The sequence below is a fragment of the Streptomyces sp. SDT5-1 genome, assembly GCF_052245995.1.
In the GTDB taxonomy this organism is placed as follows: Bacteria; Actinomycetota; Actinomycetes; order Streptomycetales; family Streptomycetaceae; genus Streptomyces.
In genome coordinates, this window is sequence record NZ_CM125963.1 from 4,612,525 (window position 1) to 4,665,398 (window position 52,874).

Below are 52,874 nucleotides of genomic sequence, written 5' to 3' on the forward strand. Positions count from 1 at the left end.
CCCGGCTGGTACGCGGTGATGAAGCCCATCGAGTGGGTCAGGAAGAACGGGTCGAGCACCTTGATGCCGCGCGCGATCGTCTCGTAGACGAGGGAGGCGAGCGGGACCACGGCCAGGATGAAGGCGACCCAGACGACGCTGGTCGCGAGGCGGTCCTTGGCCTGGCGGCGGCCCTCGACCTTGGCGGCGAGCGCGTACGAGACGAGGACGAAGAGGAGGGCCGCGATCAGGCCCCACTGGATGCGGCTGCTGAGACCGGCGCCGAGGCCGATGGCGCAGCCCGCGGCGACCGAGCCGATCGCGATGGCCCACGGGGACCAGCGCGGCAGGCGCGCGGCGCTCAGCGTGCTCGGCGGCTTCGGCGCGTCCGGCTTCTGGACGGGAACGGTTGCGTTGCTCATGCGTTGGCCCCCGAGTACTCCTTGCGGCGGGCGATGATCAGGCGGGCCGCGCCGTTCACCAGCAGGGTGATGACGAAGAGGACCAGACCCGAGGCGATCAGGGCGTCGCGGCCCTGGTCGTTGGCCTCGGAGAACTTCGCGGCGATGTTCTGCGCGAAGGTGCCGCCGCCCGGGTCGAGCAGGCTGGTGTGGATCAGGAAGTCGGGGGAGAGGACCGTGGCGACGGCCATCGTCTCGCCGAGCGCGCGGCCGAGGCCGAGCATCGAGGCGGAGATGACGCCGGAGCGGCCGAAGGGGATCACCGACATCCGGATGACCTCCCAGCGGGTCGCGCCGAGCGCGAGGGCCGCCTCCTGGTGCATCTGGGGCGCCTGCCGGAAGACCTCACGGGAGACGTTGGTGATGATCGGCAGGATCATGATGGCCAGCAGGATGCCGACGGTCAGCAGGGTGCGCGGGGCGCCGCCCTGGTAGTCGAGGATCCCGGTCCAGCCGAAGTAGTCGTCGAGCCAGTGGAAGAGCCCGGTCATGTGCGGTACGAGGAAGAGCGCGCCCCACAGGCCGTAGACGATCGACGGCACGGCGGCCAGCAGGTCGATGACGTAGGCGATGGGGCCGCTGAGCTTCTTCGGCGCGTAGTGCGTCAGGAAGAGCGCGATGCCGACGGCGATCGGGACCGCGATCACCATGGCGATGATCGAGGTGACGATCGTGCCGAAGGCGAGGACGGCGATGCCGAAGACCGGCGGGTTCGCGGTCGCGTTCCACTCGAAGGTGGTGAGGAAGTTGCCCTCGTTCTTCGAGAGGACCAGCGAGGCGCGGTAGGTCAGGAAGACCGCGATGGCGGCCATGATCACCAGGAGCAGGATGCCCGAGCCGCGCGAGAGGCCGAGGAAGACCCGGTCTCCGGGGCGGGTGGCGCCGCGGGCGGCGCGCTTCTGCTCGGCGGGCGAGGGGCGCTCGGTGGGCGCCGGTGGTGGCGCCGGTGATTGCGTGGTTATGTCCATGGGATTCTCCGGTCTGCGAAGCCCCGGTCCTGTTCGGAGGGGTTGCGGGGCTTCTGGCGGCGGTGCACCGGACGGTGCGGGCCGCTCCGGTGGGAGCGGCCCGCACACTGGGTCAGCTGATGCTCGCGACGGTCTCGCGGACCTTCTTGTTGATCTCGGCCGGGATCGGGGCGTAGCCCAGGTCGGAGAGGGCGGCCTGGCCCTCCTCGGACGAGGTGTAGTTCAGGAACGACTTGGTGGCGGCGAGGCTCTCCGCCTTGTTGCCCTTGTCGCAGACGATCTCGTACGTGACCAGGGTGATCGGGTACGCGCCCTCGGCCTTGGTCGCGTAGTTCAGGTCCAGGGCGAGGTCCTTGCCCGTGCCGACGACCTTGGCGTCGGCGATCGCCTTGGAGGCGTTCTCCGTGGTCGCCTTGACCGGCTTGGAGGCACCGGTGTCGATGTCGACGGTCTTCACGCCGTCCTTGGCGTAGGAGAGCTCGACGTAGGAGATGGTGCCGTCGGTCTGCTTCACCTGCTGGGCGAGGCCGGAGGAGCCCTGCGCGGACTGGCCGCCCTTGGCCTGCCAGGCCTTGCCGCCCTCGTACTTCCAGTCGCTCGGGGCAGCGGCCTTCAGGTACTTGGTGAAGTTGTCCGTGGTGCCGGACTCGTCGGAGCGGTGGAACGCCTGGATCTTGGTGGACGGCAGCTTGGCGTCCGGGTTCAGCTTCTTGATCGCCGGGTCGTTCCACTTGGTGATCTTCGAGTCGAAGATCTGCGCCAGCGTCTTGGCGTCGAGCGTCAGGTTGTCGACGCCGGAGACGTTGAACGCGACGGCGATCGGGCCGCCGACCATCGGCAGGTCGATGCCCTGGCCGCCCTTGCAGACCTTCTTCGAGGCGGTGACCTCTTCGGGCTTGAGCGCCGAGTCGGAACCGGCGAAGGCGACCTGGCCCTGGTTGAAGGCGGTGACGCCGGCGCCGGAGCCGTCCGGCTTGTAGTTGAGCTGTACGTCGGGGCAGGCCTGCGCGTAGGCCTGGCGCCAGGCGTCGATGGCGTTGGCCTGGGCGGACGAGCCGATGCCGAGGAGCTGGCCCTTGGCGTCGTCGCACTTGATGTTGCCGGCCTTGGCGGCGGGGCTGGTGCCGCCCGAACCGCCGCTGGTGTCGTCGGAGCCGCACGCCGTGAGGGCCAGGGCGCCGGAGACGGCGAGAGCGCCGAGGGAGAGGGCGCGGAGCCGGTTCTTGCGCTGAAGCTTCACCTTCGGATGTTCCTTCCAGGAGCCGCCGGCCTTCTTTTCTCTGTGGCGGCGTGCGATGTCTGCGGTTGGATTTCAGTGGAGCGGCGGGGTGTTCCCGGGTGCCGGGGACTCACCGCGTAAGGCTGAAATTAGGCAGATCAGGTGAAGTGGCCGATGGACGCGAGTGAACGCCGGGTGAACCTAAGCGGGCGGTGCGGTTAGGTCACGGTACGGCTACGGAACGTGGTCATCCGGTGGTGTGGAGGGCGTCGAGCAGGGCGTCGACGAGCGTGCGGTCCCGCGGCTGGGTGAGGCGGGAGCGGGCCGCGGTGGGCGTGAGCCAGACGATGCGGTCGATCTCGCGGTTCGGCGTGAAACAGCCGGTGCCGGCCTCCGCCGCCCAGTAACGCACCTGCTTGGGACGGCCGTTCGCGAGATAGCGGACCGTGGGGAGGACGGCGCCCGGCACGCAGTCGTGTCCCGTCTCCTCGCGCACTTCGCGCAGCGCGCCCGCCAGCGTGTCCTCGCCGCGCTTGAGCTTGCCCTTCGGGTGCGACCAGTCGTCGTACTTGGGCCGGTGCACCAGACAGATCTCGATGTCCCGGTCGCCGTCGCCGTGCTGGGCGGCCGCGCGCCGCCACAGCACACAACCCGCCGCGAGCACCGTCCTGTTGTCGTCGTCGTACGTGGTCATGGGGAGCCCACCGTCTGTCGTTGCCATGCCTGTCCGAACGCGATCCTGGCGGCCGCGACCTCGTGCCGCTGATCGGCGTGGAGCACACCGAGGGCGTACGCGGTCGTGGGCGCGATGCGGGGGGTGCGGGCCGCGTGGGCCGCCGCGGCGGCGGCCTCGGCGGCGTCCCTGTGGGCGTTCAGGGCGTCCGCGGCGTCGAGCAGCCGTACGTCCATGGGGGCGTCCGGCAGCACTTCGCGGGCGTAGCGGTGCAGGCGCAGGAGGAGGCGCACGTGGTGCCAGGTCGCGTCGGCGTCCGCGTTGTACGGGTGGCTGCTGTGGTGCAGGGCGGTGGCGGCCTCCGTGAGCCGGGCCTCCGCCTCCGCGGCGAGCTTGCGCAGGTCGGTGTCGGCGGTCGCGGTCGGGGCCAATGGCACGTCGCTGGCGAGCACGGCGACGCTGTCCGCGACCGCGTGGAACCGGGCGGAACCGAGGGCCTGGAGGGCGGTGCTGTGGGCCCTGGTGCGGGCGAGGGTGAGCTGGCGCTCGAGCAGGGCGGACGCCTTGGCCGCACCGAGGCTCAAGGTCTCCCGTTCCGGGCCGGGAGCCGGGGCCGGGCCCGACGTATCGGCGCGCGGCGCCGGGGGCCGACGTGACGTACGGTGCGGAAGATCAAGCCCCTGCGCCGATTGAGCAGCGGGGTCCGGGGCGGAGCCCCGTGGCGTGGGGGCGGGTGCCGAGGACAGGGCGTGCAGCGCCGAACTCAACCGGTCCAGGCGGGACGCGTACGCGTGTTCGCGCGCCAACGTCCCCGACAACCACGCCAGTTCCGGCCGCAACGCGTCCGACCACTCCGTGTCGAGCAACGGCCGAAACGTGTGCAGGGTCCCGCTGATCCGCCGCGCGGCCCGCCGCAACGCACGCGCCGCGTCCGCCGTGTCCCCCGCCGCCCCGCTCTCCCGGTGCTGCCGCAGCGAGCGCAGGAACTCGGTGGCCCTGGAGCGCAGATAACACCCCAGGACATCGACGTCGTTCCTGTTCAGCGGCTCGCTGGAGTCAAGGTGTCGCTGTGCCACGCCGGCGCCTCCGGGCGTCTATGAGCATCTCCTGTACGTTGCGCAGGGGTCGACCGGCCGGATCCTGGGAGTCGATCGCGTGCCGGGTCCAGTTGCCGTCCGGGCCCAGGTGCCAGGAGGCAGTGGTGTCGGACATCCCCGTTTCGAGCAGCCGGTTGAGCGCCGCGCGGTGGGCCGGGTCCTCGACGCGGACCAGGGCCTCGATGCGGCGGTCGAGGTTGCGGTGCATCATGTCGGCGCTGCCGATCCAGACCTCGGGCTCGCCGCCGTTGCCGAAGGCGAACACCCGGGAGTGCTCCAGGAACCGGCCGAGCACCGACCTGACCCGGATGTTCTCCGAAAGGCCCGCGACCCCCGGACGTACCGCGCAGATGCCGCGCACCCAGATGTCGACCGGGACGCCCGCCTGCGAGGCACGGTAGAGCGCGTCGATGACGGCCTCGTCGACCATCGAGTTGACCTTGATACGGACGTACGCGGGGCGGCCCGCACGGTGGTGCTGGACCTCCTTCTCGATCCGCGTGATCAGGCCCGTACGAAGGGACTTGGGGGCGACGAGAAGGCGGCGGTACGTCTCGCGGCGCGAGTAGCCGGACAGCCGGTTGAAGAGGTCGGACAGGTCGGCGCCGACCTCCTGATTGGCGGTCAGCAGCCCCAAGTCCTCATACAGACGTGCGGTCTTGGGGTGGTAGTTGCCGGTGCCGACATGGCTGTACCTGACGAGCTGCTCGCCCTCCTGCCGTACGACGAGCGACAGCTTGCAGTGCGTCTTCAGGCCGACGAGACCATAGACGACATGGCAGCCGGCCTCCTCCAGCTTGCGGGCCCACTTGATGTTGGCCTGCTCGTCGAAACGGGCCTTGATCTCGACCAGGACGAGCACCTGCTTGCCGGCCTCCGCGGCCTCTATCAGCGCGTCCACGATCGGCGAGTCGCCCGAGGTCCGGTACAGCGTCTGCTTGATCGCCAGCACGTCCGGGTCGGCGGCGGCCTGCTCCAGGAAGGCCTGCACGGAGGTGGAGAACGAGTCGTACGGGTGGTGCAGCAGCACGTCGTGGCTCTTCAGCGCCGCGAAGATGTCGGGCGCCGACGCCGATTCGACCTCCGCCAGATCGCGGTGGGTGCCCGCCACGAACTTCGGGTACTTCAGCTCGGGGCGGTCGATGCCCGCGATGGAGAAGAGACCGGTGAGGTCCAGGGGACCCGGCAGCGGATACACCTCGGCCTCGCTGATCTTCAGCTCCTTCACGAGGAGGCTGAGGATGTCCGAGTCGATCGTCTCCTCGACCTCCAGGCGCACCGGAGGCCCGAAGCGGCGCCGCATCAGCTCCTTCTCCAGGGCCTGGAGCAGGTTCTCGGCGTCGTCCTCCTCGACCTCCAGGTCCTCGTTCCGGGTCAGCCGGAACATGTGGTGCTCCTCGACCTTCATGCCGGGGAACAGCTCGCCGAGGTGGCGGGGCGCGGCGATGACGTCCTCGATCGGGACGTAGCGCTGCGGCGAGGCCTCCAGGAAGCGGGAGAGCAGCGGCGGAACCTTTACCCGGGCGAAGTGGCGGTGGCCCGAGACCGGGTTCGAGACGACGACCGCGAGATTGAGCGAGAGCCCCGAGATGTACGGGAAGGGGTGCGCGGGGTCGACGGCCAGCGGGGTGAGCACCGGGAAGATCTGCTGCATGAACAGCGTGTAGAGCCGGGCCTGCTCCTTCTCCGTCAGCTCGTTCCAGCGCACGACGTGGATGCCCTCGTCGGCGAGGGCCGGGGCGACCTCGTCCTGGTAGCAGGCGGCGTGCCGGGCCATGAGCTCGCGGGACCGGTTCCAGATCAGTTCCAGCACTTCGCGGGGCTGGAGGCCGGAGGCCGAACGGGTGGCGACGCCGGTCGCGATGCGGCGCTTCAGGCCGGCCACGCGGACCATGAAGAACTCGTCGAGGTTCGAGGCGAAGATCGCCAGGAAGTTGGCGCGCTCCAGGAGGGGCGTGTTCGGGTCCTCGGCGAGTTCGAGGACGCGTTCGTTGAAGGCGAGCCAGCTGCGTTCGCGGTCGAGGAAACGGCCCTGGGGCAGTTCGGCGCCCTCCTGGTCCGCGTAGTCCTCGGCGTAGTCGTCCGGGTCGGCGTCGATGTCGGCGACGATGCCGGCGAGCTTCGCCGCGGCCAGGTCGTACTCTCCCGTGGCCACGGGGTGCGGCCGGTGGGCGGCGAGCGACCCCACGGACGGCTGGGGCTGCGCGGCCGAGGGGGCCGGAGCAGTGTCGGTCGTCTGGTCCTGGGCTGCGTTCGGCTGGCTCATGGCCCCATTCTTCCGCGTGGGGGCCGACCGGGGCGCGCCGACGGCGTCGGAGGGCGCGGGGGCGAGCCTCAGGCCGCGGGGGGCGGGCTCGGAGGGGTCGGGGGCGGGGGGCTGCATTCCGTGAGCCTCGCAAGTCCGTCTGAATCGACGGTTACGAGGACATGACGTCAGAGCCATCCCCACGCGGCCCTCCGGGGGTTTTCGGGGGGCGTGGGGGCGGTCGACCGGGGGTGGGGCGGCGGGGGGTGATGTTGCGGGGGGCCGGGGCCCGGGTGGGGTGGTTCGGGGTGGGGGTCTGGGTTCTGGGGCGGTGGGCCGGGGGCCGGGTCCGGGTTGTTGTGGTTCGGCGGCTGGGGCCGGGGGCGTTGTCCGGGGGTGGGTGCGGGGTAGGCCGGGGGCCGGGTGGGGGCATTGTTGCGCAGGGTGGGGGTTCCGGGGGCTGCCGGGGTGTCGCCGCCCGCGGCCTCACGCCGGCTTCGCCGCCCGCCCATCTCCCACCCACCCGCCCCCTCCGGGGGCTCGGCCCCCGTGGGTGACGCCACCTGGCCGGCTGGACCGTCCCGGTCCGCGGCACCGGTGCTGCGCCCTCGGGGCTCTGCCCCGGACCCCGCTGCTCAATCGCCGCAGGGGCTTGATTTGCCGACCCGCACCGTCGCCCCACGTCGCGGGCCGCGCCCACCTGCCGCCTGCCCGGCTCCTCCGCGCGTCTCCTCTGTGCCTCCGCCCGTCGCCCAGAGGCTGATCCGAGGTTCTGGCCGACCCCGACGGGTCAGGATCCCGTTCAGTTTCCGCAGCACGTCACCTACGCCCGGCCCCTTCGGGGCTCGGCCTCCGTGTGTGGAGCCGCGTGAGGTTCGGCGTCTATCGATGTGCGACACCGGGGTTGCGGCCTCGGGGCTCTGCCCCGGACCCCGCTGCTCAATCGCCGTAGGGGCTTCAATCACCGACCTGCACCGCCCCCTCCGGGCTCGCCTCGGGCCCAGGATTCTGTCCGGAGGGGGACCCAGAGCGTTTGATTCGTTGAGGCTCGCCGTTGCCCCTGCCTGCGGGACATATGGAGCCGGCCGGCGATTGGGGACGAGCCCGGAGGGCGAGCGCAACCCGTTGTGGCGGCAGCTCTCGTGCCGGGACCCGTGGGGCCAAGTCCCCGGAGGGGGCGGGCGGGTGGGAGATGGGCGGAGGCACGGAGGTGACGCGCGGGGCTTCGGAGGAGACGCGCGGAGGGCCGGAGAGATGCGCCGGGCGGGGCTGGGTGATGGGCCAGTCGTCGGGCGCGGGAGGCCGGTGGCCTCGGTGCCGGGCTGCCCGGGTGTGGCGGTGGGTTCGTGGCGGAGCCCCGGGGGCGCAACCCACGGGGGCCGAGCCCCCGGAGGGGGCGGGTGGGTGGGAGATCGGCGGGCCCGGGCGAGATGGCCAGGGCCCGGGAAAGGGGGGCGGGGACCCGGCAAAAGGGCCCGCCCCCGGCGAGGCCCGCCCACCCGGAGACGCCCGGCCCCCGGAGGGCCCGTCAGCGGGTGCGGCGGCGGAGGATGTAGAAGGCCGTGGCCGTCGCCGCGCCGGTGAGGAGGAGGGTGAGGGTGGATTCCATGAGTTGGAGGGGCCAGAAGTGGGACGGGGGGTGGCCCTCGCGGTAGAAGCCGGTGATGTTGTGCGAGGTGAGGCACGCGTTGTCGTCCACGCACATCGGGTCCGCGACCCGCGCCCCGGAACCCGTGAGCGCCCCCTCGGACATCAGGGAACCGGCGAAGTACGGGTAGCCCTCGCGCAGATCACCGGTGACCGTGACCGTCGGCCACAGCCGATCCCGGACCGCGTCGAGCACGCTGATCACGACACCCGTGACGAGCAGCGAGTACGCCGAGGCCGGCAGCGTCCGCCGGGCCAGGAGCGCCACGACCGCACCGATGGCGAGGCCGAGCAGCGGCATGACGACCGCCGTCGGGCCGAGCGCGTCGAACGCCCCCGCCGAGCTGTGCCAACGGTTGTCCGAGAGTCCGGGCGCCGCCGAGGCGACGAGTCGGCGGAGCAGGACCAGGATGGTGGTGCCGACCAGAAGGAACGTCGCGGGAAGCAGCAGCTTCGTGGCCAGCCAGCGGACGGGCGTGACCGACTGCGTCCACGTCAACTGGGCCGTGCCCCTGCTGAGTTCGCGGCCGATGAGGATGCCGCCCGCGAACACCGCCGCCGCCAGCGGCACCAGCGTGATGAGGGTGTCGGCGAGGGTGAGGGCGTAGTGGTACGTGTCGGCCGTCGCGCCCTTCGCGACGCAGGAGTTGGCCACCGCCGCGTCGCAGTGCCCGGTGATGTCGAGGCCGGACGTGCCGGGCCCCCACAGCCACAGGAGCAGCGCCCCCGTCACGGCGACGAACGCGATCCACAGCCAGGCCGCGATGCGGTGCAGCCGCAGGACGGTGCGGGGCAGACCGAAGGACATCGTGGTGGCGCTCATGCGGTGGCCTCCTTGGCGAGCGGGGCGGTCGGCGGCTCCGGCTGGAAGCGGCGCAGCACGAGGAACGCGGCGACGACGGCCAGTGCGGTGAGCCCGAGCAGGACGCCGGTCTCGGCGAGCTGGCGCGGCCAGTAGTCGGGCGAGGGAAGGTAGTGGCGGGTGAAGCCGGTGATGTCGTGCTTGTCGAGGCAGCTCCGCGTGAAGCAGTCCGGGTTGGGGATCTCCGCCCCCGTCGACGTGATCGCCTTGCTGTGCACGGGGATCTCCGGCTGCTGGTAACTGCCCTGGAGCGGCCACGAGTTGCCGCGGAACGCGCCCACCAGGTACGTCACGACCCCGGCGACGACCGCGGCGGTCAGCGTGCGGCGCAGCACGAGGGCCGCGAGGACGCCAATGGCCAGCCCGAACAGCGCGTTCGCCACCGTCGCGGGTCCGACGGAGAAGTCGAAGTCGCGCGGGCCGATGCCGGCGACCAGCAGATGGTTCCGCCCGTCCCACACCAGGCGGTACAGGATGACCACGAGGGTCGTGCCGACCGTGATCAGGAACGCGGGCACGGTCAGTTTCGCGGCCAGCCAGCGGATCGGGGTGACGGACTGCGTCCACGCCAACTGGGCGGTGCCCTGCTCCAGTTCACGGGCGATCAGCGGGCCCGCCGCGAACACGGCGATGACGCACGCGGCGATCCGGGTCAGTGTCAGCGGCTGGTAGAAGAGGGAGTCGAAGGAGCTGCCGAAAAAGGGGATGAACGAGGAGAGTCCCCGCCACGCCTCGTCCTGCGCCCCTCGGTAGCCGAGCCGGTCGAACGCCGCCTGGCTGTCCGAGGAGCCGGGGCCCCACAGCCACAGCAGCAGGCCGAGGCTGACCAGCACGTAGCCGATCCACACCCAGGCGGCGCCGCGGTGCAGTCGCAGGACCGTCCACACCAGTCCGTCCGGTCCGGGCCTGGTGCGGCGCACGGCGTCCGGCTTGTCGAGGGTCGGGGCGCTGCTCATGCGGTCACCTCCGTACGGTCCTGGTCCGCCGTGGTGCTCGGCGTGAGCAGCGGCGGGGCGTCGGGGGAGCGGAGGTGGGCGAGGATCAGCTCCTCCAGGGAGGGCTCCTGGACCTGCCAGCCCTCGCCGACGGGTCCGTCCCTGCGGATCAGGGCGGTCTGGCCGCGGCCGGAGGGCCGGGACTCGACGACGGTGTGCGGGGCGAGGTCGCCGCGGCCCGTGACCAGGCTGTGCGCGCCGATCAGGTCGTCGATGCCGCCGCCGAGCCGGATCCGGCCGCCGCCGAGCAGCAGCAGGTGGTCGCAGGCGTCGGCCAGCTCCGTGACGATGTGCGAGGACATCAGGACGGTCGTGCCGTGCTCGGCCGCGTCCGCCATCAGCGTGCCCATCAACTCGTGCCGCGCGAGCGGGTCGAGGTCGGCCATCGGCTCGTCGAGCAGCATCAGCTCGGGGCGCTTGCCGAGGGCGAGGGCGAGCGCGACGCGGGTGCGCTGGCCGCCGGAGAGCGAGCGGACGCGCGCCTTGGGGTCCAGCTCGCCCTGCTCGACGATCTTCGACGCGTACGCGGCGTCCCAGCGGTCCGGGTTGAGCTCGGCGCCCATCCGCAGGGTGTCCGCGACGGACAGCTGGGGGTAGAGGGGCTTGCTCTGGCCGAGGTGGGCGACCTTCGCGCGGTGCGTGCCGGGGGTCGCGCCGAGTACGGAGAGGGTGCCCGACGTGGGCCGGGCGAGTCCCGCGGCGAGGGTCAGCAGCGTCGACTTGCCCGCCCCGTTCGGCCCGACGAGTGCGCTGATCCGGCCCGCGGGCAGCCGGAACGAACAGCCGTCCAGGGCCGCGGCTCCCCGCCGTCCGTAGCGCTTGACGAGGCCGTGCGCCTCGATGGCCGTGCTCATGAAGTCCCCTTGGTCGTGGTGCCGAAGTGCGCCTCCAGGGCGCTGCCGAACAGGGCCTCGACGTCCTCGCGGTCGAGGCCCGCCTCCTTCGCCCGGGCGGCCCAGTCGTCGAGCTCCGCGCGCAGCGGTGAGTCGGCGGTGCCGGAGCCGAGCGTCGCGCGGACGAATGTGCCGAGGCCGCGCCGGGCCTCGACGAGACCGGAGCGTTCCAACTCGCGGTAGGCCTTCAGCACGGTGTTCGGATTGATCGCCGTCGCCTCGACGACCTCGCGCGCCGTGGGCAGCTTGTCCCCGGGCTCGAGCAGGCCGAGCCGCAGTGCGTGCTCGGTCTGGTGGACGATCTGGAGGTAGGTGGCGACGCCGGTGTGGCGGTCGATGCGGAATTCGATGACCGGGTCCTGTGCCACGGCGTACCCCCTTTCACTAATCAAGTAGTGAAAGGGTGATGCAAGAGAGGGGGCGGCGTCAAGCGACACCGCCCCCTCGGGCCCGCCCCGACCGGTAAAACCCCAGGTCAGGAGCGGTAAGAAAGCTCAGGAGGTCAGGACTCGGTCCGGTACATCAGGTCCGTCTCGTACGTAGTGAAACCCAGTCGCTCGTACACGCTGACCGCCGCCTTGTTGTCGGCGTCGACATAGAGCATCGCCGTCGGCAGGCCCGCCGCCGCCAGGTGCCGCAGGCCCGTCGCCGTCAGCGCCTTGCCGAGGCCGCCGCCCTGGCCCGCGGGCGCCACCCCGACGACGTACACCTCGCCGAGCCGCTCCTGCGCGTGCACCTTCGTCCAGTGGAAGCCGACCAGCTCGTCGCCGCGGAAGGCCAGGAAGAAGCCCGCCGGGTCGAACCACGGCTCGGCCTTGCGGTCGTCCAGGTCGCGCTGGGTGAGCGAGCCCTGCTCCGGATGGTGGGCGAACGCCGCCGCGTTCACCGCGAGCCACGCCGCGTCGTCCTGTCCCGGCACGAACGTACGGATCCGTACGCCCTCCGGCAGCACCGGCTCGGGCAGGTCCAGGTTCTCCAACGGGCGCCGCATCTGGCGCAGTTCACGGAAGAGCGTCAGGCCGAGTACCTGCGCGAGGTGGCGGGCCGCGCTGTGCCCGCCGTGCGCCCACACCCGCAGCCGCTTCCCGGACGCGCCGAGCAGCGCGTTGCCGAGCGCCCGGCCGTGGCCGTGGCCGCGGTGCGTGGGGCGCACGACCAGTTCGGCGGCCGGGGCCTCGATCGGGTCGGTGTCCTCCAGCTGCGCGTATCCGGCCAGTTCGTCGCCGACGGTGAGCAGGAGGTGCCGTACGCCCTCGCGCTCGCCGCCCCGCAGTTGCAGCCGGCCCTGTTCGGAGACGGCCTGCTGGCCGTCCGTGCGGGCGGCCTCGGCGAGCAGGTCGAGGACGGCGGAGGACTGGTCGGCGGTCAAGGAGGTCAGGGTGTCGATCCGGCGGGGATCGGTGAGGGCGGGGTCGCTGGTCATGGCTACGAGGGTACGACCGGGCTCCGCCCGGAGCGGGGCCCTGTCGCGCGGTGCCGTGCTCGACGCCGGTGGGCTCCGCCACGGGCCCCGCCGCTCCATCGCGGACTTTGTCTGCTCGTCATCTCGATCGCCTGTTGCGCTACGCGCGTTGACCCTAGTCTGGCGGCCTCACATCAACGGTCGTCGTACCGCACCCCCAGGGGGACCACATGGACGTGAAGAGGAAGAGACCGGGGCGTCGGCTGCGGGCCGCGCTCGCCGCGGGAGCCACGCTCGCCGCCGCGGGCGCGCTGGTGGCCGCGCTGCCCGCAGGTGCCGCGGAGGAGAAGGGCGGTGGCGGGCGTTACCAGGACGTGCAGTTGCTGTCGTTCAACGACTTCCACGGGAACCTGGAGCCGCCCGCCGGATCGTCGGGGCAGGTCACGGAGGACCAGGCCGACGGCACCACCAAGAAGATCGACGCGGGCGGGGTCGAGTACCTGGCGAACTCCCTGCGCACGGCCCGCAAGGGCCACCCGTACAGCGTCACGGCCGCTGCGGGCGACCTGATCGGCGCCAGCCCGCTGCTGTCGGGCCTGTTCCACGACGAGCCGACCGTCGAGGCCATGAACAAGCTGGACCTCGACGTGACCTCGGTCGGCAACCACGAATTCGACGAGGGTGCGGCCGAGTTGGCACGCCTGCAGAAGGGCGGCTGTCACCCCAAGGACGGGTGTTACGAGGACGGGCGCACCTTCGAAGGGGCCGACTACCCGTACCTCGCCGCCAACGTCACCGACGAGAAGACCGGGAAGCCGGTCCTCGCCCCGTACTGGGTGTGGAAGCACAAGGGCGTGAAGGTCGGCTTCATCGGCGTCACCCTCGAGGGCACGCCCGACATCGTGTCGGCCGACGGCGTCAAGGGGCTGAAGTTCCACGACGAGATCGAGACCGTCGACAAGTACGCGAAGATCCTCGACAAGCAGGGCGTGAAGTCCATCGTCGCGCTGATCCACGAGGGCGGCGTCCCGGCCTCGGGCTCGTACAACTACGACTGCGACGCGCCGAGCGGCGGCAGCGGCGTCTCCGGGCCCATCGTCGACATCGCCAAGGGCATCACGCCGAAGGTCGACGCCCTGGTCACCGGGCACACCCACAACGCGTACACGTGCACGATCCCGGACCCGTCCGGCAAGCCGCGCATGGTCACGTCGGCGTCCTCGTACGGGAAGCTCTACACGGACACCACGCTGACGTACGACCGTGCCACCCAGGACATCGTGCGGACGGCGGTGAAGTCGCCGACCTCCGCGAACCACGTCGTCTCGCGCACGCAGCCGAAGGCCGCCGACATGACCGCGCTGATCGGGCGGTGGAACAAGCTGGCCGCGCCGATCGCGAGCAAGCCCGTCGGCCACATCTCCGCCGACCTGCCGGGCCGCGGCGCCAGCACGCCCGAGTCCCCGCTCGGCGACCTGATCGCGGACGCCCAGCTCGCGCACGCCAAGTCGCTCGACCCGAAGGCGAGCGTGGCCCTGATGAACCCCGGCGGTGTCCGCTCCGACCTCGTGTTCAAGGCGAGCGGGAGCGAGGGCGACGGCGTGGTGACGTACGGGGAGGCCTTCGCCGTGCAGCCGTTCAGCAACACCGTGAACCTCGTCGACCTGACCGGCGAGCAGCTCGTCACCGCGCTGAAGCAGCAGGTCAGCGGGGCCAATGCCGCCTCGCCGAAGATCCTTCAGCCCTCGGCGGGACTCACGTACACGCTCGACATGACCAAGTCGGGCGCCGACCGTGTCGTCACCGACTCGATCAAGCTGGACGGTGCCGCGATCGACCCGGCCGCCACCTACCGCGTCGCGATGAACTCCTTCCTCGCGGGCGGCGGCGACGGCTTCGCGGCGCTCGGTGCGGGCAAGAACCCGCTGGTCGGGAGCGACGACCTGAAGGCCCTCAACGACTACCTGACGGCCAACTCCTCGGCGGCGGACCCGATCGAGCCGCCCGCCGCGAACCGGATCACGATCATCAAGTAGCAAACGGCGTGTGAAGGATGTTTGTGTGACTGGTGGGGGTGTGTGATGGAATCGGCCGATGCGCACCCCCCACCGCATATCCAATGACCGCACCCTGTACGACGATTGGGCGGAGGAATCCGTTCCACCACCGCCGCCCCCGAGGTCGCGCAGGCGCCGGCGGCGCTCCCTGGTCCCCGGTCTCGTCAAGGGCCTGATCGCGGTCCTCGTCCTGTGCGGATTCCTCGCGCTCGCCGACCGCTGGGCGGTGCTCTACGCCGAGAACAAGGCGGCGCAACAGATCAAGAAGCAGCTCAAGTTGGCGGCGGCGCCCGAGGTGGAGATACCGGGCTTCCCGTTCCTCACCCAGGTCGCCGACCGCCGCATCCACGAGCTGCGGGTGACCGTCCCCGACGTCGCCGCCGACCGCGTCACCCTCGCCAAGGTCTCCGCGACCGCGCACAACGTACGGATCAAGGGCTCGGGCCTCACCGACATCAGCGGCGCCTACGCCGACGCCATGAACGGGCAGGTGCTGCTCAGCTTCGCCGACATGAACAGGGAACTGGGCGCGTCCCAGGTCACGTTCACCGGGCACGGCGACAACAAGGTCCTCGCGCGCGGCACGCTGCCCGTCGCGGGGCACGACGTGAAGGTGCGCGCCGACGCCCACATCCAGCGGCTCGGCGCCTCCGGCATCTCCACCGACATCGACAACATGAGCCTGGCCATCGGCGACCTCGCCACCTACCGGCCCGGCACCCGCGCGTCCGAGGGACTGCACCTCACGCGCGCAACTGTCGAACGGCTCACCAAGCAGGCCGACAAGGTGCGGCAACTGCTGGCCGTCCCTGCCGTGGTGCAGCGGCTCGGGGTGCCCGACAGTGTCGTGCGGCAGGCGCTGGCCAGCGACGCCAAGCTGCGCGAACTGACGGGGTCGCCGCGCTTCGTCCAGCAGCTCATGGGCACGAACCTCATCGACATCGCGCTCGCCCACCCCGCCGTCCTGAAGCGGCTCGGCCTCGACCCGGCCCTGCTCGACGGCCTCACCCGTCTCACCCGCCCCGAACTCGCCGACCGCCTCTCCCTCGCTTTCCGGCTGCCGCAGCTGCCGGGCGACGCGGGGTACGTGCGGCTGCGCGACGTCACCGTGGAGAAGGAGGGCATCCGCGTGGACCTCTCCGGCGGCGGGCTCTCCGTGGGCGGCTGACGGGCCCTACGGGATCTCGGGCGGCGGCGTCGGCGCTCCCGGCAGCGTCAGCGTCGCGAGCGTGCCGCCGCCCTCCGCCGCCGAGAGCGCGACCTGGCCGCCGCACGCCTCGACGGTGCGCGCCACGATCGACAGGCCGAGGCCCGAGCCCGGCAGGGCGCGCGCGGTCGGCGAGCGCCAGAACCGGTCGAAGACGTACGGCAGCTCGTCCTCGGGGATGCCGGGGCCGTGGTCCCGCACGGTGAGCGTGCCGCGCATCAGGCCGACCTCGACGCGGCCCTTCTCCGGGCTGAACTTCACGGCGTTGTCCAGCAGGTTCACGACCGCCCGCTCCAGCGCGGCCGGCTCAGCCCGTACGTACCAGGGGGCCAGCTCGGCGTCGAACGTCAGCTCGGGGCCGCGCAGCCGGGCGCGCTCGATGGCGCTGCGCACCGTGTCGTGCAGCGAGACGACCTTCATCGGGCCCTCCGCGCCGGTGAGCCCCGTACGCGACAGCTCCTGGAGGTCGCCGATGAGCGCGGCCAGCTCCGTCATCTGCGCCTTCAGCGACGTCATCAGCGCCCTGCGGTCCTCCGCGGGGATCGTGCGCCCCGTCTCCTCGATCCGGGTGAGCAGCTCGATGTTCGTACGCATCGAGGTCAGCGGCGTCCGCAGCTCGTGGCCCGCGTCGGCGATCAGCTGCTGCTGGAGCTCGCGGGAGGAGGCGAGCGAGGCGGTCATCGAGTTGAACGACTCCGACAGGCGCGCGATCTCGTCGTCACCCTCGACCGGGATCCGGACCGTCAGATCCTCGGTTCTGGCGACGTGTTCGACGGTCTCGGTCAGCTCGTCGACGGGCCGCAGGCCGGTCCTGGCGATCCACAGACCGGCGGCGGTGGAACCGAGGACGCCGATGCCGCCGACGAGCAGCAGCAGCCAGGCGAGGGTGGTGAGCGGTTTGGTGATCTCGTCGAGGGGGCTCGCGATGGAGACCGCGACGTTCGAGATCCGCTGGTGGTTGTTGCTGTCGAGGACGGGGACGGTCAGGACCCGCATGGCGCGCCCGTCCGCGTCCTCCGTCGTGTGCAGCGCGTTGCCCTGGGAGCCGGACGCCACCGCCAGGTCGGACGACTGCACGGGGATCTCGGTGTCGTCCGGCGAGGTGCAGACGCGGCCCTCGCTGTAGACGATCTGGATGGTCGGGCCCGGCAGCCCGCGCAGCTGCCCGTCGCCGTCGCAGTTGGCGGCGATCGCGGACACCTGGGCCCTGCTGACGGAACCGACCTGGTGGCGCAGGTCGTTGTCGAGCTGCGAGTACAGCTGCGCCCGCGTCACGAACCAGCACGTCACCGCCACCGCCGCCACCGCCGCGGCCACCGCCACCGCGACGAGGAGCGCGATCCGGGACCGCAGCGGCAGCGTGCGCAGCCTGCGGACGAGCTTGTTCACTCCGCGGCTCCGTCGGAACGCAGCACGTACCCCACGCCCCGCACGGTGTGCACGAGGCGCGGCTCGCCGCCGGCCTCGGTCTTGCGCCGCAGGTACATCACGTAGACGTCGAGGGAGTTGGACGACGGTTCGAAGTCGAAGCCCCAGACCGCCTTGAGGATCTGCTCGCGGGTGAGGACCTGGCGCGGGTGGGCGAGGAACATCTCCAGGAGCGTGTACTCGGTGCGGGTCAGCTCGACCGGGCGGCCACCGCGGGTGACCTCGCGGGTCGACAGGTCCATGCGGAGGTCGGCGAAGGAGAGCGCGTCGGAGTGGGCGTCGGCGCCGTCGCCGCCGGCCGCTGCGGCGTACGAGCTGCGGCGCAGCAGGGCGCGGACGCGGGCGAACAGCTCGTCCAGCTCGAACGGCTTGACCAGGTAGTCGTCCGCGCCGGCGTCGAGTCCGGTGACGCGGTCGCCGACGGTGTCGCGGGCGGTGAGCATGAGGATCGGGGTGGTGGACCCGGTGGCCCGCATCCGGCGGGCCGCGGTCAGTCCGTCCATGCGGGGCATCTGGATGTCGAGGACGACGAGGTCGGGGCGGTACGCGTCCGCCTTCTCGAGGGCGTCGGCGCCGTCGACGGCGACCTCGGTGGCGTAGCCCTCGAAGGCGAGGGAACGCTGCAACGCCTCGAGGACGGCGGGCTCGTCGTCGACGATGAGGATGCGCTGCGGTTCGCCTTCGGCGGGGCTCATGGTCTGCGGTTCCTTCTCGGTGAACAAGGGGGCGTGCGGGCGGTCTTCCTCAGCCTCGCACGGAGGACCGGCGGGCGCGTGCCGTCCGGCGACGCGGCGCCGTCACGACTTCGGGGGCCCGTGTGACGGGCGCGGACACGGCGCCCGCCACGGCGAGGGCCAGGGCGAGGTCGGCCGGACCGGTCTCGGTCTCGGTCGCGGAGTGCCGGACGATGCGGATCATGGTGGTCCTCCCGGGGACAGGGGTTGGTCAGCTGGTGGAGCCGCCGGACCGGAGGGTGTCCAGGTCGGCCTTCACCGTGTTGATCGGGATGGCGAAGCCGAGGCCCACGCTGCCGTTGCTCGACGACGACGAGGAGGAGTCCGACGCGGCCGAGTACATCGCCGAGTTGATGCCGATGATGTTGCCGTTCATGTCGATGAGCGCGCCGCCGGAGTTGCCGGGGTTGAGGGACGCGTCGGTCTGGATCGCCTTGTACGTGGTCTTGGACGAGCCGGTGTTGCCGTTGAACTCCTGGCCGCCGAACTCGAACGGCCACTCACCGTTCCCGCCGCCCTGCTGCTGTTGCTGCTGCCCCTCGTCCGTGGAGACGGTGACGTCGCGCTGGAGCGCGGAGACGATGCCGCTGGTGACGGTGCCGGTGAGGCCCTCGGGGGAGCCGATCGCGACGACGTCGTCGCCGACCTTGACGCCGGAGGAGTCGCCGAGCGTCGCGGCCTTGAGGCCCGAGGCGTTCTTCAGCTTGATGAGCGCGAGGTCCTTCTTCGCGTCGGTGCCGACGACGTCCGCCGTGTACGTCTTGCCGTCGCTCGTCGAGACCTTGACGGAGTCGGCGCCGGACACGACGTGGTTGTTGGTGACGATCTCGCCGTCGCTCGTGATGATCACGCCGGACCCGGTCGAGGACCCGGAGCTGAGCGTCGCGTTGATCTCGACTATGGACGGGCTGACCGCCTCCGCGACCCCGGCCACGGTGCCCTTCTTGCTGCTGGGCACCACCGTGGTGCTGGTCGACGACGAGGCCGTGGAGGAACCGGTCAGCTCCTGGATGCCGTACGCGGTGCCGCCGCCGACCGCGGCCGCGGCGACCGCGACGGCCGCGATCAGACCGGCGGGTCCGCGCAGCCGCTTGCGCGGCTTCTTGTGCTCCGTGTGCTCGGCGAGCACCTCGCCCGGAAGGTACGGGGGCGGGGGCGGGTAGGCCTGGGGTTCGTCGCCGCTTCGGCGGTGGGTCTCGGTCATGGCACCCAGCTTGTGGCGCGTACATGAGAGCCGCCTGAGTGCTCCCTGAGAGTCCCGGCAGAAGCCTGTTTGCCCGAAATAAAGACCCGGCCCGGAAGCCGGGCCGCAAGCCGGACGAACCTACGCGCAGCCGCAGGACTGCCGGACCACGAGCCGCGAGGGGAACAGCTTCAGGCGCTCGCGCCGCGACCCCGCGACCCGCAGCGAATCGTCCAGGACGAGGTCGACGGCGGCCCGCGCCATCGCCGGGCGGTCCGCGGCGACCGTGGTCAGCGGCGGATCGGTGAGCCCCGCCTCCTTCACGTCGTCGAACCCGGCCACGGCCAGCTCGCCCGGCACGTCGATGCGCAGCTCGCGCGCGGCCCGCAGGACGCCGATGGCCTGGTCGTCGGTGGAGCAGAAGATCGCCGGCGGCCGGTCGGGCCCCGCGAGCAGCCCGAGCGCCACCTGGTACGCGTCGTACCGGTTGTACGGCGCCTCGAAGAGCCGGCCCTCGGTCTCCCGCCCGGCCTCCTTCATGGCGCGCCGCCAGCCCTCGACGTGGTCGGAGACCGGGTCGCCGACGGACGGGGTGTCCGCGGTGCCGCCGAGGCAGGCGACGTACTCGTGGCCGTGCTCCAGGAGGTGCCGGGTGGCGAGCTGGGCGCCGCCCACGTCGTCGGTGACCACCGCGACGTCGTCGATCGCCTCGGGCCGCTCGTGCAGCAGGACGACGCGGGCGTCCCAGGCCTCGATCTCGTTCGCCGCGAGGTCGTTGAAACCGTGCGAGACGAGGATCAGGCCGGAGACCCGCATGCCGAGGAAGGCGCGGACGTAGTGGACCTCACGGTCGGGCACGTAGTCGGAGTTGCCGACCAGGACCATCTTTCCGCGCTCCGACGCCGCCTGTTCGACGGCGTGCGTCATCTCCGCGAAGAACGGCTGGCGCGCGTCCGGCACGATCATGCCTATGAGGTCGGTGCGCCGCGAGGCCATCGCCTGGGCGACCCGGTCGGGCCGGTACCCCAGCTCCTTGATCGCGGCGAGCACCCGCTCGCGCGTGGCCGGGGCGACCGGCCGGGGTCCGTTGTTGATCACGTAGGACACGACGGCGGTCGAGGTACCCGCCAGCCGCGCCACATCGTCCCGAGTCACCTTGGCCACGCGCGGAGTCTACGCGGATGGACCACCCTCTGGGCAGGGCGTGAGCCGCACCGCTACCGGCGCGCGGCGGTCGGGCGGCTCTCTTCGTCCGCCGTCGCCGGGGCCTTGTCCCGGTTGTCCGCCTTGTCGGTGGCGGCCGCCTGCTTCTCGGCGCGCGCCTCGGCGTTCTTCTCCGCCTTCTTCTCCGGCTTCTCCGGGGTGACGAAGCGGTAGCCCACGTTGCGCACGGTGCCGATCAGCGACTCGTGCTCGGGCCCGAGCTTGGCACGCAGCCTTCGCACGTGCACGTCCACGGTCCGGGTGCCGCCGAAGTAGTCGTAGCCCCAGACCTCCTGGAGCAGCTGGGCGCGCGTGAAGACGCGGCCGGGGTGCTGCGCCAGATACTTCAGGAGCTCGAACTCCTTGAAGGTCAGGTCGAGGATCCGGCCCTTGAGCTTCGCGCTGTACGTCGCCTCGTCCACCGACAGATCGCCGTTGCGGATCTCCATGGGGGAGTCGTCCGTGACGATCTGCTGGCGGCCCATGGCGAGCCGAAGGCGTGCCTCGACCTCGGCGGGGCCTGCCGTGTCGAGGAGTACGTCGTCGATGCCCCAGTCGGCGGTGACGGCCGCGAGGCCGCCCTCCGTCACGACGAGCACCAGCGGACAGCCGGGCCCCGTCGAGCGGAGCAGCTGACAGAGGCTGCGGACCTGCGGGAGGTCGCGACGGCCGTCGATGAGGATGACATCGGCGCCGGGGGTGTCGACGAGAGCGGGGCCCTCCGCGGGAGCCACTCGCACGTTGTGCAGGAGCAGGCCGAGAGCGGGAAGCACCTCCGTCGACGGCTGGAGGGCATTGGTGAGGAGCAGCAGAGAGCTCATCGGTCCCCACCTGCCCTGGGGGTCGTCATACGTTCGTGCACGGTTCGCTCGCCCATAACGTCTGGTTCCTCCTCGGTCCCTGCGAGGACGTTTGCGGCACTGCTTCGTACTGTCCAGAAAGCACAAAAGGACCCGGGGGCTGCATTGCCCGAGTCCTCCAGCCAGCAGAATAGCCCACATGACATGGGGACCGGCAGGTGACGAGCGTGGATCTTCTGTGTGGCCGGTCACCGAACAGCGACGCCGCGTCACGCTACGGACACACGACGGAGTCGCGATCGACGCCGCCTACGAGCCGGGTCCCGGCGGCCCCGACGCCCCGGCGATCGTGCTCGCGCACGGCTTCACCGGAGATCTGGAGCGGCCCAGGGTGCGCCGAGCGGCGGGGGTGTTCGCCCAGCGTGCGGCCGTGATCACGTTCTCGTTCCGGGGCCACGGGCGGTCCGGCGGGCGGTCCACCGTCGGTGACAAGGAAGTGCTCGATCTCGCGGCGGCCGTCGAGTGGGCGCGCTCGCTCGGGCACGCGCGCGTGGTCACGGTCGGCTTCTCGATGGGCGGTTCCGTCGTGCTGCGGCAGGCCGCGCTGCACAGGGGGCGCACGGAAGCGCACGTTGACGGAGTCGTCGCGGTGAGCGCTCCCGCCCGCTGGTTCTACCGCGGCACCGCCCCCATGCGGCGCGTCCACTGGGCGGTCACCCGGCCCGCGGGCCGCCTCGTCAGCCGCTTCGGGCTGCGCACCCGGATCCACCCGTACGAATGGGACCCGGTGCCGCTGTCGCCGGTCGAGGCGGTGCCGCTGCTCACGCCGACCCCGCTGCTCGTGGTGCACGGAGACCGGGACCCGTACTTCCCCGTCGACCATCCCCGGATGCTGGTGGCGGCCTCCGACGGGGCTGCGGAGCTGTGGCTGGAGCCGGACATGGGCCACGCGGAGAACGCGGCGAGCGACGAGCTGATCGAGCGGATCGGGGCGTGGGTCGCGGCGACGCTTGGCGCACAATAGGACGCCGCACCGTAGAGAGGAGCCGGGGATGGCGCAGGGCACGATCCGTTACTGGGCCGCCGCCAAGGCGGCCGCGGGTGTCGCGGAGGAGCCGTACGACGCCGAGAACCTGGCCGTGGCGCTGGACGCCGTCCGTGCACGGCACTCGGCCGAGCTGGTCCGGGTGCTCCAGCGCTCCTCGTTCCTGGTCGACGGCGACCCCGTCGGGACCCGCGGGCATGAGACGGTACGGCTTGCCGAGGGCGGCACGGTCGAGGTGCTCCCGCCGTTCGCAGGAGGATGACACTTCGATGAGCAACAACCAGCAGTACCCGCACTCGTACGAGTACGACCAGTACGCGCAGAACCAGTACGCGCAGGGCCAGTACACGCAGGAGCAGTACGCGCACGAGCAGCAGGCCGCGGTGCCGCAGCAGCAGTGGACGTACGAGTACGCGCACGAGCCCGCGCCCGCTCCGGCCGCCCCCGCCCCCGCTCCCGCCGCCGAGGCGCCGCAGGCCCCGCAGGCGCTCGCGCCGAACCAGCGGGCCCGCGCCGAGGGCCGCTCGCCGATCATCGAGCCCGGGTTCCAGCCCGCCGTGCTCACCGCCGTGCTCGGCCTGCTGCTCGCCGGGGGCGCCGCCGTCGGCTCGTACGGGCTGCTCGTGCCGCTGCTCCTGCTCCAGGCCGTGACGGCCGCGGGGTGGTTCCGGCTCAACGGTATGTGGCCCGCGCGGCAGGGCATCGCGCTCGCCTTCCTGGGCGGCGTCGTCGCCGACATCGCGCTCCTCGTGGCGGGCCGGGACAACGGCCCCGCGGCGATCCTCGGCACGCTCGGCGTCTGGGTGCTGCTCACGCTCGTCCTCCAGCTCCGCTCGCACGCCGATCCGGACGAGCGGATGTACGGACTGATGGCGACGGTCGTCTCGGCCGCGCTCGCGATCGTGGCGGCCGGTCACCTCGCCGCCCCCGCGGACGCCGTGACGGTCGGCGGCGCGGCCGTGGCCATCGCGGTGCTCGCCCGCGCGCTGCCGCTCCCGACGGTCGCCTCCGTGGTCGTGGCGCTGCTCGCCGCCGCCGGCGCGGGGATCGCCGCGGGCGGCGTCACCGACCTGGGCTCGGGCGGCGCCTTCCTGGGGCTCGGCGCGGGCGCCTGCGCCCTCATCGGCCACCGCGTCGCCTCGTACGACTACCCGTCCCGCTTCGTCCACATGACGGCGGGCGTCGCCCTGCCCCTGGCCGCCGCGGCCCCGGCCGTCTGGCTCCTGGGCCGCGCGCTCGGCTAGTTGCGCCTTACGGGCCGGGGCCGGATCTTGCCCGCCCCGGTCCCGGGCCACGTACGCTCCGAGCCATGCGCGCACTGCGAATACTGCTCATCCTCGTCGTCGTCCTCGGTGGCCTCTTCGTCGCCGCCGACCGGGTCGCCGTCCACTTCGCCGAGAGCAAGGCCGCCGACAGGATCCGTACGAGCGAGGGCCTTGAGCAGACCCCCGACGTGTCGATCAACGGCTTCCCGTTCCTGACGCAGGTCGCGGGCGGCAGCCTCGACGACGTCGAGATCGGCATCAAGGACTTCGAGGCGAAGAGCGACAAGGGCGACGCCGGCATCCGGATCGCCGACCTCAAGGCCGAGATGCGCGGCGTGAAGTTCGACAGCGGCTACAGCTCCGCCACCGCCGACAGGGCCACCGGCACCGCCCGCATCGACTACGCGGAACTCCTCGAGGCCGTGAAGAAGCAGGGCCGCGCGCAGGTCGCCCCCGGCGTGACCGCGTGGATCGACGGCCTCGCGTACGGCGGCGACCACAAGGTCAAGGTCACCGTCGCCATCAAGACCCCGCTCGGCACGCTGCGGCCCTCGGTGCTCAGCACGGTCGACGTGAGCGGCGGCGAGGTCTCCGCGCACGCCGACAGCCTGCCGGCGGCGGGCGCCTTCAAGCTGGCGGAGGACCGGATCCGGGGCGTCGTCGATTTCCGGCAGGCGCTGAAGGACCTCCCGGCGGGCATCGAGCTGGACCGGGTGCAGGCGGTCGACCAGGGCATCGAGATCACGGTGAAGGGTTCGGACCTCGACCTGGTCGGGTAGGCCCGGATACGGGCCGCGGAGACCATCGGTCCGAACTGCGAGACGCAGGCGTCCGCAGAGCAGAAGTCGACGGGCGCCCCGCGGTGCGACGACGGGGCGGAAGCCGTTCGGCGGCGCGATCGTTCTCATATTCCGGACGATCGCGTCTCATCATCCGACACGTCGGTGACACGGCCACCGGTACGTCCTTACGATCGGACCCATGAAGCGACAGGCGGATCTCACGAAGCGGCGGGCAGTAGACCTGTGCCGCGTCGCCGCCATGCTCTGTCGCGCCGCCTGAGCGGGACGGACCGACTCCCGCTTTCCCCCGACCCCTTGAGGCACTCGGCCTCGGGGTCCCCGTGCAGCTACGCACATCCGTTTCGCATGCCCGCCGCAACTGCCCCGGAGGAACACAGCATGAGCCGCAGCGACGTCCTGGTAGACGCCGACTGGGTCGAGGCCAACCTCGACAACGAGAACGTGGCGATCGTCGAGGTCGACGAGGACACGTCCGCGTACGACAAGAACCACATCAAGAACGCGATCCGCATCGACTGGACCAAGGACCTGCAGGACCCGGTCCGCCGCGACTTCATCGACCAGGAGGGCTTCGAGAAGCTCCTGTCGGCGAAGGGCATCGCCAACGACACGACCGTCGTCCTCTACGGCGGCAACAACAACTGGTTCGCCTCCTACGCGTACTGGTACTTCAAGCTCTACGGCCACCAGGACGTGAAGCTCCTCGACGGCGGCCGCAAGAAGTGGGAGCTCGACTCCCGCGACCTGGTCGACGGCTCCGAGGTCCCGAACCGCCCGACCACCGACTACAAGGCCAAGCCGCAGGACACCTCGATCCGCGCCTTCCGCGACGACGTCGTGAACGCGATCGGCACCAAGAACCTCGTCGACGTGCGTTCCCCCGACGAGTTCTCCGGCAAGCTGCTCGCCCCGGCCCACCTGCCGCAGGAGCAGTCGCAGCGTCCGGGCCACGTCCCGTCCGCCCGCAACATCCCGTGGTCGAAGAACGCCAACGACGACGGCACGTTCAAGTCGGACGAGGAGCTCAAGGCGCTCTACGCCGACGAGCAGGTCGACCTGTCGAAGGACTCCATCGCCTACTGCCGCATCGGCGAGCGCTCCGCGCTCACCTGGTTCGTGCTGCACGAGCTGCTCGGCCAGGAGAACGTCAAGAACTACGACGGCTCGTGGACCGAGTACGGCTCCCTCGTCGGCGTGCCGATCGAGCTCGGCGCCAACAAGTAACCCAGCGACCTTCCACTTCCTAGGAGAGCAACATGTGCGGAGCGAAGGCCGGCGGCCCCGACGCCTCGACGATCAAGCCCGGTGAGACCACCATCCAGGGCCAGGTGACCAAGGACGGCGAGCCCGTCACCGGTTACGTGCGCCTCCTTGACTCGACCGGCGAGTTCACCGCCGAGGTCCCCACCTCGGCCACGGGCCAGTTCCGCTTCTACGCGGCCGAGGGCACGTGGACCGTGCGCGCCCTGGTCCCCGGCGGCCAGGCCGACCGTACGGTCGTCGCCCAGACCGGCGGGCTCGCGGAGGTCGCGATCGCGGTCTGACCGCGAACCCGAGCGATCACTCGTGACGGCTGAAGGGCCGCACCCCACCTGGGTTGGACGCCACTGGTGCGGGGTGCGGTCCTTCGGCATGCGCGGGCTTACGCTGGAAGACATGTACGCACGGCGCAAGCACGTGTACTTCGTCATGATGGGCGTATGCATCGGGCTTTTCGTCCTCGCCTGGGGCGTGGTGCGGCTCTGGTCCGTGCCGGCCGCCGTCGCGATGTGCGTCGTCGCCATGGTCATCCCGCCGTTCGCCGCCATCGTCGCCAACCGGCGGGGGCCCGAGGACCGCTGGTGGGACGACCCGTCGGGCGATCCGAAGTCCGACGAGTGGTGGGACGAGCTGGACGGAAAGAAGCGGCACAGGTGACACCCGCTGTGACCGACCTCGCCGAGAGCGTCCGTGCCCACCCGACTACAGTGGGGTGCGGCTCTGTCATCGTCATACGTTCCGCTCACCGAGGAGCAATCCCGTGCTTGAGGCCTTCTTCTCCACCCTTCTCGTCCTGGTCTGCGTCGGCGTCATCGCCTTCGCCGGTCTGACCGTGAAGAAGCTGTACCAGGGCCAGCGCTGACCCGCCCCACCACCGAGAGATCCTTGAACCGCTCATGATTCAGATCCCGTCCGACCTGAACCCGAAGCTCGTCCCCCTCGCCTTTCTGCTGGGCACCTGGGAGGGCGCGGGCGTCCACGACTTCCCCGGCTCCGAGAAGTGCAACTTCGGCCAGGAGGTCTCCTTCACCCACGACGGGCGGGACTTCCTCGAGTACCACTCGCACACCTGGGTGCTCGACGAGAAGGGCGAGAAGGTCCGCCCCCTCGAGTCGGAGTCCGGCTTCTGGCGGATCGACGACGAACGCAAGGTCGAGGTCGTCATGGTCCGCGACGACGGCGTCGTCGAGGTCTGGTACGGCGAGCTCGCCGACCAGAAGCCGCAGATCGACCTCGCCACCGACGCCGTGGCCCGCACCGGCGCCTCCGGCCCGTACAGCGGCGGCAAGCGTCTCTACGGCTACGTGAAGAGCGACCTCATGTGGGTCGGCGAGAAGCAGACCCCCGAGGTCCCGCTGCGCCCCTACATGTCGGCCCAGCTCAAGAAGGTCGTCTCCCCCGAGGAGGTCGCCGAGATGGCGCGCAACCTCCCCGACATGCCCGACGACGGCATCGCCTTCTTCAAGTAGGCGGAATCGCTTTCCGCAAGTGGTTCTAGACTCGACGGTGTGGTGAGCACCGACTGGAAGAGCGATCTGAGGCAGCGCGGCTACCGGCTGACGCCGCAGCGTCAGCTTGTCCTGGAAGCCGTGGACACCCTTGAGCACGCGACCCCCGACGACATCCTGTGCGAAGTGCGCAGGACGGCGTCGGGGGTCAACATTTCGACGGTCTACCGGACCCTGGAGCTCCTGGAGGAGCTCGGGCTCGTCTCGCACGCCCACCTCGGGCACGGCGCGCCCACCTACCACCTCGCCGACCGGCACCACCACATCCACATGGTGTGCAGGGACTGCACGAACGTGATCGAGGCGGACGTGGACGTGGCGGCCGAGTTCACCGCGAAGCTGCGCGAGGAGTTCGGCTTCGACACCGACCTCAAGCACTTCGCGATCTTCGGGCGCTGCGAGAACTGCTCGGGGAACAAGGACCGCACGCAGGAATAAGCACGCCCGCCCGCTCGTCGTACTGTGAGTGACCATGAAGAGCCCCCTGCTGACCCTGCCCGGCGCCGTCCCCGGTGAGGGCGTGGACGAAGGCGTCGCCGCGCACTACGGCGACCTGTTCCGCGAGCAGCGCGCCCTCGCCGACGGCGCGGGCGTCGTCGACCTCTCGCACCGCGGCGTGATCACGGTCACCGGCGACGACCGGCTGAGCTGGCTGCACCTGCTGCTCACGCAGCACGTCCAGGAGCTGGAGCCCGACCGGGCCACCGAGGCGCTGATCCTCTCCGCGAACGGGCACATCGAGCACGCCCTGTACCTCGTCGACGACGGCACGACGACGTGGGCGCACGTCGAGCCCGGCACGCAGGAGGCGCTCCTCGCCTACCTGGAGTCGATGAAGTTCTTCTACCGGGTGGAGACCGCAGACAGGACCGACGAGTTCGCCGTCGTGCACCTCCCGGCCGGATCGATCGCCCCGGTGCCCGAAGGCGTCGTCGTGCGCGAGACGCCGCACGGCCGCGACCTGTTCCTGCCGCGCGCCGACCTGGAGTCGTACGCGGCGGAGAACGGCCCGGCGGTCGGCCTCCTGGCCTACGAGGCGCTCCGCGTTGAGCAGCACCGCCCGCGCTTCGGCTTCGAGACGGACCACCGCACCATCCCGCACGAGCTGGGCTGGATCGGCACCGCCGTGCACCTTCAGAAGGGCTGCTACCGGGGGCAGGAGACCGTCGCCCGCGTGCAGAACCTGGGCAAGCCGCCGCGCCGCCTGGTCTTTCTGCACCTGGACGGCAGCGAGGTGCACCTGCCGCCGCACGGCGCCGAGGTGCGGCTCGCGGCGGACGGCCCCGAGGGCCGCAAGGTCGGCGTCGTGACCACGTCCGTGCGCCACCACGAGCTGGGCCCGATCGCCCTCGCGGTCATCAAGCGGAACGTGCCGACCGACGCGGAGCTCCTCGCGGAGACCACGGCGGCGGCGCAGGAAGTGATCGTCGAGCCGTAGCCGGCGTGGGCGGCGTGGGCGGCTACATCTCCAGCAGCACCGTGAACGGGCCGTCGTTCGTCAGGGACACCCGCATCTGCGCCCCGAACCGGCCCGTCGCCACGGTCGCGCCCAGCGCCCGCAGCTGCGCCACGACCTCGTCGACCAGCGGCTCGGCGACCGGCCCAGGCGCGGCGGCGTTCCAGGTGGGACGGCGGCCCTTGCGGGCGTCCCCGTAGAGCGTGAACTGGCTGATCACCAGGAGCGGCGCGTCGATGTCGCTGCACGACTTCTCGTCGGCCAGCATCCGCACGGACCAGAGCTTGCGGGCCATCTGGGCCGCCTTCTCCTTGGTGTCCTCGTGCGTGACCCCGACGAGGACGCACAGCCCCTCGCCCTTGATCTCGCCCACGACCTCGTCGTCCACGACGACGCTCGCGCCGTCCACCCTCTGCACCACTGCTCGCATACGGCCATCATGCCGTGCGCCGCATTCGTGCCCCTGAAGGGGTTTACGCATGCTCCCCAACCCCCCATCCGGGGCGGATATGGGGCACTCGTGCCCGAACTGGCCACTCGGAGTGGCACCATGCTGACACGCGGTGCGTCGGTGGCGTGCGGCGCGGTCCGGTCGAGGGGACGGTAAGCAGACCATGGATACCCATGCCATGAGCCACACAACGAGTACGGGGCTGCCCGCGCAGCCCGTGTCGCTGACGCACGCGGAGCGGCTCACCCCGCTGTCCCGACCGCCGGCCCAGCGCACCGACAGCCCGGAGCTGCCGGCCGTTCCCGAGCAGGACCTGACGACGCTGCGGCTGCCGGAGCTGCGGGCGCTGCGACGCGCGGCGCAGCAGAACGAGGCGGACCTGAGCTACGTACGACGGCTGCTCCAGGGCCGCATCGACATCCTGCGCGCCGAGCTCGGGCGGCGCCGCGACCCCGAGGCGCCGGTCGTGGACCGGCTCTCGGAGATCCTGCGGGACCAGCCGACGCGGCAGCGCTCCTCCGCCCGGCACGTCACGGTGGGCACGCCGCACAGCGAGGAGTCCCGGCGGCTCGCCCAGGAGATGCTGGCCGAGGTCGAGCTGTCCGACCTGGAGGCCCGCACGGACGCGGAGCTGCACACGGCGATGGGCCGCCTGGTCCGCTACGAGCAGCAGGTCTCACGCCGCCGCCACCAGCTCCAGCGCACGGCGGACGACATCAGCGCCGAGATCACCCACCGCTACCGCGCGGGCGAGGCCCAGGTGACGGACCTCCTGGGCGGCGGCAACTGAACGCCGCAAGGCGGCCGTCGGGGTGCGGAGAATTCCTGCGACACCGGCGGCCGACCCGCCTAGCGTGAGCGCATGAGTAGTGAAGCGCCCACCGTACGAGCCATCACCGAGGACGAGCTGCACGACTGGTCCCGCGCCCTCAACACCGGGTTCCTGCGCCCGCCGACCACCTCCCCGCAGACCGTCGCCAAGCGCCGCGCCCACTTCGACCTCGCCCGCACCCGCGCCGCCTTCGCCCCCGCCGAAGGCCCCGCCGGCGGCCGCCCGGTGGCCACCTTCCGCTCGTTCGCGCAGGAGCTCACCGTCCCCGGCGGCGCCACCGTCCCCACCGACGCGATCACCAACGTCACCGTGAGCCCCACCCACCGCCGCCGCGGACTGCTCAGCCGCCTGATGGGGGCCGACCTCGCGGAGGCGAAGGAGCGCGGCGACGTCGCGGCGACGCTGATCGCCGCCGAGTACCCGATCTACGGAAGGTTCGGCTTCGGCCCCGCGGCCACCGCCGCCGTATGGGAGATCGACGTGCCCAGGGCCGGCCTCGACCCCCGCTGGTCGGGCCCCGACGACGGCGGCCGGGTCGACCTGGCCGACCCGGAGGAGGTGCGCAAGGTCGGCCCCGAGCTGCACGAGCGTCTCCGCACCCGGGTCGCGGGCGTGGTCTCGCGGGACGCGTTCTGGTGGCAGTACGAGACTGGCCAGTGGCCGACGCCGGAGGACCCGTGGACCGAACCGTTCCACGCGCTGTACCGCAACGCGCGCGGCGAGGTGGAGGGCCTCGTCGTCCACCGGGCCGACGACCACTGGAGCGACGCCAAGCAGCCCGGCAACACGGCCCGCGTGCGGCAGCTGATCGCCGTCACGCCGGCCGCCGAGCGCGCCCTGTGGACGTACGTCTGCTCCGTGGACTGGATCACCACGGTGCGCTCGGGCCTGCGCGCCCCCGACGACCTGCTGCCGCACCTGCTCCCCGACCCGCGCGCCGCCCGCATCGTGACGCAGGCCGACTTTCTGTGGGTGCGGATCCTGGATGTCGTACGGGCCCTGGAGGCGCGCTCGTACGAGACGAGCGGCGAGGTCGCGTTCGAGGTCGTCGACCCGGCGGGCCTCGCGGGCGGCCGGTTCACGCTGACGGCGACGCCCGGCGGGGCGGTGTGTTCGCCGGGCGCCGCCTCCCCGCAACTCACGGTCGACGTACGTGAGTTGGGGGCGCTGTGGCTGGGCGACGAGTCCGCGGTGCGGCTCGCCGCCCTGGGGCGGCTCGTGGAGCACGAGGCGGGCGCCGCGGCCGCGTTCGGCGCCCTGCTGCGGACGTCGCGGCGGCCGTGGTGCCCCGACGTGTTCTGACCGACCGGGCTCCCGGCTCCCCTCCGGAAGGGAGCCCGGTCAGCCGCTCTGGGCGAGCAGCATCACGAGGACCACGGCCCCGATGCCGCTGATCACGGTGTTCTTGGCCTTGAGGCCGACCGAGAGAACGATGAAGGCGATGATGCCCATCGGGCCGTACTTCCACTGGATGAGCTGCTCGAACCCGATGGCGAGCGCGGCGACGACGATGGCGAAGAGCGGCATGGTCTTACCTCCTTCAGGACCCGAGGTCCTCGTGGTGACCAACTTCAGGTCCCCCGACCATTTGCGGGAAGTTGGTCACCAACTCCAAGGTACTTATCTCCGTTGAAGGGCGTCTCATAACCACCTTCACGTCAACTCCCCAAAGATGGCGGGAAGTTGTAGTGTTTGGTTGTGAGTGCGGAGCATGCCGCCGTCAATGGACGGCCCAGGTCACCGCGGACGCGCCTCACGTACCGCGAAGTGGCCGACGAGCTGCGCGACCGGATCACGTCCGGGCGTCTGAGTCCCGGCCAGCGGATGCCGACACAGGCACAGTTGGCGGGCGAATTCGGTGTGGAGCGCTCCGCCGTGCGTCAGGCGCTGCGCATCCTGCAGACCGAGCGGTTGTTGGTGAACGCCACGAAGGGCACCCCGGCCACGGTCGCGGAGCATCCGCGCGCCGCGCCGCTCGGCCCGGAGGCGCCACCCCAGCCGACCATGGTGGCGCTGGCCCCGCGCATCGCGGACGCCTTCGAGCGGGCCGACGTGGAGATCGACGCCCTGTGCATGACGGCGGTCTCGCTGACGCTCGCGATGGGCGAACCGTTGCGCCTCATCCACGAGGGCCGAAGGAAACCGGCCACCGTACGGGTGCGGGTGCTGCTGCCGAGCCGCGACATCGACCTCGCGTTCCCCACGCCCGCCACGGACCTGGCGGACGAGGAGGAGGCCGCGGTGGGCGGCCGGCTGCGGCGCGACTGGCTGGCACAGCGCAACGCGCAGGGGCAGGTCCTTCGCCACAACCTGCTGGCCCTGCGGACCACGCACGACATGGACGTCACGGTGGAGTTCCGCGCGCTGCCGTTCACGCCCCCGGTCAAGCTCTATCTGCTCAACGGCAACGAGGCGCTGTTCGCGTACTACACGCTGACCAGGCGCGGCGAGCAGATCGACCACGAGCGGGTGGACGTGTACGACGCGCAGGGGCCGCGGCAGATGCTCTTCGCGTTCGAGCACGGCGCGGGGCTGCGGGACACGACGTTCGTGGAGCAGTCGCTGCTGTGGTTCAACGGGCTGTGGAACACGATCAGCCAGGACCTGACGCTCAGCTCGTGAGCCGGGTGTTCGGTTGGCGAGCCGGGCCCCGGCCGGGTGTCGCCCGAGGTCAGTGCAGGGCGGGCCCTGCCACCGTCAGCGCGAGCAGGACGCCGCCCATGGAACTGCACGTGGCGTTCCTGGCGCGGGCGCCGATGGCGAGCAGCAGCAGGCCCGCGAGCCCGGCGGGGCCGTAGTGCCACTGGGCGAGCTGCTCGAGGGTGATCACGACCACCGCGGAGAGGAGGTTCAGGACAGGCATGGTGGTTCCTCCTGCGTCGGCGACTCTCGCTACTTGGTCTCCTTCGCTGCCACCCTTGGCCACCTTGCACCAAGTTGGCGACCAACTGCACTGGAGTTGTCCCCACTTGGTCGTGGTATATAAACAGGAGGACGACAACTCACGCCAAATCACGGTGAGTTGCGGCGCTTGGTTGTGACCCAGGGAGCAGGGCGTGGCGGACAGGGCAGACGCGACACTGAACGGCAGCAGAAGGCTCACGGCCCAGGAGATCGCCGACCAGCTCCGCGAGCGGATCCGCGGTGGCGACCTCAAGCCGGGCGACCAACTCCCCACGCAGGCCACCCTCGCCGAGGAGTTCGGCGTCGAGCGCGGCACCGTCCGGCAGGCGCTGCAGCTCCTGGAGACGGACGGCCTGCTGAGCAAGCGCAGCAAGGGCAGCCCGCCGCGGATCGCCCCCGCGAGCGGCGCGCGCGACGAGCCGCAGCCCTCGATGGTCGCCCTCGCGCCCCGGCTCGTCGAGGCGTTCCACTCGCCCCACGTGCGGATCGACGCGGTCTGCATGACCTCGGAGACGTTGATGATGGCCCTCGGTGAGCCGCTGCGCCTCATCCACGAGGGCCGCATCAGGCCCGAGTCCCTCGATGTACGCATTTTGCTGCCGAGCCGCGACATCGACCTCGCGTTCCCGGTGCCGGTGCCCGGCGACAGCGAGGGCCCCGACCGGGCCGACGAGGCGGCGGTGCACAACCGCTGGCTCGCCACCCGCAACGCGCAGGGCCAGGTGCTCCGCCACAACCTGCGCTCCCTGCGGTCCTCGCACGGCATCGACGTACGGGTGACGTTCCGGGCCCTCCCGTTCACCCCGCCGGTCAAGCTGTACCTGCTGAACGGGGCGGAGGCCCTCCTCTCGTACTACATGGTCACGCGGCGCGAGGAGGAGATCGACAACGACTTCAAGCTGGAGATGTACTCCGCCACCGGCACCCAGGCGCTGCTCTTCTCCTTCGAGGACAGGGCGGGCCACCGCGACCGGGCCTTCGTGGAGGAGTCGCAGAAGTGGTTCGACGCGCTCTGGGAAACCATCACGTCCGACCTGACACTCTCCTAGTGACTTCAGAGACGACGAAGCAGACTGTTCCGGTGGCAGAAGAGACCGAATCACGTCGGGAAACGACCGAACAGGGAGACGCTCGCGAGTCGGGCACCCTTCAGGGCGATGCACGCGAGGCGGGCACCCTCCGAGAGCTGATCGAGGGCGCGCGACACGTCCTCTTCGACTTCGACGGGCCGATCTGCCGGCTGTTCGCGGGCCGCCCCGCGGCCGGTATCGCCCGCGACCAGGTGGACTGGCTCGACGCCCAGGGCCTCGGCGACGTCCTCACGGAGGAGGAGCGCGCCGACGCCGACCCGCACGCGGCGCTGCGCCGCCTCGGCCGGGCCAGGCCGGACAGCGACCTGGTCCTGGAGATGGAGAACCGGCTCACCGAGCAGGAACTGCGCGCCGTCCGCTCCGCCTGGCCCACCGAGCACGCCGACCCGCTGATCCGCACCTGGTCGGCGTCCGGCGCGCGCCTCGCCATCACCACCAACAACTCGGCGGAGGCGGCCCGCCGCTACATCGCGGGCCGCGGCCTCTCCGACTGCTTCGAGCCGCACATCTACGGCCGCACCGAGAACCTGGCCCGGCTCAAACCGGACCCGTACTGCCTCAACCGCGCGATGCAGGCGATGGGCGCGTCGCCCGGCACCACCCTGATGATCGGCGACGCCGCGACGGACCTCGACGCGGCACGGGAGGCGGGCGTCGCGTTCCTCGGCTACGCGCGTCATGCCCGCAAGGAGGCCGCGCTGCGGCAGGCCGGAGCGCGCCAGGTGACGGGCACCCTCGAACCCATCATCCACATCCTTCGTCACCGAAGCGGTGGAGTTGGCAGCCAACTGCCGTAGAGTTGTACCGACTTGGTCGGGGGGTGAGGGGAGATCGTCGTGGTGGACACGAAGGCGCGGAACACCCCGAGACCCACCGCCGAGAAGATCGCCGATGCCCTGCGGAAGCGGATCGTCGACGGCGAGCTCACGGCGGGCGAGCGGCTGCCGACCCAGGCCACGCTCGCCCGCGAGTTCGGCGTCGAGCGCGGCACGGTCCGCAACGCGCTGCAACTGCTGCGCGCCGACGGCCTGCTGGCCAACACCGGTCGCGGCAGCCCGCCCACCGTCTCGCGCCCCGCGCACCAGCCGGCGCCCGGCGCCCGGTCCGCGCGCAGCATCCTCGGCCCGCGCCTGGTGACGGCCTTCCAGGCGCCGCACGTCTGCGTCGACGTGGCCAGCCTCACCGGCGAGACCCTGGTGACGGCCCTGGGGGAGCCGCTGCGCAAGGTGTACGAGGGGGTGCTGCGACCGGAGTCCGTACGGGTCCGGATGGTGGTGCCGCGGCTCGGCGAGAACGTCGACTACCCCGCGCCCGCGGCCGGCTGGGGCCACGACGAGAAGCTCGACGAGGCGGTCAGGCGGCGCGGCCGGATCCAGTGGGACGCGCAGCGCACGGTGCTGGCCGGGGCGTTCAAGGGCCTGCGCGACAGCGGCGTCGACGCCACCTTCGAGTACCGCTTCGTCTCCGGCGTCCCCACCCGCAAGGTCTACCTCCTCAACCGCCAGGAGGTCCTCGTCGGCCACTACGTCCCCGGCCGCTTCGAGCGCGACATCGACGACTACGAGGGCGCGGCCACGGTCGAACTCGTCGACGTCGAGGGCTTCGAAACCGGCATGCTCGCCTTCGAACGCCCCCACGGCCCCGACGCCGCCGCCTTCATCGACGGCGAACAGGCCATGTTCGACGGCCTCTGGGAGCATGTGGCGCGACGGCGTCAGGCCTGAGCGAACGCGAGCACGGCGAGGGCGGCCCCCGCCAGCGCCCAGCTCCTCGACCGCCGCTCGGCGGACAGGAACAGGGTGAGCGCGGCAAGCCCCAACAGCCCCGGAACCCCGTACTCCGACTCCACGAACCACTCCACCCCATACCCGAGCAAGCTCGCGACCACCTGCGGCACCGGATTCATGGGTCCCCACCCGCCTTCCTGCCAACTGCCGTACTAAACAGCCCAATTGGACTGTTGGACTTGGATTGGGTTTTTCCCCGTGGGCGCAGATCGTTAATCAAGGGCCCGTACATGTAGGGAAGTTGACTGAAACCGGTGTGCCGTTGGGCTGACGGAGGTACGTTCCTGGTGTGGCGAGCGGCGGCAGGCAGGTCTTCGGTGTCGTGGAGGAGCTGCGCTCACGGATGGCGGGGGGCGTCTACCCGTTGGGGTCCCCGCTTCCCGCGCAGCGTGAGCTGGCCGAGGAGTTCCATGTCTCCCGCGACACGGTGCAGAAGGCGCTGAAGCAGTTGCGGGCCGAGGGTTGGGTCGATCCGAAGCAGGGGAGCGGGACCCGGGTCGTACGGGCGCAGGAGGCGCAGTCGTACACCGCGCGGGCGGCCAAGGAGGGCCGGGTGACGCTGCGCGGCTTCTTCGACGAGGCGTTCGCGGCGACCGAGGTCTCCCTCGACGTCTTCACCTTGACGTCCGAATCCCTCGACATGCAGGTCAAGAGCCAGATCGAGCGGATGCGGGACGGCGAGGAGGGGCCGCGGCGGATCGCGATCCGGATGCTGCTGCCCGACGAGTCACTCGATCTGCCGTATCCACGGGCCCTGGACGACCCGGACGGACGGCTGTCCGCCCGGCTCAGGGAGCGACTGCTCGACATCACGCGCAGGCACAGCGAGTCGATCCAGGTGGAGCTGCGGCAGCTGGAGGCCGAGGGCCTCGTCGACTCCGCGAGCCTCGAGATCCGCCACGTGATGCTCACGCCGACGTCGAAGCTGTACCTGGTCGGGGGCGCGCAGGCGCTGCACGGCCCGTACGAGGTGATCGAGCGCCCCATCGTCCTCGACGACGAGACGACGGTCCGCGCCCTCGACGTACTGGGCCTGGGCGCACGGCTCACGCACTACGTGAAGGACGGCAACCCGGACTCTCGTGGATCCATCTTCATGGCGAGCTGGCAGGCCTGGTTCGACTCTGTGTGGGAGCGCCTGGCGTTCTGAACGGCGGGCCGAGTCGATCGCGGTTCGAACGCCTTACCCCTGTGCGTGTCTGATTACACCTCTGAGGCCGCTCACTCTGGTCACTCCGGTCGTGAGGAGCCCCCGCGGGCGTTACTGTGTGGCCCTGTTACCGCCCGTTGCATGAGTATTCAGGAGCGGCCTGTGGGCGCTGTCATCGCCCCGAGTGCCCCAATGCCGGATGTGATTGCCGGCGAGGAGACCGCGGACGTCTGGCGTCGGGTCGTGGAGCGGGCTCAGCGCGGCGGGGAGCGGATCAGCGGCCACCACAACCTCAACCTCGTGGTGCGGCTCACCGACGCGGAGGCGATCGCCCTCGGCCGCCCGCTCGGCTCGAAGGTCATGGTCCGCCAGCGCAGGGACGACGTGGCGCCCGTCGTGATCAGGACGTGGAGCGACGAGGCCGGCGTCCTGGAGGCGCTGCGGGGCAGCGGAGGCCCGGTGCCGCAGTGCTTGCAGCGATTCGAAGGCGGCGCCGTCCACAGCTATCTCGAGGGCACCCCGCTCTCCCGCGTCTGCCGCAATGGCGAACCGGTCGACCCCATTCTCATCAAGGCCTTCGCCGAGCTGCTCGCGGACATGGCGCGGGTGCCCGAGGTGTCCCTGCCCGCCCGCCCCGAGTACTGGCCGAAGGACGGGGACAGCAGGGGATTCCTGAGGATGCTGCTGACCCAGGCGGAGGAGCAGATCCGGCGGCCGAACTGGCCCGAGTTCGGTGGGCTGTTCGTCTCGCTCGGCGTGCCCGAGAACGCCCTGCGCCTCTACCAGCACTGGGCGCCCCGGATGTCCCCGCGTCCCTTCCACCTCCTCCACGGCGACCTGCACCGGGGGAACATGATCGTCACGCACGACGGCGAGCCCCGGTTGCTGTGGGTGGACTGGGAACTGGCCACGTACGGCGACCCCTTGTACGACCTGGCCGTGCACCTCGTCCGCATGGACTACCCCCGTGCGCAGCGCAACGAGGTGGTCGAGCAGTGGCACAAGGCGATGTGGAGCGTCCGGCCGGAGGCGGTCGAGGGCCTCGACTCCGACCTGCTGAACTACGTCGACTTCGAGCATGCGCAGTCGGTGTATCCCGACGTCATCCGGGCGGCGATGTCGTTGGAGGAGCGGTTCAGCCAGAGCGATCTGGAGGGGGCCGCCGCGGAGGTGCACCGGGCGCTCGCCGTGGCCCGGCGCCCGCTGCGGCTGCGTGACGTGCTGACCCCTTCCGCCATCGAGCCGCTGCTCTACCGGTGGCGGGTGGCCAGAGGCGGCCGGCACCGGGGCAAGGTGTTCTCGGCGTCCATCCATTGGCAGCGGGACGTGCGGCTGCCGCTGCCCGAGGACTTCCCCGCCGAGCACGTCGAGGAGGCCCTGTGGGCGGAGGGTGTCGCACCGGCCTCGCACGTGTTCAAGGGGACGGCGCACCTGGGCACGTTCGTCGAGGTCCGGGGGTTCGGGCGGGTCATGGTCCGCCGGAAGGTGGGCACGGTCAGTCCGATCGAGCCGCGATTCCTCGACGAGCACGCGGTGCTCAGGGCCATCGAGGAGTCTGGAGCGAAGGTCAGCGTCTCCCGGGTGCTCGCCCTGGGGGAGAGCGACCTGGGCGACCAGTTCACCATCCAGTCGTACGCGGGCCATCACCGCGACCGCGGTGGTCCGCAGCACCCCGACCACGGCCTGCTGCCCGGCGAGGTGATCGATCTGGTCGACCAGCTGTGCCAACTGGCCGGGTCGGACATCGCGGTGACCGCACAGGACATGGGCGGGGAGGCCTTCTACCCCTGGATGTGCCGTCAATTGCGTCGCATGGTCCGCGGGTTGGCGCAGCCTGCGAAGGACCTCGCCGCCCGGATCGGTCTTCCGGACGAGGACGAACTGGCGGACCGGCTGCTGCGGCACGACGTACAGGAGCGCGCCCCCCGGCTGCTGCACGGTGACCTGAACCCCTGGAACCTGGTCCGCCGCGAGGGCAGGACCGGCCTCACCCTCATCGACTGGGAGATGGCCATGGTCGGGGACCCGCTGTACGACCTGGTCCGGCACATCCATCTGACGCCGACCACGCGCGAGGTCCGGGACCGGATGTACGCCCGCTGGTCGGAGCGGATGCCGCCGGAGTGCACGGTGGGCTGGCAGGCCGACGTCCCCGTCTACCAGGGCCTCGAAGTGGTCCGCTCGGCGTACGTGGACCTGGAACGTCTGGTGACCGGCTCCGGCCTCGACGCCCCGAACGTCCGCCGCGCGGTGGGCTCGTACACGACGACCCTCCGCAAGGCCCTGGCCTGGCTGAAGCTCCCTTCGGACCCCGCCACGGAGACGAACCCCTACCTCGCTCTCGCCCTGCCGCACGGGGACGTACCCTCCTCCCCATGAACGCCCGCACCCCCGGCCTCCGTGAGATGAAGAAGCAGCGGACCAGGCAGACGCTTTCGGAGACGGCTGTGCGGTTGTTCATGGAGAAGGGGTACGACAACGTCTCCGTCGCCGAGGTCGCCGCCGCGGCCGAGGTGTCGAAGCCGACGTTGTTCCGGTACTTCGCCGCGAAGGAGGATCTCGTCCTGCACCGGTTCGCGGACCACGAGGACGAGGCCGCGCGGGTGGTCGCGGGGCGGGCGGACGGGGTGGCGCCGTTGGAGGCGTTGCGGGCGCACTTTCTGGAGGGGCTGCGGCGGCGGGACCCGGTGACCGGGCTGTGCGATCACCCGGCCGTGCTCGCGTATCAACGGTTGCTGTACGGGACGCCGCAGCTGGTGGCCCGGTTGTACGGGTATCAGGAGCGGTCGGAGCGGGCACTCGCCGAGGCGTTGGGCGGGCCCGCCGTGCAGGCCCGGATCGCGGCGGGGCAGATCGTGGCGACGCAGCGCGTCCTCGCCGAGGAGACCGGGCGCCGGATCGCGGCGGGCGAGTCCGCCGACGACCTGGAGGCCGAGGCCGTCCGCAACGCCGAGCTGGGCTTCCGGCAGCTGGGGGAGGGCATCGCGGGACTCTACGGGTGACCGCGCCCGTGTTGCCCGGAACACTTTTGCAAGCACGTGCTTGCAATTGTTAGCGGATGTGGGGCACCATCGACGCATGGCATCGCTCAACGTCGGAAGCCTCGGCGAGTACCTGCGCGAGCAGCGTCGCAACGCGCAGTTGTCGCTCCGTCAGCTCGCGGACGCCGCCGGGGTCTCCAACCCGTACCTCAGCCAGATCGAGCGCGGGCTCCGCAAGCCGAGCGCGGAGGTGCTGCAGCAGGTCGCGAAGGCGCTGCGGATCTCCGCCGAGACGTTGTACGTGCACGCCGGCATTCTCGACGCCGAGCGGGAGCGGGGCGAGGCGGAGACGCGCGCCGTCATCCTCGCCGACCCCTCGCTCAACGAGCGTCAGAAGCAGGTGCTGTTGCAGATCTACGACGCGTTCCGGCACGAGAACGGCGCCGAGGACGACAGTGCGACCGACGAAGGCGCGTCCGACGGCGGCGATGCCCAGCCCTCAAGCAGTAGTTGATGTGATCCGGGAGGACCACGCCATGGCCATCAAGGACGACCTGCGCAAGACCCTCACCGACCCGACCCCGCTCTACTTCGCCGCCGGTACGGCCGAGTTGGCGTTCCAGCAGGCCAAGAAGGTCCCGGGGCTCGTCGAGCAGCTGCGCGCCGAGGCGCCCGCCCGCTTCGAGTCCGTGCGACAGACCGACCCCAAGGATGTGCAGGAGAAGGCGACCGCGCGCGCCAAGGAGGCGCAGGCCACGCTCACGGCGAAGGTGAACGAGCTGGTCGCGAACCTCGACACCGACCTGAAGAAGTTCGGCGAGACCGCCCAGGAGTTCGCGCTCCGCGGCGTCGGCTACGCGGCGGAGGCCGCCGTCAAGGCCCGCGAGACGTACGAGAAGGTCGCCGAGCACGGCGAGGAGACCGTTAAGGCGTGGCGCGGCGAGGCGGCCGAGGAGATCAACGAGCTCGCCGTCGTCGTCGAGCCCGAGCCGGAGGCCAAGGAGACGGACGACGCGAAGGCGGCGGACGAGAAGCCGAGCGCCACCGACAAGCCGGCCGCCGACAAGCCCGGTCCCGCGAAGAAGACCACGACCGCGAAGAAGACCACCCCGGCGAAGAAGACGACGACCGCCAAGAAGACGAGCGGCGGCAGCACGTCGCCCGCCAAGTAGGGCGTACGCCGACGAGGGGCCGGGCACGTACCGCGTGCCCGGCCCGTTGTACGGGTACGGTGAACCTCAGTGACCGGGCGCCGTGCGCTCAGGCAGTCGATTCGGGTGGTGGCGTTGTGCTGATGCAGGGATTCAACAGTTTCTTGTCGCTGCTGAACCTGGCGTTGATCGTCTTCAGCGGCTTCGCGCTCGTCGACGCCGCGATCCGGCGCGAGGACGCCTACCGGGCGGCGGACAAGAAGACCAAGCCGTTCTGGCTGATCATCCTCGGCCTCGCGTTCATCGTGAACTGGATCTTCGGCATCCTGTCGTTCCTGCCGGTCATCGGCCTCATCGCCACCATCGTCTACATGGTGGACGTGCGGCCCGCCGTCCGGCAGGTCAGTGGCGGCGGAGGCGGCCGCAAGGGCCGCGGCTCCAGCAGCGACGGACCGTACGGCCCGTACAACGGCGGCCGCTGAGACCGGCAGGCCCCCGCCTCAGCGGTCGAGCAGCAGGACCGCCACGTCGTCCGTCAGATCGCCGCCGTTGAGGTCGCGCACCTCGTTCATCGCGGCCTCGAGCAGCCCCTCGCCGGTCAGTCCCTCGGCCCGCTGGCGGCGGATCATCTCCACCATGCCGTCCTGGCCGAGCCGCTGCCTGCCCTCGCCGATCCGGCCCTCGATCAGCCCGTCCGTGTAGAGCATCAGGCTCCACGAGGCGCCCAACTCCACCTGCATGCGCGGCCACCTGGCCTTCGGGAGCAGCCCGAGCGCCGGCCCGTTGTTCTCGTACGGGAGCAGGGCCGCGGGCCGTCCGGGCGTCGTGATCAGCGGCGACGGGTGTCCCGCGAGGCACAGGCCCGCGCGCCGGCCGTCCGGTGCGATGTCGACCGTGCAGAGCGTCGCGAAGATCTCCTCGTCGGCGCGCTCGTGCTCCAGGACCTGCTGGAGGGTCGAGAGCAGTTCGTCGCCGCACAGCCCGGCGAACGTCAGGGCCCGCCACGCGATGCGCAGTTCGACGCCGAGCGCCGCCTCGTCGGGGCCGTGCCCGCAGACGTCGCCGATCATCGCGTGGACCGTGCCGTCGGGCGTGCGCACGGTGTCGTAGAAGTCGCCGCCGAGCAGGGCGCGGGAGCGGCCGGGCCGGTAGCGCGCGGCGAACCGCAGCGTCGAGCCGTCGAGCAGCGGGGTCGGCAGCAGTCCGCGCTCCAGGCGCGCGTTCTCCTGCGCCCGCAGCCGGGACTCGGTGAGCCCCTGCTGGGCGATGTCGGCGCGCTTGCGCTCGACCGCGTAGCGGATGGCCCGGCCGAGCAGCCGGGAGTCCAGCTCGTCGCGGAACAGGTAGTCCTGCGCGCCCACGCGGACCGCCTCGGCGCCGCGCTCGGCGTCGCCCGACCCGGTGAGGGCGAGCACGGCGCGGTGCGGTGCGAGCCGCAGCAGGTGCCGCAGCGTGCGGAGCTCGTCGTCCCGCTCGGGCTCGGCGGCGGTCCGGTCCTGCCGGGCGTCGGGCAGCGCGAGGTCGAGCAGGATGCAGCTGACGTCGTCGGTGAGCAGCCGCTCGGCCTCGGTGAGGTTGCGGGCGGTGCGCACGCGGATCGGCTTCCCCGCGGCGTCCGGCACCTCGGGGAGGCTGAGGGAGCCCGCCGGGTCGTCCTCGATGACCAGGATCGTCAGGCCGGTGGCGTCACGGTCGGCGGGTGCCGCCTCGCGCGCGGGGTCCTCGGCCGTCGTCTCCTCCTGGTCGTGTTCCGTGTTCCTCGCGTCGGTGTGCTCCGGCGTTCCGGTGGTCGGCCGGGTGTGCTGCCGGTCGTGCGTGTCTGTCGTGGTGTCCGCGTCGTGAGCCTGACCGCTGTCCGCGGCCGGGATCGCTCTCTGCCGCGGTACGGGTACGGGCATCGCTTCGGTTTCCTTCCCTCCCCCCGAGGGCACGGTGGGACGAAGGTCCTCGGCCCACCGTCGGGGACCTTAGCGGTAGCCGATGCCCGAACGGAATGGTGAGCGGCAAAGCGCCGCCGTCATATGCCGCCGCCCGCACCGGAATTGAGTGGATTCCGTCCCTGGTCGGGCCGATCACGGATGACGAACATCACGCCGCGGCGCCGGAACCGCGGCGCCCCGCGTGCCGTGGGTCACGTGGGGCACATCACCCGTCCGGGCCCAAGTCGGACATCCCCGAGGGGGGCGTCACGCGTCGGGGCGGACCACTCCGAGCATCGCCATGGAACCGGCCCCCGCGACCGTCACGGTCCGACCGGGACGCGGTGCGTGGATGATCGCGCCCTTGCCTATGTACATCCCGACATGGCTGGCGTCGTCGTGGTAAATGATCAGGTCGCCGGGCCGCATGTCCTTGATGTCGATGTGCTCGAGCTGCTTCCACTGCTCCTGCGACGTGCGCGGAATCGGCTTCCCGGCCGCCGCCCACGCCTGTGAGGTGAGCCCCGAGCAGTCGAACGACTTCGGGCCCTCCGCGCCCCACACGTACGGCTTGCCGAGCTGGTCGGAGGCGTAGGCGACGGCCTTCTTGCCCGCGTCGGACGCCTTGCCGCTGATCTCGTCGAGAACACCGGAGGAGAGCCATTCGGTCTGCGCCTTCTGCTCGGCGGCCTCCTCCAGCTCCCGCAGCCGCTCGCGCTCCTTCTTGGCGAGCCGGTCCTCGATCTTCCGCGCCGCCTTGATCTGCTTCTCGATGCGCTTCTTCGCGGCGGCCTTCTTCTTGCGGCCCTCGTCCAGGGCCTTCCACTTGTCGGAGGCGGCGTCGGCGTACTTCGCGAGGTCCTTCTGCGTCTCGCCGAGTCGGGAGATCAGGTTCCTGGTGGCCTGCTGCTCCTGGTGCGCGCGGCCCGCGTGGTCGAGGAAGCCGCCCGGGTCGCCGGAGAGCATGAACTGGGCCTCGCGCGAGATCCCGCCCGTGCGGTACTGCTCGCGGGCCGCGGCGCCCGCCCGGCTGTTGAGGCGGTCGAGCTCGGCCTGGCCCGCGGCGATCTTCCGGGCCAGCTTCACGATCTGCTCGGACTGGTCGGCGGCCTTCTCCTCCGCCGCGTTGTACTCGTCCGTCGCCACCGCGGCCCGGTGGTACAACTTGTCGATCTTCTTGCGGACGGCTTCCAGGTCCTGGAGGTCCTCGGGGGTCTTCGGGTCGGAGGAGCTCGATGGGGACGGCTTCGGGTCGGGCTTCGCGTACGCCGCGCCCGCCGGCGTCAGTACGGTCACGGCGCACACCAGTGCCAGCGCCGTCATCGTCGTCGTGCTCCGCTTGCTCATCTGCTCCTGCCCCCACAGCCGAGACAAACCTGATTTACCGTCAGTAACTCGCGCACGTTCGGGGGATGGTGCCATGCGCGCCGCGAATCCGACAGACCCGTACGACATTCCCCGCAGGCTCCGACGAACGGGACGCCGAGATCGTTCCCCTCCGGCCCGACCGGATCCGCGGATTCTCAGACGGTGCCGCGCGGCGCCAACGCCCCCCAGGCCACGGTCACTTCGCCCTGCCTCCACCGCCCCGGCCGGTCCACCACCGGCCAGTCCGCCGCGATGTCCCGCACCGCGCGGATCCAGCGCTGCCGCGCGCCGTACGAGGCGTAGGGCGCGGCCGACGCCCACGCCCGGTCGAAGTCGCGCAGGAAGGCGTGCACCGGCTCGCCCGGGACGTTGCGGTGGATCAGCGCCTTCGGGAGCCGTTCGGCCAGGTCGGACGGCGTGGCCAGGGAGCCGAGCCGGGTCGCGAGGGTGACGGTGCGCGGGCCCTCGGGGCCGAGCGCCACCCACACGTGCCGGCGCCCGATCTCGTCGCAGGTGCCCTCCACGAGCAGCCCGTCCGGCGCGAGCCGCCCGCACAGCCGCTCCCACACCGCGGCGACCTGGTCCTCGTCGTACTGGCGCAGCACGTTCGCGGCCCGGATCAGCAGGGGCGGGCCGTCCAGCGGCAGCTCGAAGCCGCCGTGCCGGAACTCCAGGCCCTCCCGCTCGTACGGCTTCGCTGCGGCCACCCGCGCGGGTTCGATCTCGATGCCGACCACGCGCGCGTGCGGCGCCGTCCCGCGCAGCCGCGTCAGCAGCTCGACGGCCGTCCAGGGCGCGGCCCCGTACCCGAGGTCGACCGCCACCGGGGCGTCGGCGCGGCGCAGCGCGGCGCCGTGCACGGCCGCGATCCAGCGGTCCATGCGGCGCAGCCGATTGGGGTTGGTGGTGCCTCGCGTCACGGTTCCCACGGGGCGAGAACTGGAACGCGGGCTCATGGGTACGAGGGTATGCGCTGCGCCGGACGCGGCTTTGGTTGAGACCCGTACGGTAATGATTCGGCAAAGTGGAAATGGAGCGGCCGACTCCGGCGTTGCCCCCTTGGAAGAGGGCCCCTGCCCTCCGATCGCCGTGCCCGCAGTACGCCCACCAAGGAGGGCCCGCCACGTGAGCCAGTACGTGACCAGGTTCCGCCGCTCCGGGGCGGCTCCGGCGCTCCTGCGGTTCTCCGGCGCGCACCGCCGCCCCCGCCGCGTCGCGATGCTCAGCGTGCACACCTCGCCGCTCCACCAGCCCGGCACGGGCGACGCGGGCGGCATGAACGTCTACATCGTGGAGCTGGCCAAGCGGCTCGCGGCGATCAACATCGAGGTCGAGATATTCACCCGCGCCACCGCGGGCGGGCTGCCGCCCGAGGTCGAGCTGGCCCCGGGTGTCCTCGTACGGCACGTGGACGCGGGCCCCTACGAGGGCCTCGCCAAGGAGGACCTGCCCGCCCAGCTGTGCGCCTTCACGCACGGCGTCATGCAGGCGTGGGCGGGCCACCGCCCCGGCCACTACGACCTCGTGCACTCGCACTACTGGCTGTCCGGGCAGGTCGGCTGGCTGGCCGCCGAGCGCTGGGGCGCGCCCCTCGTGCACGCCATGCACACCATGGCCAAGGTCAAGAACGCGGCGCTCGCCGAGGGCGACACCCCCGAGCCGGCCGCCCGCGTCATCGGCGAGACCCAGATCGTGCGGGCCGCCGACCGCCTCGTCGCGAACACGGCGGAGGAGGCCGACGAGCTGGTCAGGCACTACGACGCGGACCCCGGCAGCGTCGCGGTGGTGCACCCCGGCGTGAACCTGGAGCGGTTCCGCCCCGCCGACGGCAGGGCCGCCGCCCGCGCCCGCCTCGGCCTGCCCCAGGACGCGCTCGTGCCGCTCTTCGCGGGCCGCATCCAGCCCCTCAAGGCCCCCGACATCCTGCTCAAGGCCGTCGCCGTCCTCCTGGACGAGCGCCCCGAGCTGCGCTCCCGCATCGTCGTCCCGGTGGTCGGCGGACCCAGCGGCAGCGGCCTCGCCAAGCCCGCGGCGCTCCAGAAGCTCGCCGCGAAGCTCGGCATCGCCGACGTCGTCCGCTTCCAGCCGCCGGTCGGCCAGGAGGCGCTCGCCGACTGGTTCCGCGCCGCGTCCGTCCTGGTCATGCCCTCGTACAACGAGTCGTTCGGCCTGGTCGCCATCGAGGCCCAGGCCGCGGGCACGCCGGTGATCGCCGCTTCGGTCGGCGGCCTCCCCGTCGCCGTACGCCACGAGAAGACCGGCTTCCTGGTCGAGGGACACGAACCTGCCCGCTACGCGCGCGTGCTGCGCGAATTCGCCGACCATCCCCACCTTGTGGACAGCATGGGCGACGCGGCGGCGCGGCACGCCCTCTCCTTCGGCTGGGACACCGCGGCGTCCGCCACCGCCGACGTCTACACGGCGGCCATGCAGGCGCGACGCCGTCAAGTACCCTCGCACCATGGCTGACCAGCGCAAGGCCCCCGAGATCATCGAGTCCGCGCTCAAGGACGCGGAGCTGGAGTGGGAGAGCCCGGAGCCCGGCTCGTACGTCGTGAAGCTCCCCGGCACCCGCAAGCTCTCGACGACGCTGTCGCTGCGCGTGGGCCGGCACAGCCTCTCCCTCAACGCCTTCGTGATCCGGCACCCGGACGAGAACGAGGCGGGCGTGCACCGCTGGCTCCTGGAGCGCAATCTGCGCCTGTACGGCGTGAGTTACGCGGTCGACCAGCTCGGCGACGTCTACCTCACCGGCAAGCTGCCGCTGGCGGCCGTCACCCCCGACGAGCTGGACCGGCTGCTCGGCTCGGTCCTCGAAGCGGCGGACGGCGCCTTCAACACCCTCCTCGAACTCGGCTTCGCGAGCGCGATCCGCAAGGAGTACGAGTGGCGGGTCTCGCGCGGCGAGTCGACGCGCAACCTGGACGCGTTCGCGCACCTGACGCAGCGCCCGGCGAAGTAGTCCTCAAGGACCGCTAGTTGAGCGCCACCATGCGCACCACCGTCACCGTGAGCACGGATCCGGAGACGTAGTAGAGGACTATCGCCCCGCCGACCGTGGCCTCCCTGCGGTCCCGTTCGCCGCACACCGTCGTCGACCCGTGGCCGTACGGGTCGTGGGACAGGGTGCGGGCCATCTCGGCGCGGAAGGCGTCCGGGTTCGCCATCTTGGCGAGCGTGTCGTCGGCGGGCGGTGCGAACGCGATGCGGCATGCGCCGCGCCTGCGTCTACGGCTCACGCGGCCCCCGCCTCTCCGCCTCGTCGCGGGCGAGCCGGGCCAGGATCGCGTCGGCCTCCGGGTCCGGGACCGCCTCCAGCATCCAGTGCCGCATGACGGCGTGGATCTCGCCGACCCCCGCGGCGTTGATCGCCCTGTCGAACTCCACGCGGCGCTTGGGGTCGAGCGCGGCACGGATCGCCGGAATGCTGTTGGGGACGTCGACCTCGACGCCGCCCACCAGCGTTCTGGGTGGTTCGTCAGTTCTGGAGGAGGTCCTTGGGGGTTCGGCCATGTACGGTCACGTACCCGCCGAACTGCCCGGTCAAGCGGGGCTGTTCTCGACCGTCGCGGGCGCCGCCGCGACGGGCTTCGAGGCCGCCGCGTCCGGCAGTCCGCGCATCAGCGCCCAGTAGCCGATCGCGGTCACCGTGCCGACGAGGGCGCAGCCCGCCCAGAGCCATCCTGCGCCCGCCGAATCGATCACCCAGCCGCCCGCGAGCGGCGCGACGAGGGCCGCCGCCGACCACGACATGGTGTAGACGCCCTGGTAGCGTCCGCGCCCCTCGGTGGGCGAGAGCCGGGCCACGAGCCCCGACTGCGTCGGCGCGTTGATCATTTCGCCGAGCGTCCAGACCACGACCGTGAGCGCGTACGCGGCGATCGATCCGGCGAGGGCGGTGAGCGCGAAGCCGTACCCGATCAGCAGCGAGGAGACGGTCAACAGGCGCCCGGGGTCCCGCCGTTCGATGAACCGCGTCAGCGGAATCTGCAACGCGACGATCACCACACCGTTGACGGCGGCGACGAGTCCGACGTCCGAACTGCTCAGCCCGTTCTCGCCCATGACGATCGGCAGGCCGACCGAGCTCTGCGTGAACACGACGGCGACCAGGAACGAGAGCCCCACCATCAGCATGAACCGGCCGTCGCGCAGCACGGTCCCCAGCGTGACCACCGGGCTCGACGGCGCGCCCGGAACCACCGTGCGGGTGGGCCGCGACTCCTTCACCTTCACGAAGACGACCAGGGCGCACGCCAGCGTCATCCCCGCCTCGACGAGAAAGCCCAGCGTGTAGCTCTGCGCGACCAGGAAACCGGCGTACACGGAGGAGACCGCGAACCCCAGGTTGATCGCCCAGTAGTTGAGCGAGAACGCCCGCACCCGGTCCTCCGGGCGCACGATGTCCGCCATCATCGCCTGGATCGCGGGCCGCGAGGCGTTCGACGCCAGGCCGAGCGCGAAGCCGGTGACCGCGATCCACACCGGGTCCCGTACGAAGGCCAGAGCGGCGACCGTCGCCGAGGTGGCGAGCTGCGCTCCGAGCAGCGTGGGCCGCCGCCCGAGCCGGTCGGCGAGCACCCCGCCGAGCACCGACGCGATGACGCCGCCGAGCCCGATCAGCGAGGCGACGAGACCGGCGTACGCGGCCGAGAACCCGCGCGACGCGGTCAGGTACAGCGCCAGGAAGGTGAGGACGAAGTTCCCGAGCCGGTTGACGAGGGTGCTGGTCCACAGCCACCAGAACTCACGCGGGAGCCCGGCGACGGACTCCGTGGCGGCACGTCTGAGCGCGGCGACTGACATGGGTGCATCCCCCGGGGCGTAAGTAAGTGGTGCGGCAGGTTTACGTAACTTACGCATCGGGTAATCGTGTCGGCCACTCAATTGACGGGGACCGTCAATCGGCGGGCGCGAAGGCCGTCGATTAGGCTCGGCCCCATGGCCGACGCACCGTACAAGCTGATCCTCCTCCGCCACGGCGAGAGCGAGTGGAACGCGAAGAACCTGTTCACCGGATGGGTGGACGTCAACCTGAACGAGAAGGGCGAGAAGGAGGCGGTCCGCGGCGGTGAGCTGCTCAAGGACGCCGGCCTGCTCCCCGACGTGGTCCACACCTCGCTCCAGAAGCGCGCGATCCGCACGGCGCAGCTCGCGCTGGAGTCCGCGGACCGCCACTGGATCCCCGTCCACCGCTCGTGGCGCCTGAACGAGCGCCACTACGGCGCCCTCCAGGGCAAGGACAAGGCGCAGACGCTCGCCGAGTTCGGCGAGGAGCAGTTCATGCTGTGGCGCCGCTCGTACGACACCCCGCCGCCGCCGCTCGACCGCGACGCCGAGTACTCGCAGTTCTCCGACCCGCGCTACGCGACGCTCCCGCCGGAGCTGCGCCCGCAGACGGAGTGCCTCAAGGACGTCGTCGTCCGCATGCTGCCGTACTGGTTCGACGGCATCGTCCCGGACCTCCTCACCGGCAAGACGGTCCTGGTCGCGGCCCACGGCAACAGCCTCCGCGCCCTGGTCAAGCACCTGGACGGCATCTCCGACGCGGACATCGCCGGCCTGAACATCCCGACCGGCATCCCGCTCTCCTACGAGCTCGACGCCGACTTCAAGCCCCTGAACCCGGGCGGCACCTACCTCGACCCCGAGGCGGCGAAGGCGGCCATCGAGGCGGTCAAGAACCAGGGCAAGAAGAAGTAACTTCCGCGATCATGCCCCTGAGCTGCGCACACGGCGCGGCTCAGGGGCATTTTCCTGCCTCCGGACGCCTGCTCAGTGGCTGAGCAGCCAGCCGATCCTGTCGTAGGCGAGGATCTGGTAGGCGACCATGATCACGAGGAGCCATCGGGCCGCGCGGCGCAGGTCGGCGAGGTGGAGGGCGGCCACCGCGCCGAAGAAGACGGCGAGTTCGAGGAGCAGCCGCAGCGGTCCCGGCGTGCGGATGTCGGTCTCGCCCTTGGACGGGTCGTCCGGCACGGTGAAGGCGCCCCACGCCCAGCCCACGGCGACGGGCAGCACGACGACCATCAGCCAGTGCCACGGCGACGGGACCTTGCGCCAGCTCCAGACGGCCAGGCAGAGCAGCGAGACCAGTTCGAGGAGGAAGCGGACCGCGAGCATGACGTCGTTGTTGGCGAGCGCCAATGTGACGTTCACCCGGCCGCCTCCGTACGAGCCCCCATCAGCACGTCATATCCCCCTTGTAGACGTCGGCCCGGCGGCTGCTCGTACGTGTGTCGGGCCGCCCCGGGTGGATCGACGCATCGTTGCCCATCCGGAAAGTCCCCACAAGGGCGACGGCCGACAGGGCGCTTCGGCGGGGTGCCCGGTTATGCTGCGGGATCTCTGAGCGGACTGGGGGGTTCGGCATGGTGGGGCGTGACGGTGGGGCGTTCGCCGAGCGGATGGAGGTCGTGGGGGAGGGGCTCGTGCTGCGGGACTGGGGGGAGGCCGATCTCGCGGCGATGCCGGAGCTGTTCGACCACCCCGATGTCGCGTACTGGACGCCGATGGCCTCGCCGTTCGACGCTGCCGCCGCCCGCGCCCAGTTGGAGCTGTGCAGGAAGCGGCGGGCCGAGGGGACGTCGATCCTGCTCGCCATCACGGTCGACGGCGGCGCCCCGCTCGGTGAGGTGATGCTGCGGCGGGCCGCCGAAGGCATGGAGATCGGGTACGCGGTCGGCCCCGCGCACCGCGGCCAGGGCCTCGCGGCGCGTGCGGTGCGGGTGATGGCCGCGTACGCCTTCGAGGAGCTGGGCGCGAGCCGCGTGATCCTGGAGCTGGAGGCCGAGAACGCCGCGAGCGTCGCCGTGGCCACGAAGACGGGCTTCCGGCTGCTCGACGACGTACCGCTGATCCACGGGGAGGAGAAGGGGCGGCCGTACGCCCTGCAGACGTGGGGGTTGGACAGGCCCTAGGCCTGCCCGACCCAACGCCGCAGCGCCGCGAAGTCCTCGTCCGTGAGGCCCTTCGACGGGTCGACCCGGTGGAGGAGGGCCGGGGCCGGGTGATGGGCCTCGGTCCAGTGGCGGTCCAGCGGGGCGATCTCGTCGTCGACCCAGACGAACGGGCGGTCGCCGGCCCACGCCACGATGGGCCGGGTCTTCCAGTGCAGGCCGCGCGGCCCGTCCGCGGGAAGCGCGTCCGGCCACTCCAGGACGGGCAGGCGGGGCAGTCCGAGGACCGGGCCGACCGCCTCGTTCGCCTCCTCGCCCCACGTCGTCGCCCACACCAGCTCGCAGCCGAGCGAGAGCAGCCGGGGGCCGAGCGACGGGTCGAGGCGGGCCAGGAGCGGGTTCTCTGCGTCCGCGTCCGGCGGCACCTCGACCCCCGGTCCGAACGGCAGCAGGGGCCCGTCCACGTCGAGGAAGAGCAGCATGCGCTCAGCCTCCCGCGCCCACGATCGTCCGCGCGCACTCCGCCGCCGTCGCGTGCGCCGTGTCCACCGTCACGTCGTACGCCACCCCCTCGTGCACGAGCTCCGCCTGCGACGCCGCCATGCCCCGCACCCGGTCGCCGCGCGCCGCCTCACGGGCCGCGGCCACGTCCGCCGCGCAGCGCACGCCCACCCACAGCACGTCGAGACCTTCCAGCGCCGCGCGCCAGCGGGCCTGTGACCGCGGGCCGCCCAGGAACACCTCGTCCACGACCACGTGCGCCCCGGCCGCCGCCATCGCCGCGACCCCCGCCATCCACGCGTCCTCGACCTCCCGGAACACCGGCCCGACCGTGATCGACCCGTCGTCCGCGAACTCGATGCCCGCGCCCGACCGCGGCAGCGCCGCGATCAGCGTGTCCACGCTCAGGGCCAGCCACGGCACCGGCAGCAGCAGCGTCTGCAGTTCACGGGCGATGCTCGACTTCCCCGAGCTGGAACCACCGTTGAGGACGATCACGTGAGGCATGACGGCAGCCTAGGCGGCAACCACCTTGCTCGCGTGCGCCGTTGATGCGCCCGCCCCGCTGGGCATGCAATGGGGGAAGGACTCCACCGCGGAGACCCGTCGAGGAGGGAAAACCATGGCCGCCGACTCCCCGAAGCCGGACCGGACCCCCGAAGTGCCGGGCGAAGTGAGCCCGCCCGTACCGAAGTTGGTGCTGCTCGGAGCCTGTGGCTGCGGCTCGGGCTGCGGCTGCGGCTGCCAGTCGGGCGCGCCGTGCCAGTGCGGCGGCTCTTGCTGACCGTACGAGACGACCCGTACGAGACGACCCGTACGAGACACCCGTACGAGACGACGAAGGGCCCCGCGCGGACGACCACGGCCTGCGCGGGGCCTTCTCGTAGGAGCGGAACGGACCGGGGAAGGCCGGGTCAGGCTCCCTCGACCGGCTGCGGCTGCTGCACCTCGTCGGCGTGCTCACCCGTCACCAGGTAGACGACCCGCTTCGCCACCGACACCGCGTGGTCCGCGAAGCGCTCGTAGTAGCGGCCGAGCAGTGTCACGTCGACCGCCGTCTCGATGCCGTGCTTCCACTTCTCGTCCATCAGGTGCTGGAAGAGCGTGCGGTGCAGCAGGTCCATCTCGTCGTCGTCCTGCTCCAGCTGCATCGCCAGATCGACGTCCTTGGTGATGATGACCTCGGCCGCCTTCGCCATCAGGCGCTGCGCCAGCTGCCCCATCTCCAGGATCGTCGCGTGCAGGTCGTGCGGCACCGCCCGCTCGGGGAAGCGCAGCCGTGCCAGCTTCGCCACGTGCTGGGCGAGGTCGCCGCTGCGCTCCAGGTCGGCCGACATCCGCAGCGACGTGACGACGATCCGCAGATCCGTCGCCACCGGCTGCTGCCGCGCGAGCAGGGCTATCGCCCGCGCCTCCAGGTCGTGCTGGAGATCGTCGACCTTCTGGTCGG

At 71.4% G+C, this 52,874-nt stretch carries 60 protein-coding genes (2 of these 60 only partly in view); 29 read left to right on the forward strand and 31 right to left on the reverse strand.

The window, feature by feature from the left end:
* From pstA to mshD, 11 genes are all read right to left on the reverse strand, one after another.
* Nucleotides 1–401 carry the 5' portion of a phosphate ABC transporter permease PstA gene (gene pstA / locus ACTWJ8_RS21250; protein ID WP_356375829.1) on the reverse strand. It extends 682 nt beyond the left edge of the window, so 401 of the gene's 1,083 nt are visible here — the first part of the coding sequence; its start codon is at nt 399–401; its stop codon lies beyond the left edge, outside the window.
* A complete protein-coding gene (pstC, locus tag ACTWJ8_RS21255; RefSeq protein WP_356375826.1) occupies nt 398–1,408 on the reverse strand; it encodes a phosphate ABC transporter permease subunit PstC in 1,011 nt (336 codons plus the stop codon). Before pstC ends, pstA begins: the two co-directional genes overlap by 4 nt.
* Before the next feature lie 112 nt (nt 1,409–1,520).
* Entirely contained in the window at nt 1,521–2,648 is a 1,128-nt protein-coding gene (gene pstS / locus ACTWJ8_RS21260) for a phosphate ABC transporter substrate-binding protein PstS (RefSeq protein WP_443260020.1), read from the reverse strand.
* A 226-nt stretch (nt 2,649–2,874) separates the two neighbouring features.
* Nucleotides 2,875–3,321 (reverse strand): NUDIX hydrolase, encoded by a 447-nt coding sequence (locus ACTWJ8_RS21265; RefSeq protein WP_443260021.1) that lies wholly within the window; start codon nt 3,319–3,321, stop codon nt 2,875–2,877.
* Nucleotides 3,318–4,376 carry a CHAD domain-containing protein gene (locus ACTWJ8_RS21270; protein ID WP_443260022.1) on the reverse strand — a complete coding sequence of 353 codons (1,059 nt, stop codon included), beginning with the start codon at nt 4,374–4,376 and terminating at the stop codon, nt 3,318–3,320. The genes ACTWJ8_RS21265 and ACTWJ8_RS21270 overlap by 4 nt, the downstream gene beginning before the upstream one ends.
* Entirely contained in the window at nt 4,357–6,780 is a 2,424-nt protein-coding gene (locus tag ACTWJ8_RS21275; protein ID WP_356375815.1) for an RNA degradosome polyphosphate kinase, read from the reverse strand. The genes ACTWJ8_RS21270 and ACTWJ8_RS21275 overlap by 20 nt, the downstream gene beginning before the upstream one ends.
* Nucleotides 6,781–8,170: 1,390 nt before the next feature.
* Complete coding sequence (locus tag ACTWJ8_RS21280) at nt 8,171–9,112, reverse strand: hypothetical protein (RefSeq protein WP_443260023.1); 942 nt, start codon at nt 9,110–9,112, stop codon at nt 8,171–8,173.
* Nucleotides 9,109–10,107 carry a hypothetical protein gene (locus ACTWJ8_RS21285; protein ID WP_443260024.1) on the reverse strand — a complete coding sequence of 333 codons (999 nt, stop codon included), beginning with the start codon at nt 10,105–10,107 and terminating at the stop codon, nt 9,109–9,111. Before ACTWJ8_RS21285 ends, ACTWJ8_RS21280 begins: the two co-directional genes overlap by 4 nt.
* Nucleotides 10,104–11,000: an ABC transporter ATP-binding protein gene (locus tag ACTWJ8_RS21290; protein WP_443260025.1), complete on the reverse strand. Its 897-nt coding sequence runs from the start codon at nt 10,998–11,000 to the stop codon at nt 10,104–10,106. Before ACTWJ8_RS21290 ends, ACTWJ8_RS21285 begins: the two co-directional genes overlap by 4 nt.
* Nucleotides 10,997–11,407 carry a GntR family transcriptional regulator gene (locus tag ACTWJ8_RS21295; protein WP_356375805.1) on the reverse strand — a complete coding sequence of 137 codons (411 nt, stop codon included), beginning with the start codon at nt 11,405–11,407 and terminating at the stop codon, nt 10,997–10,999. The genes ACTWJ8_RS21290 and ACTWJ8_RS21295 overlap by 4 nt, the downstream gene beginning before the upstream one ends.
* Nucleotides 11,408–11,541: 134 nt before the next feature.
* Nucleotides 11,542–12,462 (reverse strand): mycothiol synthase, encoded by a 921-nt coding sequence (mshD, locus tag ACTWJ8_RS21300; RefSeq protein ID WP_356375802.1) that lies wholly within the window; start codon nt 12,460–12,462, stop codon nt 11,542–11,544.
* 209 nt (nt 12,463–12,671) lie between these two features.
* Between mshD and ACTWJ8_RS21305 the strand changes: the two genes are divergently transcribed.
* The gene (locus tag ACTWJ8_RS21305) at nt 12,672–14,477 is read left to right on the forward strand and encodes a bifunctional metallophosphatase/5'-nucleotidase (protein WP_356375800.1); all 1,806 of its coding nucleotides are present in this window, start codon (nt 12,672–12,674) and stop codon (nt 14,475–14,477) included.
* A gap of 58 nt (nt 14,478–14,535) precedes the next feature.
* Complete coding sequence (locus ACTWJ8_RS21310; RefSeq protein WP_443260026.1) at nt 14,536–15,666, forward strand: LmeA family phospholipid-binding protein; 1,131 nt, start codon at nt 14,536–14,538, stop codon at nt 15,664–15,666.
* Between the two features lie 6 nt (nt 15,667–15,672).
* On the opposite strand, the gene ACTWJ8_RS21315 is transcribed toward ACTWJ8_RS21310, so the two are convergent.
* The 6 genes from ACTWJ8_RS21315 to ACTWJ8_RS21340 form a co-directional block, all read right to left on the reverse strand.
* Entirely contained in the window at nt 15,673–17,094 is a 1,422-nt protein-coding gene (locus ACTWJ8_RS21315; protein ID WP_356375795.1) for a HAMP domain-containing sensor histidine kinase, read from the reverse strand.
* Nucleotides 17,091–17,828, reverse strand: a complete 738-nt coding sequence (locus tag ACTWJ8_RS21320; RefSeq protein WP_356375792.1) for a response regulator transcription factor — start codon at nt 17,826–17,828, stop codon at nt 17,091–17,093. The genes ACTWJ8_RS21315 and ACTWJ8_RS21320 overlap by 4 nt, the downstream gene beginning before the upstream one ends.
* A 49-nt stretch (nt 17,829–17,877) precedes the next feature.
* Nucleotides 17,878–18,051 carry a hypothetical protein gene (locus tag ACTWJ8_RS21325; RefSeq protein WP_356375789.1) on the reverse strand — a complete coding sequence of 58 codons (174 nt, stop codon included), beginning with the start codon at nt 18,049–18,051 and terminating at the stop codon, nt 17,878–17,880.
* 27 nt (nt 18,052–18,078) lie between these two features.
* The gene (locus tag ACTWJ8_RS21330) at nt 18,079–19,071 is read right to left on the reverse strand and encodes a S1C family serine protease (RefSeq protein ID WP_356375787.1); all 993 of its coding nucleotides are present in this window, start codon (nt 19,069–19,071) and stop codon (nt 18,079–18,081) included.
* 120 nt (nt 19,072–19,191) lie between these two features.
* A complete protein-coding gene (locus ACTWJ8_RS21335) occupies nt 19,192–20,214 on the reverse strand; it encodes a LacI family DNA-binding transcriptional regulator (protein ID WP_356375784.1) in 1,023 nt (340 codons plus the stop codon).
* A 53-nt stretch (nt 20,215–20,267) separates the two neighbouring features.
* Entirely contained in the window at nt 20,268–21,074 is an 807-nt protein-coding gene (locus tag ACTWJ8_RS21340; protein ID WP_356375782.1) for a winged helix-turn-helix transcriptional regulator, read from the reverse strand.
* Between the two features lie 178 nt (nt 21,075–21,252).
* Between ACTWJ8_RS21340 and ACTWJ8_RS21345 the strand changes: the two genes are divergently transcribed.
* The 11 genes from ACTWJ8_RS21345 (at nt 21,253) to ygfZ (ending at nt 28,372) form a co-directional block, all read left to right on the forward strand.
* Nucleotides 21,253–22,077: an alpha/beta hydrolase gene (locus ACTWJ8_RS21345; RefSeq protein WP_443260027.1), complete on the forward strand. Its 825-nt coding sequence runs from the start codon at nt 21,253–21,255 to the stop codon at nt 22,075–22,077.
* A gap of 28 nt (nt 22,078–22,105) precedes the next feature.
* Entirely contained in the window at nt 22,106–22,360 is a 255-nt protein-coding gene (locus ACTWJ8_RS21350) for a MoaD/ThiS family protein (protein WP_356375777.1), read from the forward strand.
* On the forward strand, nt 22,296–23,342 hold the full coding sequence (locus ACTWJ8_RS21355) for a hypothetical protein (protein WP_443260028.1): 1,047 nt from the start codon (nt 22,296–22,298) through the stop codon (nt 23,340–23,342). The genes ACTWJ8_RS21350 and ACTWJ8_RS21355 overlap by 65 nt, the downstream gene beginning before the upstream one ends.
* A gap of 65 nt (nt 23,343–23,407) precedes the next feature.
* Nucleotides 23,408–24,142, forward strand: coding sequence for an LmeA family phospholipid-binding protein (locus tag ACTWJ8_RS21360; protein WP_443260029.1), 735 nt, complete (start codon nt 23,408–23,410; stop codon nt 24,140–24,142).
* A 202-nt stretch (nt 24,143–24,344) separates the two neighbouring features.
* Nucleotides 24,345–24,425, forward strand: a complete 81-nt coding sequence (locus ACTWJ8_RS21365; RefSeq protein WP_352133573.1) for a putative leader peptide — start codon at nt 24,345–24,347, stop codon at nt 24,423–24,425.
* 119 nt (nt 24,426–24,544) lie between these two features.
* Nucleotides 24,545–25,390 (forward strand): sulfurtransferase, encoded by an 846-nt coding sequence (locus tag ACTWJ8_RS21370; protein ID WP_443260030.1) that lies wholly within the window; start codon nt 24,545–24,547, stop codon nt 25,388–25,390.
* 32 nt (nt 25,391–25,422) lie between these two features.
* Nucleotides 25,423–25,710, forward strand: a complete 288-nt coding sequence (locus tag ACTWJ8_RS21375; RefSeq protein ID WP_356375765.1) for a DUF1416 domain-containing protein — start codon at nt 25,423–25,425, stop codon at nt 25,708–25,710.
* 112 nt (nt 25,711–25,822) lie between these two features.
* The gene (locus tag ACTWJ8_RS21380; RefSeq protein WP_443260031.1) at nt 25,823–26,083 is read left to right on the forward strand and encodes a DUF3099 domain-containing protein; all 261 of its coding nucleotides are present in this window, start codon (nt 25,823–25,825) and stop codon (nt 26,081–26,083) included.
* 239 nt (nt 26,084–26,322) lie between these two features.
* Complete coding sequence (locus ACTWJ8_RS21385) at nt 26,323–26,895, forward strand: FABP family protein (protein WP_356375761.1); 573 nt, start codon at nt 26,323–26,325, stop codon at nt 26,893–26,895.
* A 39-nt stretch (nt 26,896–26,934) separates the two neighbouring features.
* Nucleotides 26,935–27,372 (forward strand): Fur family transcriptional regulator, encoded by a 438-nt coding sequence (locus ACTWJ8_RS21390; RefSeq protein WP_356375759.1) that lies wholly within the window; start codon nt 26,935–26,937, stop codon nt 27,370–27,372.
* A gap of 34 nt (nt 27,373–27,406) precedes the next feature.
* Nucleotides 27,407–28,372, forward strand: coding sequence for a CAF17-like 4Fe-4S cluster assembly/insertion protein YgfZ (gene ygfZ / locus ACTWJ8_RS21395; RefSeq protein WP_443260032.1), 966 nt, complete (start codon nt 27,407–27,409; stop codon nt 28,370–28,372).
* 22 nt (nt 28,373–28,394) lie between these two features.
* Here the strand turns inward: ygfZ and dtd are convergent, their stop codons facing one another.
* A complete protein-coding gene (dtd, locus tag ACTWJ8_RS21400; RefSeq protein WP_356375753.1) occupies nt 28,395–28,820 on the reverse strand; it encodes a D-aminoacyl-tRNA deacylase in 426 nt (141 codons plus the stop codon).
* A gap of 199 nt (nt 28,821–29,019) precedes the next feature.
* On the opposite strand from dtd, the gene ACTWJ8_RS21405 reads away from it, so the two are divergent.
* Nucleotides 29,020–29,631 carry an RsiG family protein gene (locus ACTWJ8_RS21405; protein ID WP_443260033.1) on the forward strand — a complete coding sequence of 204 codons (612 nt, stop codon included), beginning with the start codon at nt 29,020–29,022 and terminating at the stop codon, nt 29,629–29,631.
* 72 nt (nt 29,632–29,703) lie between these two features.
* Nucleotides 29,704–30,975 carry a GNAT family N-acetyltransferase gene (locus ACTWJ8_RS21410; protein ID WP_356375751.1) on the forward strand — a complete coding sequence of 424 codons (1,272 nt, stop codon included), beginning with the start codon at nt 29,704–29,706 and terminating at the stop codon, nt 30,973–30,975.
* A 39-nt stretch (nt 30,976–31,014) separates the two neighbouring features.
* Here ACTWJ8_RS21410 and ACTWJ8_RS21415 read toward each other — a convergent pair whose 3' ends face one another.
* Entirely contained in the window at nt 31,015–31,200 is a 186-nt protein-coding gene (locus ACTWJ8_RS21415; RefSeq protein WP_356375748.1) for a hypothetical protein, read from the reverse strand.
* A 165-nt stretch (nt 31,201–31,365) separates the two neighbouring features.
* Between ACTWJ8_RS21415 and ACTWJ8_RS21420 the strand changes: the two genes are divergently transcribed.
* The gene (locus ACTWJ8_RS21420) at nt 31,366–32,295 is read left to right on the forward strand and encodes a winged helix-turn-helix domain-containing protein (protein ID WP_356375745.1); all 930 of its coding nucleotides are present in this window, start codon (nt 31,366–31,368) and stop codon (nt 32,293–32,295) included.
* A gap of 49 nt (nt 32,296–32,344) precedes the next feature.
* Here the strand turns inward: ACTWJ8_RS21420 and ACTWJ8_RS21425 are convergent, their stop codons facing one another.
* A complete protein-coding gene (locus tag ACTWJ8_RS21425; RefSeq protein WP_356375742.1) occupies nt 32,345–32,536 on the reverse strand; it encodes a hypothetical protein in 192 nt (63 codons plus the stop codon).
* A gap of 193 nt (nt 32,537–32,729) precedes the next feature.
* Here ACTWJ8_RS21425 and ACTWJ8_RS21430 point away from each other — a divergent pair, with 193 nt between their 5' ends.
* The 3 genes from ACTWJ8_RS21430 to ACTWJ8_RS21440 are packed head-to-tail and all read left to right on the forward strand — an operon-like array spanning nt 32,730 to nt 35,392.
* Nucleotides 32,730–33,626, forward strand: a complete 897-nt coding sequence (locus ACTWJ8_RS21430) for a winged helix-turn-helix domain-containing protein (RefSeq protein WP_356375739.1) — start codon at nt 32,730–32,732, stop codon at nt 33,624–33,626.
* The gene (locus ACTWJ8_RS21435) at nt 33,575–34,465 is read left to right on the forward strand and encodes an HAD family hydrolase (protein ID WP_443260034.1); all 891 of its coding nucleotides are present in this window, start codon (nt 33,575–33,577) and stop codon (nt 34,463–34,465) included. The genes ACTWJ8_RS21430 and ACTWJ8_RS21435 overlap by 52 nt, the downstream gene beginning before the upstream one ends.
* Before the next feature lie 39 nt (nt 34,466–34,504).
* Complete coding sequence (locus tag ACTWJ8_RS21440) at nt 34,505–35,392, forward strand: winged helix-turn-helix domain-containing protein (protein ID WP_356375733.1); 888 nt, start codon at nt 34,505–34,507, stop codon at nt 35,390–35,392.
* Here ACTWJ8_RS21440 and ACTWJ8_RS21445 read toward each other — a convergent pair.
* A complete protein-coding gene (locus ACTWJ8_RS21445; RefSeq protein ID WP_443260035.1) occupies nt 35,383–35,574 on the reverse strand; it encodes a hypothetical protein in 192 nt (63 codons plus the stop codon). The genes ACTWJ8_RS21440 and ACTWJ8_RS21445 overlap by 10 nt on opposite strands.
* A gap of 170 nt (nt 35,575–35,744) precedes the next feature.
* Here ACTWJ8_RS21445 and ACTWJ8_RS21450 point away from each other — a divergent pair, with 170 nt between their 5' ends.
* From ACTWJ8_RS21450 to ACTWJ8_RS21475, 6 genes are all read left to right on the forward strand, one after another.
* Nucleotides 35,745–36,605, forward strand: a complete 861-nt coding sequence (locus tag ACTWJ8_RS21450; RefSeq protein ID WP_443260036.1) for a winged helix-turn-helix domain-containing protein — start codon at nt 35,745–35,747, stop codon at nt 36,603–36,605.
* Between the two features lie 192 nt (nt 36,606–36,797).
* Nucleotides 36,798–38,984: a phosphotransferase gene (locus ACTWJ8_RS21455; protein WP_443260037.1), complete on the forward strand. Its 2,187-nt coding sequence runs from the start codon at nt 36,798–36,800 to the stop codon at nt 38,982–38,984.
* Nucleotides 38,981–39,607, forward strand: coding sequence for a TetR/AcrR family transcriptional regulator (locus ACTWJ8_RS21460; protein ID WP_356375721.1), 627 nt, complete (start codon nt 38,981–38,983; stop codon nt 39,605–39,607). Before ACTWJ8_RS21455 ends, ACTWJ8_RS21460 begins: the two co-directional genes overlap by 4 nt.
* A gap of 76 nt (nt 39,608–39,683) precedes the next feature.
* A complete protein-coding gene (locus ACTWJ8_RS21465) occupies nt 39,684–40,100 on the forward strand; it encodes a helix-turn-helix domain-containing protein (protein ID WP_443260038.1) in 417 nt (138 codons plus the stop codon).
* A gap of 22 nt (nt 40,101–40,122) precedes the next feature.
* On the forward strand, nt 40,123–40,758 hold the full coding sequence (locus tag ACTWJ8_RS21470; RefSeq protein ID WP_356375716.1) for a hypothetical protein: 636 nt from the start codon (nt 40,123–40,125) through the stop codon (nt 40,756–40,758).
* Between the two features lie 116 nt (nt 40,759–40,874).
* A complete protein-coding gene (locus tag ACTWJ8_RS21475; RefSeq protein WP_356375713.1) occupies nt 40,875–41,219 on the forward strand; it encodes a DUF2516 family protein in 345 nt (114 codons plus the stop codon).
* An 18-nt stretch (nt 41,220–41,237) separates the two neighbouring features.
* Here the strand turns inward: ACTWJ8_RS21475 and ACTWJ8_RS21480 are convergent, their stop codons facing one another.
* The 3 genes from ACTWJ8_RS21480 to ACTWJ8_RS21490 all read right to left on the reverse strand — a co-directional run bounded on the left by ACTWJ8_RS21480 (nt 41,238) and on the right by ACTWJ8_RS21490 (nt 44,980).
* On the reverse strand, nt 41,238–42,635 hold the full coding sequence (locus tag ACTWJ8_RS21480) for a PP2C family protein-serine/threonine phosphatase (RefSeq protein WP_356375710.1): 1,398 nt from the start codon (nt 42,633–42,635) through the stop codon (nt 41,238–41,240).
* A gap of 288 nt (nt 42,636–42,923) precedes the next feature.
* Nucleotides 42,924–44,003 (reverse strand): NlpC/P60 family protein, encoded by a 1,080-nt coding sequence (locus ACTWJ8_RS21485; protein ID WP_443260039.1) that lies wholly within the window; start codon nt 44,001–44,003, stop codon nt 42,924–42,926.
* 176 nt (nt 44,004–44,179) lie between these two features.
* Nucleotides 44,180–44,980 (reverse strand): class I SAM-dependent methyltransferase, encoded by an 801-nt coding sequence (locus ACTWJ8_RS21490; protein WP_356375704.1) that lies wholly within the window; start codon nt 44,978–44,980, stop codon nt 44,180–44,182.
* Nucleotides 44,981–45,149: 169 nt separating this feature from the next.
* Between ACTWJ8_RS21490 and mshA the strand changes: the two genes are divergently transcribed.
* Together mshA and ACTWJ8_RS21500 are read left to right on the forward strand one after the other, a co-directional pair.
* Nucleotides 45,150–46,493, forward strand: a complete 1,344-nt coding sequence (gene mshA, locus ACTWJ8_RS21495; RefSeq protein ID WP_356375701.1) for a D-inositol-3-phosphate glycosyltransferase — start codon at nt 45,150–45,152, stop codon at nt 46,491–46,493.
* On the forward strand, nt 46,486–46,986 hold the full coding sequence (locus tag ACTWJ8_RS21500; protein ID WP_356375698.1) for a YbjN domain-containing protein: 501 nt from the start codon (nt 46,486–46,488) through the stop codon (nt 46,984–46,986). The genes mshA and ACTWJ8_RS21500 overlap by 8 nt, the downstream gene beginning before the upstream one ends.
* A gap of 13 nt (nt 46,987–46,999) precedes the next feature.
* Here ACTWJ8_RS21500 and ACTWJ8_RS21505 read toward each other — a convergent pair whose 3' ends face one another.
* From ACTWJ8_RS21505 to ACTWJ8_RS21515, 3 genes are all read right to left on the reverse strand, one after another.
* Complete coding sequence (locus ACTWJ8_RS21505; RefSeq protein ID WP_356376001.1) at nt 47,000–47,191, reverse strand: hypothetical protein; 192 nt, start codon at nt 47,189–47,191, stop codon at nt 47,000–47,002.
* 61 nt (nt 47,192–47,252) lie between these two features.
* Complete coding sequence (locus ACTWJ8_RS21510; protein WP_356375695.1) at nt 47,253–47,537, reverse strand: hypothetical protein; 285 nt, start codon at nt 47,535–47,537, stop codon at nt 47,253–47,255.
* A 30-nt stretch (nt 47,538–47,567) separates the two neighbouring features.
* Nucleotides 47,568–48,830 (reverse strand): MDR family MFS transporter, encoded by a 1,263-nt coding sequence (locus ACTWJ8_RS21515; protein WP_443260040.1) that lies wholly within the window; start codon nt 48,828–48,830, stop codon nt 47,568–47,570.
* A gap of 135 nt (nt 48,831–48,965) precedes the next feature.
* Between ACTWJ8_RS21515 and ACTWJ8_RS21520 the strand changes: the two genes are divergently transcribed.
* The gene (locus ACTWJ8_RS21520; RefSeq protein WP_356375690.1) at nt 48,966–49,727 is read left to right on the forward strand and encodes a phosphoglyceromutase; all 762 of its coding nucleotides are present in this window, start codon (nt 48,966–48,968) and stop codon (nt 49,725–49,727) included.
* Between the two features lie 72 nt (nt 49,728–49,799).
* Here ACTWJ8_RS21520 and ACTWJ8_RS21525 read toward each other — a convergent pair whose 3' ends face one another.
* Complete coding sequence (locus ACTWJ8_RS21525; RefSeq protein WP_356375687.1) at nt 49,800–50,183, reverse strand: YrdB family protein; 384 nt, start codon at nt 50,181–50,183, stop codon at nt 49,800–49,802.
* A gap of 212 nt (nt 50,184–50,395) precedes the next feature.
* Between ACTWJ8_RS21525 and ACTWJ8_RS21530 the strand changes: the two genes are divergently transcribed.
* Nucleotides 50,396–50,944: a GNAT family N-acetyltransferase gene (locus ACTWJ8_RS21530; protein WP_443260041.1), complete on the forward strand. Its 549-nt coding sequence runs from the start codon at nt 50,396–50,398 to the stop codon at nt 50,942–50,944.
* On the opposite strand, the gene ACTWJ8_RS21535 is transcribed toward ACTWJ8_RS21530, so the two are convergent.
* From ACTWJ8_RS21535 to phoU, 3 genes are all read right to left on the reverse strand, one after another.
* Nucleotides 50,941–51,405, reverse strand: coding sequence for an HAD domain-containing protein (locus ACTWJ8_RS21535; RefSeq protein ID WP_443260042.1), 465 nt, complete (start codon nt 51,403–51,405; stop codon nt 50,941–50,943). The genes ACTWJ8_RS21530 and ACTWJ8_RS21535 overlap by 4 nt on opposite strands.
* A 4-nt stretch (nt 51,406–51,409) precedes the next feature.
* A complete protein-coding gene (cpt, locus tag ACTWJ8_RS21540) occupies nt 51,410–51,931 on the reverse strand; it encodes a chloramphenicol phosphotransferase CPT (protein ID WP_443260043.1) in 522 nt (173 codons plus the stop codon).
* A gap of 407 nt (nt 51,932–52,338) precedes the next feature.
* On the reverse strand, nt 52,339–52,874 hold the 3' portion of the coding sequence (gene phoU, locus ACTWJ8_RS21545) for a phosphate signaling complex protein PhoU (RefSeq protein ID WP_356375672.1). It continues 142 nt past the right edge of the window; the window shows 536 of its 678 coding nt (coding positions 143–678); its start codon lies beyond the right edge, outside the window — the gene reads right to left on this strand; it ends in the stop codon at nt 52,339–52,341.

What these genes read in the sequence shown, in the direction of transcription:
- ACTWJ8_RS21380 (WP_443260031.1), top strand. Translation starts at nt 25,823, where the DNA reads ATGTACGCACGGCGCAAGCACGTGTACTTCGTCATGATGGGCGTATGC.
- ACTWJ8_RS21535 (WP_443260042.1), bottom strand. Translation starts at nt 51,405, where the DNA reads ATGCTGCTCTTCCTCGACGTGGACGGGCCCCTGCTGCCGTTCGGACCG.
- dtd (WP_356375753.1), bottom strand. Translation starts at nt 28,820, where the DNA reads ATGCGAGCAGTGGTGCAGAGGGTGGACGGCGCGAGCGTCGTCGTGGAC.
- ACTWJ8_RS21405 (WP_443260033.1), top strand. Translation starts at nt 29,020, where the DNA reads ATGAGCCACACAACGAGTACGGGGCTGCCCGCGCAGCCCGTGTCGCTG.
- ACTWJ8_RS21500 (WP_356375698.1), top strand. Translation starts at nt 46,486, where the DNA reads ATGGCTGACCAGCGCAAGGCCCCCGAGATCATCGAGTCCGCGCTCAAG.
- ACTWJ8_RS21265 (WP_443260021.1), bottom strand. Translation starts at nt 3,321, where the DNA reads ATGACCACGTACGACGACGACAACAGGACGGTGCTCGCGGCGGGTTGT.
- ACTWJ8_RS21455 (WP_443260037.1), top strand. Translation starts at nt 36,798, where the DNA reads ATGCCGGATGTGATTGCCGGCGAGGAGACCGCGGACGTCTGGCGTCGG.
- ACTWJ8_RS21515 (WP_443260040.1), bottom strand. Translation starts at nt 48,830, where the DNA reads ATGTCAGTCGCCGCGCTCAGACGTGCCGCCACGGAGTCCGTCGCCGGG.
- ACTWJ8_RS21505 (WP_356376001.1), bottom strand. Translation starts at nt 47,191, where the DNA reads ATGGCGAACCCGGACGCCTTCCGCGCCGAGATGGCCCGCACCCTGTCC.
- ACTWJ8_RS21345 (WP_443260027.1), top strand. Translation starts at nt 21,253, where the DNA reads ATGACATGGGGACCGGCAGGTGACGAGCGTGGATCTTCTGTGTGGCCG.
- ACTWJ8_RS21370 (WP_443260030.1), top strand. Translation starts at nt 24,545, where the DNA reads ATGAGCCGCAGCGACGTCCTGGTAGACGCCGACTGGGTCGAGGCCAAC.
- ACTWJ8_RS21485 (WP_443260039.1), bottom strand. Translation starts at nt 44,003, where the DNA reads ATGAGCAAGCGGAGCACGACGACGATGACGGCGCTGGCACTGGTGTGC.
- pstC (WP_356375826.1), bottom strand. Translation starts at nt 1,408, where the DNA reads ATGGACATAACCACGCAATCACCGGCGCCACCACCGGCGCCCACCGAG.
- ACTWJ8_RS21480 (WP_356375710.1), bottom strand. Translation starts at nt 42,635, where the DNA reads ATGCCCGTACCCGTACCGCGGCAGAGAGCGATCCCGGCCGCGGACAGC.
- ACTWJ8_RS21325 (WP_356375789.1), bottom strand. Translation starts at nt 18,051, where the DNA reads ATGATCCGCATCGTCCGGCACTCCGCGACCGAGACCGAGACCGGTCCG.
- ACTWJ8_RS21340 (WP_356375782.1), bottom strand. Translation starts at nt 21,074, where the DNA reads ATGAGCTCTCTGCTGCTCCTCACCAATGCCCTCCAGCCGTCGACGGAG.
- ACTWJ8_RS21275 (WP_356375815.1), bottom strand. Translation starts at nt 6,780, where the DNA reads ATGCAGCCCCCCGCCCCCGACCCCTCCGAGCCCGCCCCCCGCGGCCTG.
- ACTWJ8_RS21425 (WP_356375742.1), bottom strand. Translation starts at nt 32,536, where the DNA reads ATGCCTGTCCTGAACCTCCTCTCCGCGGTGGTCGTGATCACCCTCGAG.
- ACTWJ8_RS21465 (WP_443260038.1), top strand. Translation starts at nt 39,684, where the DNA reads ATGGCATCGCTCAACGTCGGAAGCCTCGGCGAGTACCTGCGCGAGCAG.
- ACTWJ8_RS21305 (WP_356375800.1), top strand. Translation starts at nt 12,672, where the DNA reads ATGGACGTGAAGAGGAAGAGACCGGGGCGTCGGCTGCGGGCCGCGCTC.
- ACTWJ8_RS21355 (WP_443260028.1), top strand. Translation starts at nt 22,296, where the DNA reads ATGAGACGGTACGGCTTGCCGAGGGCGGCACGGTCGAGGTGCTCCCGC.
- ACTWJ8_RS21530 (WP_443260041.1), top strand. Translation starts at nt 50,396, where the DNA reads ATGGTGGGGCGTGACGGTGGGGCGTTCGCCGAGCGGATGGAGGTCGTG.
- ACTWJ8_RS21330 (WP_356375787.1), bottom strand. Translation starts at nt 19,071, where the DNA reads ATGACCGAGACCCACCGCCGAAGCGGCGACGAACCCCAGGCCTACCCG.
- ACTWJ8_RS21290 (WP_443260025.1), bottom strand. Translation starts at nt 11,000, where the DNA reads ATGAGCACGGCCATCGAGGCGCACGGCCTCGTCAAGCGCTACGGACGG.
- ACTWJ8_RS21470 (WP_356375716.1), top strand. Translation starts at nt 40,123, where the DNA reads ATGGCCATCAAGGACGACCTGCGCAAGACCCTCACCGACCCGACCCCG.
- ACTWJ8_RS21365 (WP_352133573.1), top strand. Translation starts at nt 24,345, where the DNA reads ATGAAGCGACAGGCGGATCTCACGAAGCGGCGGGCAGTAGACCTGTGC.
- ygfZ (WP_443260032.1), top strand. Translation starts at nt 27,407, where the DNA reads ATGAAGAGCCCCCTGCTGACCCTGCCCGGCGCCGTCCCCGGTGAGGGC.
- ACTWJ8_RS21280 (WP_443260023.1), bottom strand. Translation starts at nt 9,112, where the DNA reads ATGAGCGCCACCACGATGTCCTTCGGTCTGCCCCGCACCGTCCTGCGG.
- ACTWJ8_RS21285 (WP_443260024.1), bottom strand. Translation starts at nt 10,107, where the DNA reads ATGAGCAGCGCCCCGACCCTCGACAAGCCGGACGCCGTGCGCCGCACC.
- ACTWJ8_RS21445 (WP_443260035.1), bottom strand. Translation starts at nt 35,574, where the DNA reads ATGAATCCGGTGCCGCAGGTGGTCGCGAGCTTGCTCGGGTATGGGGTG.
- ACTWJ8_RS21510 (WP_356375695.1), bottom strand. Translation starts at nt 47,537, where the DNA reads ATGGCCGAACCCCCAAGGACCTCCTCCAGAACTGACGAACCACCCAGA.
- mshD (WP_356375802.1), bottom strand. Translation starts at nt 12,462, where the DNA reads ATGACCAGCGACCCCGCCCTCACCGATCCCCGCCGGATCGACACCCTG.
- ACTWJ8_RS21520 (WP_356375690.1), top strand. Translation starts at nt 48,966, where the DNA reads ATGGCCGACGCACCGTACAAGCTGATCCTCCTCCGCCACGGCGAGAGC.
- ACTWJ8_RS21415 (WP_356375748.1), bottom strand. Translation starts at nt 31,200, where the DNA reads ATGCCGCTCTTCGCCATCGTCGTCGCCGCGCTCGCCATCGGGTTCGAG.
- ACTWJ8_RS21460 (WP_356375721.1), top strand. Translation starts at nt 38,981, where the DNA reads ATGAACGCCCGCACCCCCGGCCTCCGTGAGATGAAGAAGCAGCGGACC.
- ACTWJ8_RS21320 (WP_356375792.1), bottom strand. Translation starts at nt 17,828, where the DNA reads ATGAGCCCCGCCGAAGGCGAACCGCAGCGCATCCTCATCGTCGACGAC.
- ACTWJ8_RS21375 (WP_356375765.1), top strand. Translation starts at nt 25,423, where the DNA reads ATGTGCGGAGCGAAGGCCGGCGGCCCCGACGCCTCGACGATCAAGCCC.
- cpt (WP_443260043.1), bottom strand. Translation starts at nt 51,931, where the DNA reads ATGCCTCACGTGATCGTCCTCAACGGTGGTTCCAGCTCGGGGAAGTCG.
- ACTWJ8_RS21360 (WP_443260029.1), top strand. Translation starts at nt 23,408, where the DNA reads ATGCGCGCACTGCGAATACTGCTCATCCTCGTCGTCGTCCTCGGTGGC.
- ACTWJ8_RS21410 (WP_356375751.1), top strand. Translation starts at nt 29,704, where the DNA reads ATGAGTAGTGAAGCGCCCACCGTACGAGCCATCACCGAGGACGAGCTG.
- ACTWJ8_RS21385 (WP_356375761.1), top strand. Translation starts at nt 26,323, where the DNA reads ATGATTCAGATCCCGTCCGACCTGAACCCGAAGCTCGTCCCCCTCGCC.
- ACTWJ8_RS21350 (WP_356375777.1), top strand. Translation starts at nt 22,106, where the DNA reads ATGGCGCAGGGCACGATCCGTTACTGGGCCGCCGCCAAGGCGGCCGCG.
- ACTWJ8_RS21490 (WP_356375704.1), bottom strand. Translation starts at nt 44,980, where the DNA reads ATGAGCCCGCGTTCCAGTTCTCGCCCCGTGGGAACCGTGACGCGAGGC.
- ACTWJ8_RS21310 (WP_443260026.1), top strand. Translation starts at nt 14,536, where the DNA reads ATGCGCACCCCCCACCGCATATCCAATGACCGCACCCTGTACGACGAT.